General features: G+C 39.7%; 55 protein-coding genes and 4 pseudogenes (2 of these 59 only partly in view). 33 read left to right on the forward strand and 26 right to left on the reverse strand.

The genetic code is table 11. From position 1 onward, the window contains the following. The 6 genes and pseudogenes from ACZ1G6_RS07400 to gyrA form a co-directional block, all read right to left on the reverse strand. Positions 1–90 carry the 5' end (the start) of an integration host factor subunit beta gene (locus tag ACZ1G6_RS07400; RefSeq protein WP_472618697.1) on the reverse strand. The gene continues 189 nt to the left of window position 1, outside the view, so the window shows 90 of its 279 coding nt (coding positions 1–90); it begins with the start codon at positions 88–90; the stop codon falls past the left edge of the window. 90 nt (positions 91–180) lie between these two features. After that, a pseudogene (rpsA, locus tag ACZ1G6_RS07405) lies at positions 181–1,856 on the reverse strand (30S ribosomal protein S1). A 93-nt stretch (positions 1,857–1,949) separates the two neighbouring features. Then, positions 1,950–2,640 (reverse strand): annotated as a pseudogene (gene cmk, locus ACZ1G6_RS07410) ((d)CMP kinase). A 64-nt stretch (positions 2,641–2,704) separates the two neighbouring features. After that, a pseudogene (aroA, locus tag ACZ1G6_RS07415) lies at positions 2,705–3,990 on the reverse strand (3-phosphoshikimate 1-carboxyvinyltransferase). 85 nt (positions 3,991–4,075) lie between these two features. Further along, positions 4,076–5,161 (reverse strand): 3-phosphoserine/phosphohydroxythreonine transaminase, encoded by a 1,086-nt coding sequence (serC, locus tag ACZ1G6_RS07420; RefSeq protein ID WP_472618698.1) that lies wholly within the window; start codon positions 5,159–5,161, stop codon positions 4,076–4,078. A 69-nt stretch (positions 5,162–5,230) separates the two neighbouring features. Continuing rightward, positions 5,231–7,876 (reverse strand): DNA topoisomerase (ATP-hydrolyzing) subunit A, encoded by a 2,646-nt coding sequence (gyrA, locus tag ACZ1G6_RS07425; RefSeq protein ID WP_472618699.1) that lies wholly within the window; start codon positions 7,874–7,876, stop codon positions 5,231–5,233. 348 nt (positions 7,877–8,224) lie between these two features. On the opposite strand from gyrA, the gene ubiG reads away from it, so the two are divergent. The 10 genes from ubiG to ACZ1G6_RS07475 all read left to right on the forward strand — a co-directional run bounded on the left by ubiG (position 8,225) and on the right by ACZ1G6_RS07475 (position 20,062). Continuing rightward, positions 8,225–8,938 (forward strand): bifunctional 2-polyprenyl-6-hydroxyphenol methylase/3-demethylubiquinol 3-O-methyltransferase UbiG, encoded by a 714-nt coding sequence (gene ubiG / locus ACZ1G6_RS07430; RefSeq protein WP_472618700.1) that lies wholly within the window; start codon positions 8,225–8,227, stop codon positions 8,936–8,938. 522 nt (positions 8,939–9,460) lie between these two features. Continuing rightward, a complete protein-coding gene (gene nrdA, locus ACZ1G6_RS07435) occupies positions 9,461–11,782 on the forward strand; it encodes a class 1a ribonucleoside-diphosphate reductase subunit alpha (RefSeq protein WP_472618701.1) in 2,322 nt (773 codons plus the stop codon). 203 nt (positions 11,783–11,985) lie between these two features. After that, positions 11,986–13,161, forward strand: a complete 1,176-nt coding sequence (locus ACZ1G6_RS07440) for a tyrosine-type recombinase/integrase (protein WP_472618702.1) — start codon at positions 11,986–11,988, stop codon at positions 13,159–13,161. Between the two features lies 1 nt (position 13,162). Then, positions 13,163–14,245, forward strand: coding sequence for a hypothetical protein (locus ACZ1G6_RS07445; RefSeq protein WP_472618703.1), 1,083 nt, complete (start codon positions 13,163–13,165; stop codon positions 14,243–14,245). After that, on the forward strand, positions 14,221–14,793 hold the full coding sequence (locus tag ACZ1G6_RS07450) for a hypothetical protein (protein ID WP_472618704.1): 573 nt from the start codon (positions 14,221–14,223) through the stop codon (positions 14,791–14,793). The genes ACZ1G6_RS07445 and ACZ1G6_RS07450 overlap by 25 nt, the downstream gene beginning before the upstream one ends. Further along, a complete protein-coding gene (locus ACZ1G6_RS07455) occupies positions 14,790–17,021 on the forward strand; it encodes a hypothetical protein (RefSeq protein WP_472618705.1) in 2,232 nt (743 codons plus the stop codon). The genes ACZ1G6_RS07450 and ACZ1G6_RS07455 overlap by 4 nt, the downstream gene beginning before the upstream one ends. Continuing rightward, positions 17,018–17,422: a hypothetical protein gene (locus ACZ1G6_RS07460; RefSeq protein ID WP_472618706.1), complete on the forward strand. Its 405-nt coding sequence runs from the start codon at positions 17,018–17,020 to the stop codon at positions 17,420–17,422. The genes ACZ1G6_RS07455 and ACZ1G6_RS07460 overlap by 4 nt, the downstream gene beginning before the upstream one ends. Further along, positions 17,422–17,865, forward strand: a complete 444-nt coding sequence (locus ACZ1G6_RS07465) for a hypothetical protein (protein WP_472618707.1) — start codon at positions 17,422–17,424, stop codon at positions 17,863–17,865. The genes ACZ1G6_RS07460 and ACZ1G6_RS07465 overlap by 1 nt, the downstream gene beginning before the upstream one ends. Next, complete coding sequence (locus ACZ1G6_RS07470; protein WP_472618708.1) at positions 17,865–19,241, forward strand: ATP-dependent DNA helicase; 1,377 nt, start codon at positions 17,865–17,867, stop codon at positions 19,239–19,241. The genes ACZ1G6_RS07465 and ACZ1G6_RS07470 overlap by 1 nt, the downstream gene beginning before the upstream one ends. A 356-nt stretch (positions 19,242–19,597) precedes the next feature. Continuing rightward, positions 19,598–20,062 (forward strand): ATP-dependent DNA helicase, encoded by a 465-nt coding sequence (locus tag ACZ1G6_RS07475; RefSeq protein ID WP_472618709.1) that lies wholly within the window; start codon positions 19,598–19,600, stop codon positions 20,060–20,062. 402 nt (positions 20,063–20,464) lie between these two features. Here the strand turns inward: ACZ1G6_RS07475 and ACZ1G6_RS07480 are convergent, their stop codons facing one another. The 3 genes from ACZ1G6_RS07480 to ACZ1G6_RS07490 are packed head-to-tail and all read right to left on the reverse strand — an operon-like array spanning position 20,465 to position 23,044. Continuing rightward, positions 20,465–22,072 carry a DUF2326 domain-containing protein gene (locus ACZ1G6_RS07480; RefSeq protein WP_472618710.1) on the reverse strand — a complete coding sequence of 536 codons (1,608 nt, stop codon included), beginning with the start codon at positions 22,070–22,072 and terminating at the stop codon, positions 20,465–20,467. Beyond that, positions 22,062–22,286 (reverse strand): ABC-three component system middle component 7, encoded by a 225-nt coding sequence (locus tag ACZ1G6_RS07485; RefSeq protein WP_472618711.1) that lies wholly within the window; start codon positions 22,284–22,286, stop codon positions 22,062–22,064. Before ACZ1G6_RS07485 ends, ACZ1G6_RS07480 begins: the two co-directional genes overlap by 11 nt. Further along, the gene (locus ACZ1G6_RS07490; RefSeq protein ID WP_472618712.1) at positions 22,286–23,044 is read right to left on the reverse strand and encodes an ABC-three component system protein; all 759 of its coding nucleotides are present in this window, start codon (positions 23,042–23,044) and stop codon (positions 22,286–22,288) included. Before ACZ1G6_RS07490 ends, ACZ1G6_RS07485 begins: the two co-directional genes overlap by 1 nt. A 1,161-nt stretch (positions 23,045–24,205) precedes the next feature. Between ACZ1G6_RS07490 and ACZ1G6_RS07495 the strand changes: the two genes are divergently transcribed. Further along, entirely contained in the window at positions 24,206–24,559 is a 354-nt protein-coding gene (locus ACZ1G6_RS07495) for a hypothetical protein (RefSeq protein ID WP_472618713.1), read from the forward strand. Between the two features lie 6 nt (positions 24,560–24,565). On the opposite strand, the gene ACZ1G6_RS07500 is transcribed toward ACZ1G6_RS07495, so the two are convergent. Beyond that, positions 24,566–24,793: a helix-turn-helix domain-containing protein gene (locus ACZ1G6_RS07500; protein ID WP_472618714.1), complete on the reverse strand. Its 228-nt coding sequence runs from the start codon at positions 24,791–24,793 to the stop codon at positions 24,566–24,568. 106 nt (positions 24,794–24,899) lie between these two features. Here ACZ1G6_RS07500 and ACZ1G6_RS07505 point away from each other — a divergent pair, with 106 nt between their 5' ends. The 6 genes from ACZ1G6_RS07505 to ACZ1G6_RS07530 all read left to right on the forward strand — a co-directional run bounded on the left by ACZ1G6_RS07505 (position 24,900) and on the right by ACZ1G6_RS07530 (position 27,271). Then, positions 24,900–25,160: a hypothetical protein gene (locus ACZ1G6_RS07505; RefSeq protein ID WP_472618715.1), complete on the forward strand. Its 261-nt coding sequence runs from the start codon at positions 24,900–24,902 to the stop codon at positions 25,158–25,160. 89 nt (positions 25,161–25,249) lie between these two features. Further along, complete coding sequence (locus ACZ1G6_RS07510; RefSeq protein WP_472618716.1) at positions 25,250–25,504, forward strand: hypothetical protein; 255 nt, start codon at positions 25,250–25,252, stop codon at positions 25,502–25,504. 279 nt (positions 25,505–25,783) lie between these two features. Next, a complete protein-coding gene (locus tag ACZ1G6_RS07515) occupies positions 25,784–26,278 on the forward strand; it encodes a hypothetical protein (RefSeq protein ID WP_472618717.1) in 495 nt (164 codons plus the stop codon). 52 nt (positions 26,279–26,330) lie between these two features. Then, on the forward strand, positions 26,331–26,630 hold the full coding sequence (locus ACZ1G6_RS07520; RefSeq protein ID WP_472618718.1) for a hypothetical protein: 300 nt from the start codon (positions 26,331–26,333) through the stop codon (positions 26,628–26,630). Positions 26,631–26,707: 77 nt separating this feature from the next. Beyond that, positions 26,708–27,016, forward strand: coding sequence for a hypothetical protein (locus ACZ1G6_RS07525; RefSeq protein ID WP_472618719.1), 309 nt, complete (start codon positions 26,708–26,710; stop codon positions 27,014–27,016). A 36-nt stretch (positions 27,017–27,052) separates the two neighbouring features. Beyond that, on the forward strand, positions 27,053–27,271 hold the full coding sequence (locus ACZ1G6_RS07530) for a hypothetical protein (protein ID WP_472618720.1): 219 nt from the start codon (positions 27,053–27,055) through the stop codon (positions 27,269–27,271). 546 nt (positions 27,272–27,817) lie between these two features. On the opposite strand, the gene ACZ1G6_RS07535 is transcribed toward ACZ1G6_RS07530, so the two are convergent. The 7 genes from ACZ1G6_RS07535 to ACZ1G6_RS07565 all read right to left on the reverse strand — a co-directional run bounded on the left by ACZ1G6_RS07535 (position 27,818) and on the right by ACZ1G6_RS07565 (position 35,470). Continuing rightward, positions 27,818–30,778: an efflux RND transporter permease subunit gene (locus tag ACZ1G6_RS07535; RefSeq protein ID WP_472618721.1), complete on the reverse strand. Its 2,961-nt coding sequence runs from the start codon at positions 30,776–30,778 to the stop codon at positions 27,818–27,820. Further along, positions 30,720–30,959: an efflux RND transporter permease subunit gene (locus ACZ1G6_RS07540; RefSeq protein WP_472618722.1), complete on the reverse strand. Its 240-nt coding sequence runs from the start codon at positions 30,957–30,959 to the stop codon at positions 30,720–30,722. The genes ACZ1G6_RS07535 and ACZ1G6_RS07540 overlap by 59 nt, the downstream gene beginning before the upstream one ends. After that, complete coding sequence (locus tag ACZ1G6_RS07545; protein WP_472618723.1) at positions 30,956–32,581, reverse strand: efflux RND transporter periplasmic adaptor subunit; 1,626 nt, start codon at positions 32,579–32,581, stop codon at positions 30,956–30,958. Before ACZ1G6_RS07545 ends, ACZ1G6_RS07540 begins: the two co-directional genes overlap by 4 nt. Beyond that, positions 32,574–33,524, reverse strand: a complete 951-nt coding sequence (locus tag ACZ1G6_RS07550) for a TolC family protein (protein WP_472618724.1) — start codon at positions 33,522–33,524, stop codon at positions 32,574–32,576. The genes ACZ1G6_RS07545 and ACZ1G6_RS07550 overlap by 8 nt, the downstream gene beginning before the upstream one ends. A 77-nt stretch (positions 33,525–33,601) precedes the next feature. Continuing rightward, complete coding sequence (locus ACZ1G6_RS07555; protein WP_472618725.1) at positions 33,602–34,105, reverse strand: hypothetical protein; 504 nt, start codon at positions 34,103–34,105, stop codon at positions 33,602–33,604. Positions 34,106–34,246: 141 nt separating this feature from the next. Further along, positions 34,247–34,696 carry a hypothetical protein gene (locus tag ACZ1G6_RS07560; RefSeq protein WP_472618726.1) on the reverse strand — a complete coding sequence of 150 codons (450 nt, stop codon included), beginning with the start codon at positions 34,694–34,696 and terminating at the stop codon, positions 34,247–34,249. Between the two features lie 42 nt (positions 34,697–34,738). Beyond that, entirely contained in the window at positions 34,739–35,470 is a 732-nt protein-coding gene (locus ACZ1G6_RS07565) for a MauE/DoxX family redox-associated membrane protein (RefSeq protein ID WP_472618727.1), read from the reverse strand. A 109-nt stretch (positions 35,471–35,579) separates the two neighbouring features. On the opposite strand from ACZ1G6_RS07565, the gene ACZ1G6_RS07570 reads away from it, so the two are divergent. From ACZ1G6_RS07570 to yfaE, 3 genes are all read left to right on the forward strand, one after another. Beyond that, positions 35,580–35,984: a MerR family transcriptional regulator gene (locus ACZ1G6_RS07570; RefSeq protein WP_472618728.1), complete on the forward strand. Its 405-nt coding sequence runs from the start codon at positions 35,580–35,582 to the stop codon at positions 35,982–35,984. Between the two features lie 685 nt (positions 35,985–36,669). Continuing rightward, complete coding sequence (nrdB, locus tag ACZ1G6_RS07575; RefSeq protein ID WP_472618729.1) at positions 36,670–37,800, forward strand: class Ia ribonucleoside-diphosphate reductase subunit beta; 1,131 nt, start codon at positions 36,670–36,672, stop codon at positions 37,798–37,800. A gap of 7 nt (positions 37,801–37,807) precedes the next feature. After that, positions 37,808–38,068: a class I ribonucleotide reductase maintenance protein YfaE gene (yfaE, locus tag ACZ1G6_RS07580; protein WP_472618730.1), complete on the forward strand. Its 261-nt coding sequence runs from the start codon at positions 37,808–37,810 to the stop codon at positions 38,066–38,068. Between the two features lie 5 nt (positions 38,069–38,073). On the opposite strand, the gene purC is transcribed toward yfaE, so the two are convergent. From purC to dapA, 3 genes are read right to left on the reverse strand one after another with little or no spacing between them, the layout of a single operon-like run. Then, on the reverse strand, positions 38,074–38,787 hold the full coding sequence (gene purC, locus ACZ1G6_RS07585; protein WP_472618731.1) for a phosphoribosylaminoimidazolesuccinocarboxamide synthase: 714 nt from the start codon (positions 38,785–38,787) through the stop codon (positions 38,074–38,076). A 21-nt stretch (positions 38,788–38,808) separates the two neighbouring features. Then, positions 38,809–39,912 (reverse strand): outer membrane protein assembly factor BamC, encoded by a 1,104-nt coding sequence (bamC, locus tag ACZ1G6_RS07590; RefSeq protein WP_472618732.1) that lies wholly within the window; start codon positions 39,910–39,912, stop codon positions 38,809–38,811. Further along, positions 39,912–40,796 (reverse strand): 4-hydroxy-tetrahydrodipicolinate synthase, encoded by an 885-nt coding sequence (gene dapA / locus ACZ1G6_RS07595; RefSeq protein WP_472618733.1) that lies wholly within the window; start codon positions 40,794–40,796, stop codon positions 39,912–39,914. Before dapA ends, bamC begins: the two co-directional genes overlap by 1 nt. A gap of 184 nt (positions 40,797–40,980) precedes the next feature. Between dapA and ACZ1G6_RS07600 the strand changes: the two genes are divergently transcribed. Together ACZ1G6_RS07600 and bcp are read left to right on the forward strand one after the other, a co-directional pair. Then, entirely contained in the window at positions 40,981–41,535 is a 555-nt protein-coding gene (locus ACZ1G6_RS07600) for a glycine cleavage system transcriptional repressor (protein ID WP_472618734.1), read from the forward strand. After that, positions 41,513–41,977 carry a thioredoxin-dependent thiol peroxidase gene (gene bcp / locus ACZ1G6_RS07605; RefSeq protein WP_472618735.1) on the forward strand — a complete coding sequence of 155 codons (465 nt, stop codon included), beginning with the start codon at positions 41,513–41,515 and terminating at the stop codon, positions 41,975–41,977. The genes ACZ1G6_RS07600 and bcp overlap by 23 nt, the downstream gene beginning before the upstream one ends. 41 nt (positions 41,978–42,018) lie before the next feature. On the opposite strand, the gene ACZ1G6_RS07610 is transcribed toward bcp, so the two are convergent. Beyond that, on the reverse strand, positions 42,019–43,098 hold the full coding sequence (locus tag ACZ1G6_RS07610; RefSeq protein WP_472618736.1) for an AI-2E family transporter: 1,080 nt from the start codon (positions 43,096–43,098) through the stop codon (positions 42,019–42,021). A 206-nt stretch (positions 43,099–43,304) separates the two neighbouring features. Here ACZ1G6_RS07610 and bepA point away from each other — a divergent pair, with 206 nt between their 5' ends. Beyond that, on the forward strand, positions 43,305–44,780 hold the full coding sequence (bepA, locus tag ACZ1G6_RS07615; protein WP_472618737.1) for a beta-barrel assembly-enhancing protease: 1,476 nt from the start codon (positions 43,305–43,307) through the stop codon (positions 44,778–44,780). Positions 44,781–44,883: 103 nt separating this feature from the next. On the opposite strand, the gene ACZ1G6_RS07620 is transcribed toward bepA, so the two are convergent. Continuing rightward, positions 44,884–45,258, reverse strand: coding sequence for a TlpA disulfide reductase family protein (locus ACZ1G6_RS07620; RefSeq protein ID WP_472618738.1), 375 nt, complete (start codon positions 45,256–45,258; stop codon positions 44,884–44,886). A gap of 23 nt (positions 45,259–45,281) precedes the next feature. On the opposite strand from ACZ1G6_RS07620, the gene arsC reads away from it, so the two are divergent. The 6 genes from arsC to ACZ1G6_RS07650 are packed head-to-tail and all read left to right on the forward strand — an operon-like array spanning position 45,282 to position 48,700. Then, on the forward strand, positions 45,282–45,641 hold the full coding sequence (gene arsC / locus ACZ1G6_RS07625; RefSeq protein ID WP_472618739.1) for an arsenate reductase (glutaredoxin): 360 nt from the start codon (positions 45,282–45,284) through the stop codon (positions 45,639–45,641). Position 45,642: 1 nt separating this feature from the next. After that, positions 45,643–46,233: an NAD(P)H:quinone oxidoreductase gene (wrbA, locus tag ACZ1G6_RS07630; RefSeq protein WP_472618740.1), complete on the forward strand. Its 591-nt coding sequence runs from the start codon at positions 45,643–45,645 to the stop codon at positions 46,231–46,233. A 27-nt stretch (positions 46,234–46,260) separates the two neighbouring features. Then, on the forward strand, positions 46,261–46,722 hold the full coding sequence (locus ACZ1G6_RS07635) for a DUF2069 domain-containing protein (protein WP_472618741.1): 462 nt from the start codon (positions 46,261–46,263) through the stop codon (positions 46,720–46,722). Beyond that, positions 46,703–47,056: a hypothetical protein gene (locus tag ACZ1G6_RS07640; protein ID WP_472618742.1), complete on the forward strand. Its 354-nt coding sequence runs from the start codon at positions 46,703–46,705 to the stop codon at positions 47,054–47,056. Before ACZ1G6_RS07635 ends, ACZ1G6_RS07640 begins: the two co-directional genes overlap by 20 nt. A gap of 58 nt (positions 47,057–47,114) precedes the next feature. After that, the gene (locus ACZ1G6_RS07645) at positions 47,115–47,324 is read left to right on the forward strand and encodes a hypothetical protein (protein ID WP_472618743.1); all 210 of its coding nucleotides are present in this window, start codon (positions 47,115–47,117) and stop codon (positions 47,322–47,324) included. 17 nt (positions 47,325–47,341) lie between these two features. Further along, complete coding sequence (locus tag ACZ1G6_RS07650) at positions 47,342–48,700, forward strand: hypothetical protein (RefSeq protein WP_472618744.1); 1,359 nt, start codon at positions 47,342–47,344, stop codon at positions 48,698–48,700. A 1-nt stretch (position 48,701) separates the two neighbouring features. On the opposite strand, the gene hda is transcribed toward ACZ1G6_RS07650, so the two are convergent. Together hda and ACZ1G6_RS07660 are read right to left on the reverse strand one after the other, a co-directional pair. Continuing rightward, a complete protein-coding gene (gene hda, locus ACZ1G6_RS07655) occupies positions 48,702–49,433 on the reverse strand; it encodes a DnaA regulatory inactivator Hda (RefSeq protein WP_472618745.1) in 732 nt (243 codons plus the stop codon). A gap of 4 nt (positions 49,434–49,437) precedes the next feature. Beyond that, positions 49,438–50,739 carry a DUF2066 domain-containing protein gene (locus ACZ1G6_RS07660; protein WP_472618746.1) on the reverse strand — a complete coding sequence of 434 codons (1,302 nt, stop codon included), beginning with the start codon at positions 50,737–50,739 and terminating at the stop codon, positions 49,438–49,440. A gap of 140 nt (positions 50,740–50,879) precedes the next feature. On the opposite strand from ACZ1G6_RS07660, the pseudogene purM reads away from it, so the two are divergent. The 4 genes and pseudogenes from purM (at position 50,880) to fadE (ending at position 56,008) form a co-directional block, all read left to right on the forward strand. Further along, positions 50,880–51,918: pseudogene (gene purM, locus ACZ1G6_RS07665) on the forward strand (phosphoribosylformylglycinamidine cyclo-ligase). Positions 51,919–51,965: 47 nt separating this feature from the next. Continuing rightward, positions 51,966–52,604 carry a phosphoribosylglycinamide formyltransferase gene (purN, locus tag ACZ1G6_RS07670; RefSeq protein ID WP_472618747.1) on the forward strand — a complete coding sequence of 213 codons (639 nt, stop codon included), beginning with the start codon at positions 51,966–51,968 and terminating at the stop codon, positions 52,602–52,604. Beyond that, positions 52,579–53,376 (forward strand): DUF3108 domain-containing protein, encoded by a 798-nt coding sequence (locus ACZ1G6_RS07675; RefSeq protein ID WP_472618748.1) that lies wholly within the window; start codon positions 52,579–52,581, stop codon positions 53,374–53,376. The genes purN and ACZ1G6_RS07675 overlap by 26 nt, the downstream gene beginning before the upstream one ends. Positions 53,377–53,521: 145 nt before the next feature. Beyond that, a complete protein-coding gene (gene fadE, locus ACZ1G6_RS07680) occupies positions 53,522–56,008 on the forward strand; it encodes an acyl-CoA dehydrogenase FadE (RefSeq protein WP_472618749.1) in 2,487 nt (828 codons plus the stop codon). Positions 56,009–56,082: 74 nt separating this feature from the next. On the opposite strand, the gene add is transcribed toward fadE, so the two are convergent. Both add and ACZ1G6_RS07690 read right to left on the reverse strand, forming a co-directional pair. After that, positions 56,083–57,069 carry an adenosine deaminase gene (gene add / locus ACZ1G6_RS07685; protein WP_472618950.1) on the reverse strand — a complete coding sequence of 329 codons (987 nt, stop codon included), beginning with the start codon at positions 57,067–57,069 and terminating at the stop codon, positions 56,083–56,085. A gap of 10 nt (positions 57,070–57,079) precedes the next feature. After that, positions 57,080–57,671 carry the 3' portion of a response regulator transcription factor gene (locus tag ACZ1G6_RS07690; protein ID WP_472618750.1) on the reverse strand. 44 nt of this gene lie beyond the right edge of the window, so only the last 592 of its 636 coding nucleotides appear in the window; its start codon lies beyond the right edge, outside the window; its stop codon occupies positions 57,080–57,082.

The raw sequence follows: 57,671 nt of genomic DNA on the forward strand, positions 1-57,671 counted from the left end.
TAGTAACTCTTTTACTGAGTCTTCTAGTTCTTTACCTTGGATAGATGCAGTGCGAACAGCTAAGCGTTCAATAAGTTCAGATTTGGTCACGTGATTACTCCGTTTGTCTAAATTGGGTAATGTAACCTAGGAATGAAAGGGTAAGATGGAGCGGCTAATTCGCCGCTCCGATTTGAGCAATTACTCGCCTTTTGCAGCTTTGAATGCTTCAGCCATTGCGTTAGCAAAACCAGCATCATCGCTTTGGTTATTTACTTTATCAAGCGCTTCTTTCTCATCTGCTTGATCTTTAGCTTTAACCGACAAGTTAACTACGCGATTCTTACGATCAACACCTGTGTATTTAGCATCGATAGTATCACCTACCTTCACTACTTCACCAGCGTCTTCGACTCTTTCACGTGCCATAAGTCACCAATACGAATATAACCTTCAACTTCTTCAGCAAGTTGAACAGTTACACCTTTAGCATCGGCTTCGATTACTGTTCCATTAACAATAGCACCTTTCTTGTTATCTGTCAGATACTTATTGAACGGGTCTTCTTCGATTTGTTTAACACCAAGTGAAATACGCTCACGCTCAGGGTCAACTTGAAGTACTACAGCACTAATTTCGTCACCCTTCTTATAATCACGAACGGCTTCTTCACCTTGCTTCTGCCATGAAATGTCAGACAAGTGAACAAGACCATCGATTCCACCATCAAGACCGATAAATATACCAAAATCAGTGATTGATTTAATTTTACCAGAAACCTTATCACCTTTTTCGTGTGACTTAGCGAAGGTTTCCCAAGGATTATCGATGCACTGCTTAAGGCCTAAAGAAATACGACGACGTTCTTCGTCAATTTCTAGAACCATAACGTTAACAACGTCACCTAGATTAACTACTTTAGACGGATGAATGTTTTTGTTTGTCCAATCCATTTCAGAAACGTGTACTAGACCTTCAACGCCATCTTCAATTTCAACAAAACAACCGTAATCAGTTAAGTTAGTCACAGCGCCACTTAGCTTAGAGCCTTCTGGGTAGCGATTAGCAATTTCTTGCCAAGGATCACTTCCCATTTGCTTCATACCAAGTGAAACGCGAGATTTTTCTTTATCAAACTTCAATACTTTTACGTTGATTTCATCACCAACGTTAACAATTTCGCTTGGGTGTTTAACACGTTTCCAAGCCATGTCAGTAATGTGTAAAAGACCGTCAACGCCACCTAAATCTACGAATGCACCGTAGTCTGTAAGGTTCTTAACAATACCTTTAACTTCATCACCTTCTTCCAAGTTAGCTAGCAACTGGTCGCGTTCTGCACTGCTTTCAGCTTCAATTACTGCACGACGCGATACAACTACGTTGTTGCGTTTGGCATCTAACTTGATTACTTTAAATTCTAATTCTTTACCTTCTAAATGGTTGGTTTCGCGAACTGGGCGTACATCAACCAAAGAGCCTAGTAGGAAAGCACGTACAGTATTCACTTCAACAGTAAAGCCACCTTTGACTTTTCCATTGATTATACCTTTGATAGTTGCTTTCTCATCATAAGCTTTTTCTAGCTCTACCCAAGCTTCATGACGCTTGGCTTTTTCACGAGATAGAATAGTTTCACCAAAGCCATCTTCAACAGCGTCAAGCGCGACGTCTACTGAATCACCAACAGCAATTTCTAGTGAACCGTCTGCAGCTTTGAACTGCTCGGCAGGTATAGCACTTTCTGATTTCAAACCAGCATCAACAAGAACAATGTCTTTATCTATTGATACTACTGTGCCTTTTACGATGGCACCGGGGCGAGTTTCTAGTTGTTGAAGGCTTTCTTCAAAAAGATCTGCAAAATTATCAGTCATATTTAATATCTAAGTTAATCCGCTCATTCAATCCAGAATGTCGGGGTTGTTAATAAAGTACCTAGTTCATCCTAAACTTGGTCAAATAGTACGCTATGCGGTTAAATCACCATGTATTTTTTTATCAATAAAATACTTAGCTTTTTCAAACACTTGCGATATCGTCATGTCAGAAGAATCAATCTCCAATGCACCTTGTGCAGGTACTAATGGAGCCACTTTTCTGTTGCGATCGCGTTCGTCTCTTGCCTGTATGTCAGCCAAAAGGCGCGAGATTGTAACACCTTGATGATTACTTTTCAACTGCTCATAACGCCGATGGGCGCGTGTTTCGGCGCTTGCGCTAAGAAAAATTTTAGCACTAGCTTCTGGGAATACCACTGTCCCCATATCTCTGCCATCAGCAACCAAACCAAGGCGCTTGTGCAAACGCTCTTTGTCGACGTAACAATGCTTCTCTAACAAGTGGGATTGCAGCAACTTTAGATGCGGCACTAGCAACATCTTCAGTCCTAATATCATCGGTAACATCTTCACCTTCTAAAATAACCCTTGTACCGTCAGATGTAATGGGAAAAGTGACATCTAGTCCATTCGCAAGTGGGTGCAGACCAGCAACGTCTGATAACTCTATACCATGGTGCAAGGCTGCAACACCCAAAACACGATAAATTGCACCGCTATCAAGAAAATGCCATTTGTACGCATCAGCGAGCATACTACTTAGTGTTCCTTTGCCTGCGCCACTTGGTCCGTCGACAGTTACTATATGCAATGTTTGCATGAACTATTTTCCTACCTGAAAAATTTGACGCGGATTATACCTACCTTGAACAGATAGTGCCAACTTAGTTAGTAGAAAGCTTGGCGAACTCCTTAAAATAATTGGGGAAGGTTTTTGACGTACACTTTGGATCGTTAATCGTTACTCCGCACTTATCATCAAGACTCACCAAGGAAAAACACATCGCTATACGATGGTCATCATATGTATCTATACAAGCATGCTGTAATTCAAGCGGAGGCGTAATACTGATATAGTCTTCACCCTCTTCGACTTGGGCGCCTACTTTTCTTAACTCAGTTGCCATCGCTGATAGCCTATCGGTCTCTTTAACTCGCCAATTATAAATATTTCGTAAAGTCGTCACACCTTTTGCAAACAAAGCTGTCGTTCCGATTGTCATTGCTGCATCTGGTATATGATTCATATCCATATCAACGGCAGTCAAATTTTTGCGGCTAACTCGAATTCGGTCATCAAACCACTCAACATCAGCCCCCATTTTGGCTAATACATCTGCAAATTGAATGTCGCCCTGTATAGAATGCTTTCCTATTCCAGTGACCTCGACAGTTCCTCCTTTTATTGCAGCTGCCGCCAAAAAATAAGATGCAGAAGATGCATCTCCTTCAACTAAAAAATTTGAACAGGCGATATATCGTTGCCCGCCTTTAATCTCAAACTTTTGATAATTGTGATTAATAACCTCAACACCAAAAGCCTGCATACTATTAAGGGTTATATCTATATATGGTTTCGATACCAAAGTGCCTTTTATATCAATTGACACGTCATCATTTAAAAGAGGAACAGCCATTAACAACGCGGTAAGAAATTGGCTTGAAACACTACCGTCGATGTCAAATTCTCTCTTGTCGATTTGTGATTGTTGAATACGTAATGGAGGGAATCCTATATCCTTAAGATAAGTAATTTTTGCTCCAGCATCTATCAGTTCGTCTGCTAAATCACCTATAGGACGTTCTTCCATACGTGGTTCACCAGTTAACATCACATCAAGGTCACAAAATGCTAGTACTGCGCACAATGGCCTCATTGCTGTGCCAGCGTTACCTAAAAACAGAGTGAGAGGCTCTGTCGATGAAAAGCCCCCTGCTACTCCTTGTATATGACAAGTGGTATTGTTATCGGAAAGCTCATATTTCACACCCAACGCGCTTAATGCATTTAGCATGTGACGAATGTCATCACTATCGAGTAAATTATGAAGAACAGAGGTACCTTCGCTCATCGCTGCTAATAAAAGCGCCCTGTTGGAGAGACTTTTACTTCAGGTAGATGAATAATGCCATTGATTTTTTTAACGGGAGATAAGCTTAATTGCTCCACTTTGGACTCCATTGTAATAGCTCCACTAATATTTTGCCTAACTTACTTGCGTGCTTTAAGTAGTTGATTTATCTACGTGTGCTGTCTAAGTGCTTTGTTTTTCAAACTCAAGCATAAACTCGCAAAGCGCTTCAACACCTTCAAACGGCATGGCATTATAAATACTCGCACGCATCCCACCAACATTGCGGTGACCTTTCAAGGCTTTCAATCCACGTTTATCAGCCTGTTGGAGAAAAGCCTCGTTTAATTCTGGCTTTGATAGGTGAAAAGTCACATTCATTTTTGAACGGTATTGTGTCGCAACATGGTTGACATAAAAGTCACTGTTATCGATGGTTGTATATAAATGTTTCGCTTTTCGTTCATTTAACAACCCAACAGTGTTCAATCCGCCTTGTTCTAACAAATATTCAAACACAAGACCTGCTAAATACCACGAAAAGGTGGGCGGAGTGTTATACATACTATCTGCCGCTAGCTGCTGTTGATATGAGAAAATCGACGGCGTATCGCTTCGCTCAAGTCCAATCAAGTCTTCGCGGACAATAACCAAGGCCAAACCTGAAGGACCAATATTCTTTTGAGCGCCAGCATAGATGATGCCAAATTGACTAACGTCTATTTCTTTTGACAAAATGTTTGATGACATATCTGCCACCAAAGGTACATTCCCAGTTTGTGGAATAAAGTCCACTTCAATCCCATCCACTGTTTCATTAGTACAATAATGAAAATATGCAGCACTTTGATCAATTGCCTTCCAGTCTTTTTGCTCAAGCGGACTGACGATATTGTTGCGAACTTGATTATTCGCTACCACTTCAGTACGCATATATTTTTGTGCCTCTTTAACGGCTAGCTCTGACCACTGCCCTGTGACCCAATGCTGACAGAAATCGCCACGCTGAGATAGGTTCAAAGGGACACTGAAAAACTGACCTCGGCCTCCACCTTGTAAGAATAACACCTTGTAATTATTGGGAATATTCATCAAGGTTCGCAAATCGCGCTCAGCTTTCTGAGCAACTTCAATAAATGGTTTGCCTCTATGACTTACTTCCATTACCGAACTGCCTTGACCATTCCAGTCAAGCAATTCATGTTGTGCTTTTTCCAAAACACTTCTAGGAAGTGCAGCAGGACCTGCACTAAAATTGTATATGCTCATTTTGTTTTCCATAAAAAAGCAGCAAGGTCTAATGAACACTTGCTGCTAATTTTATCTAGCTATTTGATATCAATTTTTTTCACCCACATCATCATCTGGAGATGCTTCGGTGTTATTTGTATCAGTGAGTGTTTCGGCCGGCATCTCAGCAATTGGATTACCGTCTTCGTCTAATTCAATTGCTTCTTCAACAATTTCATCAATCTTTTGAAGTGCAACCACTTTTTCGCCATCACCGGTACGAATAAGTGTTACTCCTTGAGTGTTACGACCAACGCGCGATACCTCAGATACTCTTGTTCTTACTAATGTGCCTTGATCGCTAATTAGCATCATTTCATCGTTTTCATCGACCTGCACTGCACCAACAACCAAGCCGTTACGCTCTGAAACTTTGATCGAAACGACCCCTTTAGTGGCCCTGCTCTTTGCAGGATATTCAGTTACTGGGGTACGCTTTCCATAGCCGTTCTCAGTCGCAGTTAAAATATCGTTAGTAGCGTTAGGGACAATTAGTGATACAACTCGCTCATTATCAGCAATTCTTATACCTCTAACACCTGTCGCAGTGCGGCCCATTGGACGAACTTGCTCTTCGCTGAACCTTACGACTTTACCTGCATCAGAAAACAGCATTATTTCGCTGCTACCATCCGTCAAATCGACTCCAATAAGTTCATTTCCTTCATTTAGATTAACCGCAATAATTCCATTTGCACGTGGCCTAGAATATTGCACTAACTCTGTCTTTTTCACTGAGCCATTCGCGGTGGCCATAAATACATATTTGCCTTCTTCAAACTCTTTGATTGGCAATATAGCAGTAATTCGTTCGCCATCTTCCAGTGGTAAAATATTCACTATTGGACGACCTCTAGCGTTTCGACTGGCAAGAGGCAATTGGTAGACCTTAAGCCAATAGAGTCTGCCGCGTGTTGAAAAACACAATATGTGGTCATGCGTATTAGCCACAAGTAGTTTTTCAATAAAGTCTTCATCTTTCATTTTGGTTGCGGACTTTCCTTTTCCGCCACGTCTTTGCGCTTCGTAATCTGATAGCTTTTGATATTTCACATAACCTTCGCGCGACAAAGTAACCACGACATCTTCGCGCTCGATTAGATCTTCAATATCAATATCATGACTAGCTGCAGTAATTTCCGTACGCCTATCATCACCAAACTCATCTCTAACTTTTTCTAACTCTTCAGTAATCACTTCCATCAGACGCACTGAGCTACCTAATATTTCAAGTAACTCTGCGATAATATCGATCAAACCTTTATATTCATCAAGGATTTTGTCATGTTCTAAGCCAGTAAGCTTGTTGAGGCGCAAATCAAGAATGGCTTGAGCTTGCTCTTCTGTTAGGAAGTATTGCCCATCACGAATACCAAACTCATCAGCTAGCCAATCCGGGCGAGCAGCATCATTACCTGCTCTTTCAAGCATTTGTGCAACATCTCCTAAGGCCCACCCTTTGGCAATCAGTTGCTTTTTGGCTTCTGCAGGACTTTGTGATGCTTTAATAAGTTCAATAATGGGGTCAATATTGACCAAGGCTATTGCTAGACCTTCCAAAATGTGGGCTCTATCGCGTGCTTTTTTCAATTCAAACACTGTACGGCGTGTTACTACTTCACGACGATGTAACACAAATGCTTCTAGCACTTCCTTTAGGTTAAACACTTTAGGTTGCGTTTTATCAAGTGCTACCATATTAATACCAAATACAGTCTGTAATTGAGTATTGGCATACAAGTGGTTAAGTAACACTTCTGCTGATTCATTTCGTTTAACTTCAATGACAATTCTCATTCCATCTTTGTCAGATTCGTCACGTAAGGCAGAAATACCCTCAACTTTCTTTTCTTTTACTAACTCTGCAATTTTTTCAATTAATCTAGCTTTATTAACTTGATAAGGAATCTCATGAACAATAATGGTTTCTTTACCATTATCTTCTTGTTCAATTTCAGCTTTTGCACGTAGATAAATTTTCCCACGACCAGTTTTATAGGCATCTATAATGCCTTGACGCCCGCTTATAATTGCGGCAGTTGGGAAATCTGGACCAGGAATGAAATCAATCAGTTCTTCAATGGTGATATCAGGATTATTAATTAGCTCGATCGTGCCATTAATGACTTCATTTAAATTATGAGGTGGTATGTTGGTGGCCATTCCCACAGCGATACCTGAAGACCCATTTACTAATAGGTTGGGCACTTTTGTAGGGAGGACTTCTGGAATATGCTCTTGTCCGTCGTAATTAGGGACAAAATTGACTGTTTCTTTGTCTAAATCGGCCAATAACTCATGCGCTATTTTTGCCATTCTGATTTCGGTATATCGCATAGCAGCTGCAGAGTCGCCATCTACCGAACCAAAATTACCTTGGCCATCGACCAGCATATAACGCAAAGAGAAAGGTTGAGCCATTCTAACAATCGTGTCATACACTGCCGAGTCACCATGTGGGTGATATTTACCAATAACGTCACCAACGACCCTTGCCGATTTTTTATATGGCTTATTAAAATCATTTTTAAGCTCATTCATCGCAAACAAAACTCTACGATGCACCGGTTTGAGTCCATCTCTTACATCGGGTAATGCCCGCCCGACAATTACACTCATCGCATAATCAAGGTAGGAATTTTTAAGCTCTTCTTCAATATTAATAGGAGAGATATCTTTGGCGTTATCAGTCATAAACTGCATAGTCCTTTTTTAGTGTGTTGGTTTTGTCCATGACCCTATTCATTGTAGAAATGAACGTTAGTCTTGGCATGCCAATACTTTGTTATTATCAAACTCAATTTTTATTAGTCTGCCAATGATAGGATTGCGCATTGTATAGTGCATCAAGAAAAATTCATCGACGGTTAAGATATTATCACTAAGTTAGCAAAACTTGTAGCATATAAATGCATGTTCAAAGCTTAAATTCATGTATTTATAGGGTAATATAATATTGCATTTTGGTTAATTCGTAATAATGATTAAAATTCATACAAATCAATTGCAACTTTACAAGACTAACTTTGAGGAATAACAATAATGAGTAATGTTGATGCGAACGAGTTATCAAAGTTCTCTGATCTAGCTAGTAAATGGTGGGATAAAACTGGCGAATTTAAGTCTTTGCACGATATTAATCCGCTTAGAGTCGACTATATAGAACAACAATGTGGTGGCGTATTTGATAAATCAATTTTAGATGTTGGTTGCGGCGGCGGTATTTTAAGCGAAGAGTTAGCTAAACGAGGTGCAAACGTTAGTGGTTTAGACATGGTTGAATCATCATTAGAGGTTGCCCGATCACACGCTCTTGAATCAAACCTTAATCTTGAATACTTATTAAGTACCGCTGAAGACCATGCACTTAACTATCCGCAGCATTATGATATTGTTTGTTGCTTGGAAATGCTTGAGCATGTCCCTGACCCTAGCTCAATAGTAGATGCTTGTGCCAGATTGGTAAAGCCAGGTGGAGTTGTTGTTTTTTCAACTCTAAATCGCAACCCTAAATCATATCTTATGGCCATCTTAGGTGCTGAGTATTTGCTTAATATGGTACCTAAAGGTACACATGACTACGATAAATTTATTACTCCAGCAGAACTGACACGAATGATTGAAGCAACTCAGCTTCAAACAATAACAATGACAGGCATGCATTTTAACCCTTTAAAAAATGAATACTTATTGTCTGATAAAAATGTTGATGTGAACTATTTTATCGCCTGTAAAATGAGCGATGTGGTGATATAATTCATTTGAATCAAAGATAGTCACTGCTGGTTAAAAGTTACTCTGGTTATAAGTATGAAATTCAATATAACGAAATATTTTAGCTACTAAAACTAGTGCTCAGATTGTCTTGCATCTGCTAAATCACTCTGTGATTCGTTCCTATGGTGTTAGTCAATACTAACAGAAATACACACAGTAAAACTTCTCGCCAAAACACTACATATAGTAGTTGCAAATCCTCACTATACACACTATCTTGTGTATACCATGAATTGAAACGTTTGAGTTTTGATGCGGTTTGGTCAGTTTTAATGCAGTTTGGTCAAAAGGTTACTCAGCTTGGTAACCAAAAAGGTTTAGTACCACAAGCATTTGCGCGTAGTGTGTAGTTAAAAAAGCAACAAAGCCCTTTGAACGCTTTAAAAAAATAAAAATGAATAACACACAATAATTAACAAAAACAACATGTGAAATTCCAATGCTTGCCAACAAGTTTGATGGCTTTTCTATATGTTGATTACAAACAAGAGCATATAAATAATGAACAATAATTTACTTGTGACTAAACGTAATGGCCAGCAAGAGCCTATTGATTTAGAAAAAATACATCAAGTAGTGACTTGGGCAGCTAAAGGTTTAGAAGATGTGTCGGTTTCTCAAGTTGAAATCAAGGCTCAAATACAGTTCTATAACGGGATTAAAACCGAAGAGATACACGAAACCCTGATCAAATCAGCTGCAGATCTAATCACTACCGAGACACCTGATTACCAATACCTCTCAGCAAGACTAGCGATATTCCATCTTCGCAAAAAAGCTTATGGACAATTTGAGCCGCCAAAACTGACCAAACATGTCCATGAAATGGTTGAAGCGGGCAAATACGACGAACATCTATTAGAAGATTATACAGATGCAGAATTTGACGCATTAGATGCCCTAATTGACCATAGCCGTGATATGAACTTCAGTTATGCTGCCGTCAAACAGCTTGAGGGGAAATATTTGGTGCAAAACAGAGTTAGCGGAGAAATCTACGAAAGTGCACAGTTTCTTTATGTACTGGTAGCTGCATGCTTGTTTGCAAAGTATGACAAAGAAACTCGTTTAGATTACATCAAACGTTTTTATGATGCTGCTTCCACGTTTAAACTATCGCTTCCTACTCCAATAATGGCAGGTGTCAGAACCCCTACCCGTCAATTTAGCTCCTGTGTGCTAATTGAAGCAGGTGATAGTCTTGATTCGATTAATGCTACATCAAGTGCAATTGTAAAATACGTCAGTCAGCGAGCTGGGATAGGCATCAATGCCGGAAGAATTAGAGCATTAGGTAGTCCAATAAGAGGTGGCGAGGCATTTCATACCGGATGCATTCCTTTTTATAAGCATTTCCAAACAGCCGTTAAAAGCTGCTCTCAAGGGGGTGTCAGAGGTGGTGCTGCAACTTTGTTCTACCCAATTTGGCACTTAGAAGTTGAATCCTTGTTGGTCCTAAAAAACAATAGAGGTGTCGAAGAGAATCGAGTTAGACATTTAGACTACGGTGTGCAATGCAACAAATTAATGTACACGCGTATGATAAAAGATGATTATATCACGCTGTTTAGCCCATCTGACGTGCCTGGATTATATGATGCGTTTTTTGCAGATCAAGACGAATTCGAAAGGCTTTATGTAAAATATGAGAACGACGACTCTATTCGCAAAACAAGAATAAAAGCGATTGAATTGTTCGGTCAGTTTATGCAAGAAAGAGCAAATACTGGGCGCATATATCTTCAAAATGTCGACCATTGCAATACCCATAGTCCCTTTGATCCGAAAGTGGCGCCGGTGCGTCAAAGCAACTTATGTTTAGAAATTGCGCTTCCCACCAAACCATTGAGTCATGTCAATGATCCAGAAGGTGAAATTGCCTTATGTACACTTTCAGCCTTTAACCTTGGTGCAATCGAAAGTCTAGATGAACTAGAAGAATTAGCAGATTTAGCGGTAAGAGCATTAGATAGTCTTCTCGATTATCAAGACTACCCTGTGCCAGCCGCTTTCAACGCAACAATGGGAAGAAGAACACTAGGTATAGGCGTCATTAACTTTGCTTATTATCTTGCGAAAAATGGTGTTAAATACTCGGATCATAGTGCTAACGGTTTGGTACATAAAACGTTCGAAGCCATACAATATTATTTGATGAAGGCCTCTAACAATTTAGCAAAAGAAGTGGGTGCTTGTCCTAAGTTTAATGAAACGACATATTCACAAGGTTTAATGCCAGTGGATACCTATAAAAAGGACCTTGATAAAATATGTAATGAGCCTTTGCATTATGATTGGGATTCTTTACGAGAGGATGTTGTCAAATATGGTCTACGAAATAGTACCTTATCAGCACTTATGCCCTCTGAGACATCGTCGCAAATATCCAATGCCACCAATGGTATAGAGCCGCCCAGGGGACATATCAGCATTAAGCAAAGTAAAGACGGGGTTTTAAAACAAGTGGTACCTGACTATAAACAGCTAAAAGATAATTATGAGCTGTTATGGGATATTCCTTCAAATGATGGGTACTTGCAGTTAGTCGCAATTATGCAAAAATTTGTAGATCAGACTATATCGGCGAACACCAGTTATGATCCCAATAACTATGAAGGCGGAAAAGTCCCAATGAAGCTTATGCTTAAAGATTTGTTAACCACCTATAAGTTAGGTATTAAAACGCTTTATTACCACAACACTCGTGATGGCGCATCTGATAAGTCTGATTCAGAGCTAGCAGTAAATGAAGCAAAGCCAGCTGTTCAAGAAGTTGTCATTGAAGAAGATGATGATTGCGCGGGCGGCGCGTGTAAAATATGACCGTTGTCTTTTTATTCATGTAACATTCCTGTGGATAACTCATGACTAAAAACAGTTAAATCAGTAACTTAAGTTAAGGGGCACATTTGCCTCTTTCTTTTGCTTATTGATTGGATATATGGGTCGTGTTATAAACGTAACATTATGCTGAGTTTTCAAATAAAAAAATCCCACATCCTCAGTATGGCAACCAATTACTTCCGGTGCTGATTGATGTAAGAAATAATAACTTCCCTGAACCTCTAGCCGCGCTTTGGGGGTGGGAGCTGTGGCTTGCTCAACCTTTAAACACAGTAAAAGGTCGATTACAAGATTTATGCGTGTTTTATGAATTTGTTGACCGATGCTCACCCGATTTTTTTGAAGCAGCTGCGAAACTTGAAATAATGAGTCTACGTCAAGCAAATGAGTTATCTGCTTTTTTACTCATTAACTTCAAATATGACCTCGCTGATGGTGTTCAAGTAAAGCCAACTACCTTTAATCGCCGCATTGATTCAATAAAATCTTTTTTAGAATATAACTACACGCGTTACGTTAACAAGCTTCATGATATCGATAAAGCTGAGTTTTATTTAAAACAAGTCAATAAATTGTGTGATCACATCAGTAAAAAAAGATATAGCGCCTCAGAGGTTGATAATCAAACGCGCTATACAAAGCCACTTTCTTCTGTTCAAATAAATCTTATCAGAGATATCATCCGCCCCACTTCGCATGATTTTGTAAATGAAATGAATCCTTTCAGGCTTGCACTACAGCGGCGGAATGCTTGCATGGTCATGCTTCTTTGTGAGTTAGGGTGCAGAGCATCTGAGCTTATGCTTATTAGGCATAACCAAAAAGACTTAAAACTAACAACGAAACCAACCGTTGTTATTCAAACACAAGACCAAGGCGATAAGAGCTTTAGAGGTAGAAGCGATGGCGCTTCACATAAAACTCGTGGGCGTGAGTTACCCATTTCACGAGGTCTCGCAGCCTTGCTGATAGATTATATAGAGAATGATAGGCCAAAGCTCCGAAAGCCCTTTAAGGGTTCATTAACAAAGTATTTATTTGTTAGTGATAAGGATGGGGGCGCGATGACGACAGAAGGTCTAGATTATGTGCTCAATAGCTTATATCGCAAAGTTCCCGAATTGAAAGACGCCATTCATCCGCACCAATTTCGAGTAACTAGAGGCGGTGAGTTAAGAGAGAGTGTCGATAAACAATATGAGAACTCAAATTCCCCCATGATCAAAGCTGGTGATATGCAAGATACCTTAACAACGTGGGGTGGCTGGTCTTCCACTAGCTCAATGCCGAAGCGCTATACGAACGCAATACTCCAGAAAAAGTTAAGACAATATTTAGCAGAAAAGGAAACATTCTAGAATGGGCTACGCACAAACGAAATATCTAGCACCACACGTTGATGATGTTTACCAACATATGTATGACATCGTGAGTAACCTAAATGGGGATTGCGATCCGTTCCCCAGCAAAATAGAGACTTTTCATGGTCAAATGCTTGACCTACGCGACAATAATGGACATTTAGTAAAACGCCACCGAGTGATAAATGTTGGCAAAGATTCAGCGTTTTATCCTATTAGTGATGAGTATTCTAAATATTCTTACATCAACTATATTGCAGTGTCTTGCTGGCTTGATACAGCAATATCTCGCTCCCCTGCGTCATTATTACATCAAGGTATTGGTTTTAAAGCCTTGTCGGGCATCAAGCTATCAGACAATGCCTTAAGCTCTGAGCGCATATTTGCAAACGAAATTTCAGCTCAATTGTCAGCCATTATTATAGAAAACATTGACAATCAAAGGGTATGGACGGCAATACGACAATTTGCCAACTATGGAATTTCCAATAGTTTTTGGGGGTTTAATGAAACGCTAATTTTTAAATTAGATGAAATAGTTATTCCTAACAAAGGCACAAAGCAACGAGTTTCCTTGTTAGACCATGAGAATGGACCTTTTACTCGCTCTGAAGTTGCACAAATTTCGGTCGCGCTTCAGTCAAATAAGCTATCGTTGCAACATAAAGTTATGGTCAAGCTTGCTATGCATTTTGGACTTCGTCCTATCCAAATGGCGCTGTTACGAGAAGAGGATATATTTTACGACAACCAAACACTAGCGTGGTATATCAACGTACCAAGAGTGAAAGGCCGTGTGGCACAATTAAGACGCGATACAAATAACTTTTTACTACGCCAACTGCCAGATGAATTAGCTGAGGATATAAACATCTTAATTTCAGAGGAGTCAGATAAACATCAGTTTGATGAAAACAAACACCCTCTTCCGCGCCCCTTGTTCAAGAGTAACAAAGTAAGTCCACATTATTTGAAAGAAAAAAACTTGTTGAGTATGCATGGCATTTTGGATCTCAGAGGATATCTGAAGCTTTTTCTAGAAAAATCCAACAAGAATTGCAGCTTAAATCAGCCTATTTAAAAGATGAAGATGACAATGCCCTACCATTAAACATGACCGCTTATCGGTTCCGCTATACCTTAGGAACCCGCATGGTAATGGAAGGCAAAACATTAGAAGAAGTTGCGATGGCACTAGACCACTCTAACACTAGATCGGTGCAACATTATTTTAAATACAACCGCGATTTGATTGATTTTATAGATGATGCCTTTGATTCATCCAAAGCAATAGACAACGCGGTGTCTCGCTGGCAAGGCTATATTATTGATGAAGATGATGACAAGGTAGTAGGGTCAGTTGTTAGAGGAAAAGACTTACTCAAACTCGGAAAATGCCTAAAGAAATCCAGCTGTGATTGGCACCCATCAGTGAGCTGTTATGGATGTGGCTTATTTCGCCCATTTAAAGACGCTAATCACGAAGCGCAGTTAGATGTTATCAAAGATGAACGTAACTTTGTTCGCAACAACTCCAGCGGCCCTGTTCAGCATCAGCTAGACGAGGCATTCGAAGGCGTTATACAGATTGTAGAGGCACAAAAATCAATGAGAGATGAGAAGTCATGAGCGCTATTACAAATCTTGGTGGACAAAGACAAGACAAGCTATTCGAACAAATTGAACAAAGAGTCGAAGAACTAAAAAGGTATGCGCTGCCTGAGTTTGAAGCACTCGTGTCCTCTGGCAAGCTCATAGGTATTTGGGACGATAAATTTTGGACATATAGAAACGTAACCATATATTTTACACGTCCATATGACGCCTCTGGTAATTTAGTAACCGGAAAAACTCCCGAAAATGATAAAGTTGCAGTCGAAGGCGTTTGGGCTGATATATATAGAATATTCATATTGAATAAAATTAAAGGGCATAGCGGCGCTCCCAAAAGCCTCTCATCCCTCATATCATATACTGTGTGGCTTGGCGAATACTATAATTTTAGTATCAGCCATTTAGCGTCTATCAATCAAGATAAGTTGGATAAATTAATCCCGCTGCTTGAAAAAAACTATGCTGGCAGAGGCCCTTACGAGCGTTATAAAACCATCATAAGTTTTGTTAAAAAATTCATAGTTCCAAATAAGCTCTGCAAAAGTTTCGCGCCTAAAGTTAAGTTGGCAAATCCCATCTCAAAAAGAACTGATGCCACGTCCAAAGAAGCTGCGAAAGCGAGAGATGATAAATTTATCGAAAAAATAGATACTTACATTGGAATAGTAAAACAGAGATTTGATGAAGATGTATGTAGAATTGAGCGTGGAGAAACTGCCCTATACTCCGAGCCGAAGCCTTATTATGATGAGCTTCGTCTACTCGCCATGCCATTTTTTTTGGCGCTCGGTCTGCGTATTGGTGAAGTCTGTAGATTACATAAAGACTGCATCGGTTTTGATGAAGTTGCTCAAAGATGGTTTCTTCGAGTCCTTACTGAGAAAGGCGAATTAGCTAACGCCCGACCTGTCCCACGCAAGTGGGAAGAGGTTATCTTACAATCATATAAACGCATTATTGAAATTACAAAAGGATTTAGAGCCTTTGCTAAACGAGTCGAAACTAAGCGAGAAAAAGTATTTATTGACACCCTAACTTTTCCAGATAGAGCTCCAAGTTTTATTCAATCATTGAAGGAAAATGGTTATGACCCTGAAGAATATTTTGTTAGGGCCGAAGTAGGTGGAACTGGCGACTACCATCAATCGGGTTTGTCATTTAGTTCCCTACGCAAATCTACATTGAAAGATGGAACTGATAAGTTAGGTGTCTATTCACATGCGGTTGTTGGTGAAATAAAAGCAAAACTTAAGAGTAGGCGAACTAGGCACGTGGTAGTATCTAAAACGGCTATAGCTTCTACTGCCATGAAAAAATTGAGAAAGTATAAAGAAAGTATATACCTCGAAAATAGCGTTAATGGAGAGGTAGCGGATACAATTTCGTCCATTTCCTACTCTATAAAAATGCCCTTCAGTGACTTTCTATTCATCGTAAAAGATGAGACATTTACCGCTAATACAAAGAGCCATGGCTTTCTTCCTCGACCGTTGACACCAAGAAATATCGCGAATTGGTTAACCGAAGACACATCTAGAAGTAAATCAGTTTTTACACGATATGACATAAGAAACAACAATGGTGATATCGTTAGAATTACATCTCATCAATTTAGGCACTGGATTACCACGAACTTGATTCGTTCGGGTAAAAATGAAGCAGCGGTTGACCTTTTCATGGGCAGGCAAGCTGGTCAGTCTCGGCACTATGATCATCGCACTCCCAAAGAACGAGCAGAATCAATTAGAGAGCGCTATCTGTCTGATAACGTGCCTGATGATGTGTTAGGACGACGCATAAGGCGTATGCGAGAGAATAATGTCTCGCAAGAAGAGATAGAAAATGCCTTGAACTATACGCTATCAGTAGTCCACTACACGCCTTGGGGGACGTGCAACAGAGAGCTAGACGTCAGCCCTTGTGAGAAAGGTATGATGTGTCTTCGAGGAAAGGATGGAAACGGTTGCCAACACTTTGGTATAGATACCCAAGATGAGGAGGCTAAAAAATCTATTATTAATACAAAAGTACATTATGAGAAACAGTTGTACGCACTTCTTCCTAATTATGACGAGTTGCTCAATACGTTGAATGATAAAGAGCCTCTAGACCAGCATGTCCAGTTTTGCATAGACACCATTAAGGGTTGTGAGAACGCGCTTAAAGCATATGAGAGGGCTGAATCTCAAAAAGAAAACAACATCCCTATCGTGCAAATATTCAAGCCGGAGGAAGATGCATGAGCAAATCTAAATCACCAGACTGGTTACCAAAAGCCTTATTAAGTCTAGAGTTTTTTGCACATAACCCAGAGTATAAGCATGAGTTCGGGCATGATTACATAGCGGATAGATGCGGTATATCCCGCATGACCCTTAACCGAAACAAACGCTACATGAAACGCTATCAGGAGGTTAGGGATATACTAAAAGGATACAAGCCTACGGAACCATCCACAGGCCCTGCCCCAATATCAGGCATGAAGGAAGAAAACGAAAAACTGAAATCCGACAAAAAGAAGCTGAAAGGCGATATGGAAGCTCTAATTCTTAGGCTCAATGACTGTTATCAAATGCTTGAAGATCAAGGTATAGATCCAGCTTTTATCTATCCTAAAAAATTAAAGAAACACAAGGAGGCCTAATGAGCAATCCAGCAGCACAGGTCAATTTAGAACGATTCAAAGCCTTCGTTGACGCCAGAAATCAACACGGCGACTGGGAAGATTATACGCTAGCAAACCAATTAGATCTAAATAAAAAGATGATAGCGCGAGAATGCGAGTTTGATCGTAAAAGAATCACGGGTAATAGCAAGATCAAAGCTCTGTATGACGATGTTGTTGTCGATCTTATTGAAAAAGGGATTTTGTATGAAGACACGCGAACAGGCTCCGAAAAGCAACGAAGAAAGACAGAAAATATAGCTTCATCAAGAGAAAAGGCCGACCTTAAAAAAACGCAAGAAACTAACGCTGCGCTAGAGGAAGAGCTTTACAATGCCAAGTTGGAATTAGAAGAAGCCAATAAAAAACTATCCCGCCTTGAGACTATCGAAAGGTACATGATGGAAACCGGAAGGCTGTAATGACCAAGTTTAAGGGCCAATTACAAATACGCAAAATTCGAAGCAGAGGACGAAGCGCAGGCATTATTTTCTCGGCTATTACACTAGATCCAAAGTCCACTAGATATGTAATCAAGGCTGACTGGAAGACTGCACCTGTCCCATCGTTATTCAGAGAGGGACACTTATGGGATGCAGCAGGAACTATTGAAACACAAACAATTGAATTAAAAGATGGCACACAGTTAAAAGAACTCGTTTTAATACCGACTGAATTGCGATTCGCAAAAGCTGCCAATGAAAACTTAAAGCGGCTACTCGCTGAAGCAAAAGAATTTTTTGGCATTAGTCATGTCAAAGCCGAAAAGTTGGTGTCTTTTTTCGGTGATGATTTATATAAGATAGCGGCAGAAAATAATATTGAAAAGCTACTTCCAATTTTAGGTAGACAAGTGGCTGAGCGTCTTATTGAGGGTCTAAATAAATACCAAGAACTCAATACATTAAGATTACTGGATGATTTAGGTGTGCCCTATCATATTGGCGATTCAGTTATGAAAATATGGGGGCTTAATGCCTACGATAAAATCAAAGAAAACCCCTACCTCTTGGGCGCTTTTATGGCTAATTTAGAAGCAGTTGATGCGTATGCAATCAACAGACTTGGGTTCACTGATGATTCACCGCTGAGATTAACGGCCTACGTCAAAGAAGTCATGTTTAATGCATTCAAAGTCGGTAACACCTGCTTACCTACAGCCGAAGTAAAATATAGGGTTCGTCGCTTACTAGGTTCTCTAGGCGAAAAGGCTTTTGAGTCAGCTATTGAGGCTGGCGAAATCATAGTGATAGGCGATAAGACGCAAGTACGTAGCATGGATATTGTTGAATCAACTGTAGCATCAATCATCACTAAACTATCTCAGGCACACTACGCCGCATCCTTACATCATAGAGTTAATTCACAAATCGATGTTTTTGAGTTAGGCATAAATTTTCCGCTTACAGAAGAACAAAGGGAAGCAATAGTAATATGCTGTACCTCTAGGCTTTCTTTGCTAACAGGAGGCGCAGGCTGCGGCAAAACAACCGTAATTGAAGCTATCTGTCTCGCGTTAGAACAGCTTAAGCAAACGAGACAAATATATCTTATGGCATTAGCTGGCAAAGCCGCCCAGAGAATTACAGAGGCCACTGGAAGAGAAGCCATGACAATAGCTTCGTTTATGTACAACGTTGAACCCGAAAATATACCAGATGATGCGATTTTCATCGTTGATGAAGCATCAATGGTCGATATTTTATCGCTTCTGAAAATCTTAAAGAGGGTCCCAGCTAAAGGCAGGCTAATACTCACTGGAGATGAACAACAACTCCCCCGGTTGGCATCGGTTTAAGCCTTCATGATCTCGTAGGTACGTCTTTAAAAAACCCAGTATTAACAGCCGTAAAACGTCAATCTGAAGCTTCTGGTATTCCTGTTATTGCTAATCAAATCCGAAATTTCAATACAGGACCTTGCGAGATAAAGTTTAAAGACTTCGATGGGTGTTCTCAAGGGGTTAGTTTTATCGAATGTAAACCTGATAGGATCGAAACAGAGGCGCTCAAAGCATATGAAACATTAGGCGGTGATGGTAGCAGTAATGATGTATTAATCCTCTCCTCTACAAAGCATCAATTAGGCGGCGTTTCAAATATCAATGCTTTGATTCATGATAAATACTCTAATGGAGAAGCGGTTAATTTAATTGTGAAAGATTTCGGCTCTGTTGCTCATCAAATAAACGGTCGCTCATTGAGAATAGGCGAACTAATCATGTACACACGTAACGACTACGATAAGGATATTCGAAATGGCTCTGTTGGTAGAGTTCTCAGTCAATGTGAAAATGATATTACGGTTGATTTTGAGGGGAACTGCGTTGAGCTTTCAGTAAATGAGCTTGCTAACTTAGAGCATGCTTATTGCTTGACCGTACACAAGTCTCAAGGCAGCCAATTTGAGCGCGTGATTGTCGTAGTAAAGCAAGGAAGAAATCTTGATAGGCATTTGCTATATACAGCACTAACGCGGGCTAAAAAGCAGGTAGTGTTTATCGGTGATAAAGAAGCTTTTTACCATGCATTGAAAAGATCAAACGCTTTTAATCGTTATACCAACCTCCCTGCGCATCTTTTCAATCATGAGGATGCAAAAAAACAGAAAAGCGCTTAGTGCTGTGATTGCGGGTTATTAGGGTACGCAGTAACCTGATGTTAGACTTTAAGAGTCTCAACACCAGATAAATATTATTGGGCAGGGAATCTGGTACGAAAAAGTGTTTTGCATCCCCGCATGATAAACTAGCTTTTTAAGGTTTTTTTATAATCGAGAATTGTGCGGCGATAATAAAATTTGATAATTTTACGCCATCTTAAAGCCCTAGCATTGAATGCAAACTAAAGCGCCAAAGCTGCCGTTCGGGGCGAAGACTTTAGTGAATGTTGAGATACTAATGTGTAAAAAGAACTGGCTGTTCAAAAGAAAACACTTACCCGACTGCTGTGTACGCATACCGGACATAGACGAAATAACTGCAAGCGACAGATAAGAGACGAGACCTGTTAAAATTGCCTATCACTTTCTCCAATCCTTCACATACAAGACATTATTATTATCAAGTTGAATGACCTTTTTACCTTTCAATTTATTTTCTGCTACATCACCATATTTTCCGATTTCATCAATCGCGATAAAGGTTTGCTTTCCTGTTGATTCATACAGATCAATCAGTTTAGCAACAGCATCATTCTGAATGTTTTTAAACAATACTGAATCATGTACCAAGAAAGGTAATGCAGTAACCTCTAAAAAAGCCAAGTCAAGTAGTATTAAATTTGAATAAGCCTTGCCTGTTCCAGTATCTTCTACTAGTTCGAAAGTGTAGCTATTTTGACGGAGATTAAGTGTTGGGCTCCTCCTTTCCTCGTTATATATCTGCGTGACATTCCTTCTAATTTTGTCATTTAGTATATTTTCGATCAACTCCAAGATTCTAGTCTTCTCGGCAGCAAGCAGTTCTTTTGCTTCCTTTAAATCCGATTTAATCTGAGTGTCCATTTCGAAATACTCTATTTCTTTGCTGGCCACGGAATGGTCTTGCGACAACTCATAAACCCTATCAATAACGACATTTGGATTATCTAAATCTGCCAAGGAAGCAGATATTTTCATATCGATTAAATCGATTTCTTCACTTATTGAAGATAACAGTGAAGATAATTCAGCCTCGCTACTCTTCAACTCCTTTCTAAGTATTTTGGTTATGCTTGAGTGAAATGATTCAACTTCTTCGAGCTTCGAGGTATTTACATCTGGGAAGTATTTTATCAGGGGCTCTAAATGCTTGCTTTTTATCGCCTTGTTTTGGTTTAGATCATTTCTCACTCGAAGCAGTCGACTATCTAATCTAAGTTTCTCTTCTAAAAGCCGATCTTTCTCGAGTTTTAGCTCCATAACCTGTCTATTAGCTATCTCCGATATATTGACGGCATACTTCTTTAGGTTGTTTTTAATTTCCTCAATTTCAGAATCTATCGTATTAATTCTTGTAATGTTTTCCTTGTACTTCGTCTTGGTTGTCTTGGAAATCAACCCAGTTTTTGATGCCTTACTAATCGTACTCTTTTCGTCATTTTTATTTTTTAAATTTTCCGATAGAATTCTTATCGGCTCATATTTCTTAAAGAGCTTAATTGTATTCGTAACGCAATCGGAGGGCTTTTGACTTTTAAAACTATGGAGAGAGTGCTTTACATCAAGATTTTCTTTCCCCCAGACTCTAGAGAAAAGAGACACAATTGAACGGAAAGAAAGCTCGATATCTCCCAGAGAATAAGACGCCTTTAGAAAGGTTGTGTATTCCTCGATACTAATGGGCTCAACTTCAGAATATTTATCATCACATTTATATACAAAGTCTGGGGTTTGCGTCCCTCTTCTAAAGTAGGCTAATTCCTTGCCAAACTGAAAAGTGAAAAAGTAATCATGGTGTCCAACCTCATCGACAACATCTTTATTATGATCAAGAAAAGACTTTCCGCCATATACAAAGTCTATAACCATAAGTAGCGTTGATTTGCCAATCGAATTAGTGGCGACACTGTCGCCTAACACAACATTAAGGCCGGAGTGAAAGTCGATAGTTTCTTCTCTGAATTTATCACAACGAATTTCAATTAACATATCTAATAGCTCCTTCACCCTCTTCCAATTCGATCTTTCCTAAGATATAAAGCACATCAAGCGCCAGCATAAACTCACTAATATCCTCAAATTTGTTTAACCGAGCATGTATCAGATCAGACAAAGAAATCACCTCAGTTTCTTCCAGAATCAAAAAGCTAATCTTTGATAAAATTGAATTATCAAAATTTGTAAACTTACTAGGAAAGGACATTAAAAAACCTCGCAATTTTGAATAAAGAACGAGGCCATAATTTCTGCCGCATCACTGGTTTTTGGTTTTGTTTTTGCGTAAATCCAAGCAACCATATTTTCAAATATGGCCTGCTGATCAATCCCCATATTTTTTTGCTTTAAATAGTATGTCTTGATCTGAAGAGAAATGATTTCAGAAAAATCAGAATTGACGTTATCTAACTCTGAGAACTTCCCTCTAATAAACACGTAGTACTCTCTAACGTTGCCTTTAATTTTTAATTTAGTTGGCCTCGACATGGTAGAGTCTAGCTTCTCATCTACTTCTCTGGGTGTAAAATCAATTTCAGCAGCATTTTCTAGTTCCGGATCATCGTATATAGCTTCTATGATCTGGCTGATCTCATCTTCAATCGTATATCTTTTCCAAATCGCTTCTTGGCCACTACGATCAATAAGCTTATTCTTTAGTCCAAGTAAGGTTCGATACTCCTCGACAGTTCTAGGCTTATCAAATTTTGCATGACATATCTCGCACAAAGGTATGATGTTATTTTCGTCATTTACATCATCACTTAGCCACTCTTCATCCTTCAGTAGATGCTTTTCTTCTTTAGTGGGATTTAATGGGTATATATGCGCCAGTTCATAGTTTTTGAAGCTCTTGCCGCTCTTCTTATAGAAAAGAGGCTCAGCACATAAGGGGCACACTCGACTAACCTGTGAAAGCAAGGCTATATTTTGCGCATCAGAATACTTCTTTCTTGGATTGCTCATCCTTGAACCACTTTCATAAATTGTAAAACTTCCCCAAAAGTTATAACGATTTATTAGTGACCGATTGGTTCATTTTTCTACCAGCAGTCGCATCATCTCTATCATATCTATATATTTACCAAATTACCTAACTCATTGCTAGTTAACTTCTTTTGTTGCACATCTTTAAAGTGGTTTAAGGTGATAAATGACCGATTGGATCATTTGCATAAATATGAGAGGATTTTTATTAATTTGTATTTATACATCGAGTCTCGTGTATTTTTTGTTATCTCAAACTGAACGGTTTGTCCTGTTTTCTTTTGAACAATCATTGCCCGCGACTGAATATTTGTTCCTTGAGCAATATCTCTCACCTTTAACGACACAAGGTCACAACCGCGTAACTTACTATCTAAACCTAAATTGAAAAGCGCTAGATTACGAACATGCCCAGACAATTCAAGACACACTCATATTGCCCATATCTGTTGTAGCTTTAACGCTAGCTTCTGACCTACTAACTTATTTTTGTTCCATGCTTCTTTCTTTTTGTATATTGCTAAAGGATACATGTTTGTACTTACTGGTTGATGTGTACAATATTTAAGCAATACAAGTGCTAGTTAGCACAGTTTGTGAATATCAGGAGCAGCGCAAAAGCCGCCGTTCAGGACCAAGATTCTAGTGAATATTGAAGAACTGGTTTGTGAATAGAGGGAACACTCATAAACGATTCACAAATAGAGTTGTGATATTAATGCAATGCTGATTTTCTAACATATCGTCCTTTTTGATGTAGTCGCTATTAGCAATTATTACTGCGTTGCTTGAACCTGAAAACTGTAATTGGCCAGCTACTGAAATTAGTTACTTTAATTCTTTAAATTGCACCGTGCCGCCATAAGACTCGTTTTCGATATTACAAGTATATTTTTTTTGTCTGTTATCTCCTAGAGTATTACTTTTTAAGAAGTCCGAACTACCAGTAAATATATCTTCATTATTTGTTTTCATTAATTTAGTCAGAATATCTTCTAATTGACCATGTTTATCATCATGATCTTCATCATGAAAAATATAACAACCAACTTCATAATCACCTTTGATATGAATTTCATGGTTGTTTAAGATAGGAACCTCTAAAGCATCCTTTAAATTTTTAAGCCTAGTATCTACGCCGTGATCGATAGACTTGATACTGAGAAGGTGCTCACGGCTTATCCTGATGCATCCAGCGCAGCTCGACTAATCGACTGTATTTGGTTTAGAAATGGACGTCTAACGCCTGCGGTTATGGAAGTCGAACATAGCACTGGCGTAACCTCAGGACTTACGAGAATGAAAGGATTCTTCGACTTAGCCCCTGCTCTGCGAGATATTCGATGGACTATCGTTGCTCCAGACGAGTTGAGAAAGAAGGTTTTCGACCAAGCAAACTTAGCGCAATTCAAAACTATGGATGTTAGGTTTTTTCCATACTCTGCGGTTGATGAGCTTTATTCGCTCTGTCAACGACGCAAGCCCATAAAATAATCTGTGTCACTGAACTACCATTAGTTCTACTTCCTTTACAATCTTCGATGGTTCTATTTTGAGCGCTTTCCCAATTTTGAAAAGACTATCAAGCGTGGGTTGTCTTAGACCCCGCTCCAAAAGGGATATATATGTTCTATCTAGCCCACAATCAAAGCCAAGCTCTGCTTGAGTAACTTTAATTTCCTGTCGGCGCTTCTTTAGTACTTTTCCAAAAGCTATCTGTATAGTCATTATGATTCTCAAAAGAGACTATATGAATACTTTTGCAGACTATAGTCGACGGACTATAGTCTGAATTTGTTCTTCATGATAAGATTTGGGAAATAGGAGAATATTTATGCAGCAAACCAAGTGGGAATACCATGTTTTACACACACATTATGACGCTCTGATAAATGACCACTTTGCTATTATTGACAATCAGAGGGTAGAAGGCCTACAACGCATCCTCAATGGTTATGGTTTTGCTGGTTGGGAGTGTTTTGGTCAAACTCCAATTTTCTTAAGTGAGCAGCGTTCAGACTTAAAAACTGGCGCTGAAGATGACATAGAGTTGGTGTTTGATGTTACAAGTTTCCTTCTAAAAAGGCCGCTATAGCTTTTTAGGACCCTCATAAAATAATCTTGAATTATGATGGTAGAGTTTAATCTAAATATTACCGCAATAACCTTCTCGAGTAGGATTTTATGTCGACAAAAGAATGGGCAATTACGCAAAGTGACTATATGCTCTATCAAGACTGTTATCTCGATTTAAAAAACGGTAATGATACCTTTAACCCGAACCCCGCGGTCATCCGCGTAAATAGCCCGAAGAATTTTTCAATTATTAATGAGTATTTTAATAATGGAAAAAGAGATTATGAGTTAACGTTGGAGATCCCATCTGAGGTTTTTGATGAGTTAGCAATCGCATGGTGCAAGCGCAGAGGTAGGCTGTGAGTGACCTTTGGTGCATTTTAATATTGTTGGCGTAAGTAAGTAGAAACTCGTCAAGTCGACTTGTTCCTCTCGGCCAATTGAGTTTTTTATGGGTGATAAAGGCGCTTCCAAAGCATTTTATTATCGTCGAGCAGAACGCTAGAGGATGGCATTAGAACGGTATCCGTCTACTTATAAACCACCGCATTTCAAGCACGAATATTTTATACGTGTAAGATGACGCCATCTGCGACGAAGCCTTCACGTTAAACTTTTTTATTAACTCAAATTGGAGCAACCATGACTTCTACTAATATTATTTCCAACGTCTCAAAGGTACTGATTGAGCTAACGTTTCAATTTATTGTTTATCTTCTGGCATTTTTTGCATTTATAACAGCAATCGAAATTGACTACTCTTATAGCATAGCTCCTGTTGTATCCAGCTTTATTGCTATTAAGTCTTTCAGCTTCAGACTTCCAAAACCTCATGAGCCAAAGAGTCAATCAAAAGCTAGTCAATCCTCAGATGCTTTGCAGTATGCTGGATACTCACCCCAAATAGGCGACACCTCTTTCCTGAAAGCCTCAGTTCCCATTAAAGATATAGACGTGGAGCTAGCTTACTTACTATTCGAAATGTATGAGGGGGATCAGCTCAAAATACCAGACTGGTTATCCTCCCCAAAAGCTTCATTGGACGGATTGAGCCCGATGCAAGCGATAATAGATAGAGAAAAGCTGAAGAAAGTTAAAAACCATCTGGTACAAAGTAACCATGGGATGTTGGCTTAAATTCAGTCATCAATGGAAAGGCGTTTAAGCATAAACTAGAAGAAAGAGAATTGTGAAAATGATAACTACTAAAGACCTAACAGCATTGATTGACCGCCTATGTAGCCGTCTGCCACTACTGGACGAAATAACAACTACTGAAAAGCCATTCATGCTTACACTAACCATATCATTCGACCTAGATAAAAAGCTGAATGAAATTATTGAAGAAGACAAAACAAGCAAAGACGAAATCTTTCTTAAAGCGCTGCAACTATTCATTGAAGCGAGAAAAGGTATTCGTGACGGTATGGAGCTACAGCTGAAAGACCCTGAAGACAAGGGCGCTCACATCAATATTATCGGCTTGTAGCTATCCATCACAATCTTTGTAGTGACGCAAAAAATCCCATATTCAACCTTTAAAAAGACAATAACGCAGGAAAGTTGATGGCCAAACTTGGTTTACAAATAATAGCGGGTTCAGAAGCTTTAGACATACTAAATCAACTCGCTAAGCAAAAGTTCAATGCAAACAAGGTAAGTGAAATAGAGGGAAGCGATACGTTAAATATTGACGGTGGTATAAATAACATTCGAGCCAGAATTACTGCTAACAACGTTATTGAGTTCTATCACCGATACGACAAAGACTATGACAGGTACGAATCGCTATTCTTAGGGTTTTGTCGAGACAACAATCTGACTATAAAACTCTTTAAAACTGAACATCACAAAGACTGGCGTACCGTGAGATGACTTGGTTTATTTTTTGTATTTTACGAGGTGATTGATTTGGGGAAACAAACAGAGGTTGCGTTTAACGTCGATACAGTGTTTTTGGAAAAACTTAAAACAAGACTCAATCTAGAGAACACGACAGATGTAGTGAGGGTTGCGTTTACATTATTGGATTGGGCGTCGGATGAGGTACAGCAAGACCGAATGATTGTGTCGGCCAAACAAGATGGTACAGAGGTAAATAGGCTTGTGATGCCAGAGTTTGCGGAGTAGATTGGTACAAATGCTACGGGACGACTTGGTGTTGGGACTTATTTGTAATGCTAGCTATGTTGCAGTAACCGGCCCTTCACTTTCTGAATAACTTCAAGTTTATAAGCAATGTAATTTTGTCGTTTTAAAGCTGCCATGTATCGGTCCGCTTAAGACAAGAAGCGGACGGTCAAGCGAATCGATAATTGAGTATTTGTCTGATCCCATTATGCCAAAACCAGTCTGTGGGGCTTACTTGAGTTGAACTGATCTTTATTGATAAATTATCATTCTGAATCTAAGCTAAAAAGGCAACTACCTAACGCTTACATTAGAGAATTTGATTAATCAATCGGAAATTAGTTCCTCGCCTACATTTCATTAAACCCGCATGTATCTAACAAGACGTAGACGATCAATTTTACTTTAGACTTCACAATCCTATTTCATCTTTAACCATCCAGTTTAAAGCATTATCTCTTAACTGGTGTGTCTGACTAAATCAGACCATGTCAATGTGCTATAAATAGCCTCATGTTAGCTTTACAAATGCAGACCATTATTAACTTAATAATACTTGGGATTAATCGCTGGATACTTTCGCCACAAAAAATACACGGCTGGAAGCACAATAAGTGTTAACATTAATGCGCTAATCATCCCGCCAACTAACGGTGCAGCAATTCTGCTCATCACTTCTGAGCCTGTTCCAGTACCATACATGACAGGCAATAACCCAAAGATAATTGATGTAGAGGTCATCATGACCGGACGGATACGCATTTCAGAGCCCGATAACACAGCTTGTTTAAGCTCATCAGTAGTAAATTTAGCGCCTAAATCTTTGAATTTGCTATCGAGATAGGCCAACATAATGATACCGATTTCAACCGCCACACCCGCTAAGGCAATGAAACCCACTCCCACGGCAACAGAAAAATTAAACCCTTCCAAATACAAAAGCCAAATACCGCCAATAAGCGCAAAAGGCAATGTACCTATAATCATGGCGACTTGGGCAAAGCTTCTAAAACTGGCGTATAGTAAGACGACAATAATCGCTAACGTCAGTGGTATCACATACGTTAACTTAGCTTTAGCACGCTCCATATATTCATATTGACCACTCCATGTGATTGAATAACCGGCAGGTAAGTCAACTTGCTCGGTGACCGTTTTCATTGCAGTGGTAACGTAATGACCCACATCGATATTCTCGATATCAACATATACCCAGCCGTTAGGTCGGGCATTTTCACTTTTTATGCCCGGCGGCCCATCAACGATGCTTATATCAGCCACATCACCTAACATAATATGTGCTCCCGCAGGCGTCACAAAGGGCAGTCTTTTCAAACTCTCGGGTGAATCTCGATATGATTGTGGAAATCTTAACTGCACCGGATAACGCTCAAGCCCTTCAACGCTGGTTGTTATATTCATGCCGCCAATTGCGCTTGCTATAAATGTCTGTACGTCGGCAATGTTTAACCCATAACGCGCGGCATCAATACGGTCGATATCAATATTGATATAGCGGCCGCCAGCAACACGCTCTGCATACACCGACGCTGTACCCTCAACGTTGCTTAAAACTTGCTCTAATTCTTGTCCTATACGCTGAATAACCGATAGGTCTGGTCCACCAATCTTAATGCCTACTGGGGTTTTAATGCCCGTGGCGAGCATATCAATACGCGTTTTAATAGGCATAACCCAAGCATTGGTCAAGCCCGGTAAATTGACAATACGATCTAGCTTTTTAATCAATTCTTGTGTAGTAAAGCCCTCTCTCCATTCAGATCTGGGTTTTAATTGTATAAAGGTTTCAATCATCGTAAGTGGCGCAGGATCGGTGGCTGTCTCTGCTCGACCTACTTTGCCAAAAACGGTGGCGACTTCTGGCACGGTTTTGATTAATTTATTGGTATGCTGCAAGATGTCGCGCGCTTCCCCAATTGATACAGCCGCATAAGTGGTTGGCATATACATCAAATCCCCTTCATCCAAAGGCGGAATAAATTCGCTGCCGATTTTATTAACGGGCCAAAATCCAATCACTAAGACGATAAACGAACACAATACTGTCGATTTGGGAAAGCGTAACACCATCTTCAAAATAGGCCGATATCCTGCAATTAATACTCGATTAATCGGATTTTTATGCTCGGGTAGTATTTTGCCTCTAACAAAGTACCCCATTAGCACCGGAACGAGTGTGATAGCCAATATAGCAGCGGCCGCCATAGCATAGGTCTTCGTATATGCCAAAGGCGAAAACATTCGCCCTTCTTGTGCCTCCAACGTAAATACCGGCACAAAACTAACGGTAATAATTAGTAAACTAAAGAATAGCGCAGGCCCTACTTCTGATGCGGATTTTGCGACGACTTCCCATCGGTTTTCTCTAGTCAGAGGTGTTTTTTCAATGTGCTTGTGCATGTTTTCAACCAGCACAATGGCACCATCAATCATGGCGCCAATGGCAATGGCTATCCCGCCAAGTGACATGATATTCGCGTTTATTCCTTGCATATGCATAACAATAAACGCAACAAGAATACCAACCGGTAGACTGATTATAGCGACCAAGGATGAGCGAATATGAAACAAAAATATGATACAGATGAGGGCAACAACACCAAATTCGACGAGTAACTTTTTACTCAAGTTGTCGATAGAGCGCTCGATAAGTGCCGAGCGGTCATATACTGTTGTGACTTCTACACCATCGGGCAAGCTACTTTTCAGGCTATCTAATTTGGCCTTAACGCCATTGATTGTCGATTGCGCGTTTTCACCAAATCGCATAACAACAATACCGCCAACGGTCTCGCCTTCCCCATTGAGTTCAGCGAGTCCTCTGCGCATCTGAGGGCCAATTTCAACATTCGCAATGTCTTTAATCAGAATAGGCGTGCTACCGCTAGCATTATCTTGTGTAGACATGCCTGAAGACAAACCAATGGGAATATTTTCAATATCTGTTTTACTTGAGATGTATCCAGTGGCACGGATCATGTACTCAGCTTCAGCCATTTCTATAACAGACGCCCCAGTTTCTTGATTACCGCGTTGAATTGACATTTGTACATGCGTCAAAGGGATATTTAGGGCTTGTAGTTTGATTGGGTCAACGATTACTTGATATTGTTTTACCATGCCACCCACAGTCGCTACTTCTGACACACCAGCGACGGTTTGTAGCTCATACTTTAAAAACCAGTCTTGAAGACTACGAAGTTCACCAAGATCATGTTGTCCTGTAGGATCAGTCAATGCATACATATACACCCAGCCTACGCCTGTCGCATCAGGGCCTAGTTGCGGTTTAGCGGCACTCGGTAAGGTGGGTATGACTTGAGACAGATATTCTAATACTCTGCTACGGGCCCAATAAAGGTCGGTGCTATCATCAAATATGATGTAGACATATGAATCACCAAAAAAGGAAAAACCACGTACGGTTTTAGCCCCAGGCACAGACAGCATCGCTGTGGTAAGTGGATAAGTGACTTGGTCTTCCACCACCTGAGGGGCTTGGCACTGGGTAAGACGTTTTTATGATCACTTGAACATCCGATAGGTCGGGGATCGCATCAACGGGGGTATTTTTAATCGAATATAGGCCACCGCCTACAATAATGAGTGTGGCGAGTAATACAAAAAAGCGATTATGAATAGACCAATGAATAATGGCTGAAATCATTGTTGCTCTCCCAATGGCTCATTATCGCGTTGATTACCGCGTTGATTATGGCGCTCATTCGAATGCTCTGTTGATTCAGCCGAGCCACTATCCATAAAATGTACCGTGTTCAATTGGTACATGCCTTCGCTGCCTTTGATGACTTCAACATGCACACTCTGACCTGCTGCAAATTGCGCGATGTCAATGTGAGGAGAAACTGTAAAATTCATGGTCATGCCCATCATATTAAATTCATCAAGTGGGCCGTGTGTTAAATTGACCATGCGACTGTCTAGCATCACTTCATTTACAGTCGCCTGAGTCCATGCACTGACATCTGTCTGGCTACCTTCATCCATGGGCATGGACGAATGGCTGGCCTCATCAACTGACATATCGCTTGTCATATCTATTTCCATTCGTGAAAAGTCAGACGAAATACTACTTTCCGAATCAAGTAAGAACTGGGCTGAAGTGACGACAAGGTCGCCTTCTACCAAGCCATCGAGAACTTCAAACATGTCGAGATAAGAAGTCCCCAAGGTCACTTCAATTGATTTATATTTCCCATCTCCCAGCGCAATCACAACACGGTTTTGCGTGCCTGTTCTAATAACCGCACTATTTGGGACTACCAAGACTTGCTCAGTTGACAGATATTGTATTTCAACATCCGCATACATATCTGGCTTGAGCGCAAGCTCATTATTAGGCAATACAAACCGAACCGTAGCCGTTCGTGTGTTTCTATTAATAGTTGGATAAATGTACTCAAGCTGGGCATCAACCGACAAGGCTGGTCGATAGTCAAATTGAATATTTGCGCTATCCCCTATGCGTAGTTTGTTTAAGTCTGATGCAAAAATATCAGCTAATACCCAAACACTGTCTAATGAGGCGATAGCGAGCATTGTTGTAGTAGGTTTTACATAAAACCCCTCTTGTATATTAAGCTTACTTACCACACCTGTTTGGCTAGCGTAATAGGTAATTGTGCGCTGAATTTCGCGGGTTTCCTCAATTGCATCAACCAGCATTTTTGGCGCATTTAAGGCAAATAAACGCGAGCGAGCCGCACCTATTAATGCTCGATTGTTTTGCTCCAACGCAATCAGATATTCCTCTTGTGCGTTAACAAGTTCAGGTGAATACAGTGAATACAAAGGCGCACCCTTGTTGATAGGCTCGCCCTGTGTGCGCACGTATAGTTTCTCTATCCATCCTTCGACACGTGGATGAACGTGGCTTATCTTATCTTGTGCGTAGTGTACTTTGCCAAAACTGCGTATGGTTTGTGAAGGAAGCACCTTTTTGACTGGCGCTGTTTTTACACCAAGGTTCTGCACAATGATGGGAGCAATCGTTATCGTACCGGGTGAATCACTCGCATTATCTTCGCCATAAACCGGCACCAAATCCATGCCCATTGGCGATTTGCCTGGTTTATCTCGCTTGAAATTAGGGTCCATTGGTGCCACCCAATACAAAGGCTCATCCGCGCTGGCGTTCGATTGAGCATCTGTCGTGTGGCTATGAACAGGGTGGCTTGGCGCTGTTATAAATAACCCATATAGAGAGACACATACAACGATACCAATAACGATACCTAGCATAAGGTATTTAATAGTGAGCTTATTCATTAGGCGATACTCCTGAATTGCGTTGCGCGTTTGTATTTAATGGGCCTTGAGTACCTCGGTAATCGTTGTTACTGCTGTCGAGGGCGATGAAATAATTAATTTGGGCCAAGGCTTTTCGTCTATTTACATCAATTTCCAACTGAGTCACTTTGGCATCAAGCTGTGCAATTTTGGCTCTCACCACTTCAGCAAAATCACCTGTATCGTTTGTGTAAGCATTTAAAGAGGCGTCGGCCTGCTGTGACATTTGTGGAACTATTTGTTGGTTGTAAATATCATAGCGCTTGTTACTTCCCTTAAAGTCCTCATAAGCACTTAGCAAGCCTGCGATAAGCTCTCTCATGAGCAAGCGTTTTTCTGTGCGCATTGCTTCGACCATTTTTATTGAGCCTGCGATATCTGCATTTCGCTGATTGGATGAAAATAAAGGTAGACTCACACTTAAGCCCACAGAGAAAAAATTAGCGCGGCTATTCCCTCCACTTGCGGAAGGTGCATCATCTCGCAGCGCATAGCTGGCGTTTACGCCAAATTGAGGTGATAAACTTTGCTTTGCGATGTCAATGTCGACTGATGATGCTTTTACCCGCTGCTCAAATGCGTTGAGCATTGGGTGCGCCTCAGTCAGCAAATACAATGCATGTGTGTCTGCATTTGTGTTGTCCAAAAGTAAAGTAAAACCATCATCTATTGGCGGGATTGTGAGAGGTAATTTGATATTAGCAAACGAACCGGAACGCTTCGCAGATTGTTCAGGCTGGTCAGTTGGGAACAAATACTGCGATAACTTAGCGGTTGTCACTTGGCGTTGCGTATCAAGGGCAACGAGCCTGTCATTTAAGCGCAATAACTCTAACTCAGCTCGTATGATATCTTGTTGCCGCGCACTCCCGTCTGATGACGCATAGCTGGCTGCCACGATGTCAGTTAATTTATCGAACAAAGGTTTGGCCTCATTTACCAAACGATAACTAGCCGCGCTTTTATAGGTATCTAGCCATAATTGTGTGGTGTAGAGCGTTATTTTGCGTTGTCTATCTGCTCGCTGATAAGGTTGTTCTCCAGCAGAAACGCGGTATCTTTGTTTTTTAAAGCTAATGTGTCGCCTCTTGGGAACATTTGTGATGCGCCAAGTTTTAATTGGGTCATGGGCTCCTGATCAACTGCAAAACCGTCTGTCGGCAGATTGAGTAGGCTCATACTGATTGTAGGATCCGGTAAAGCAGTCGCAGCCTCACTTAAGTCAAGTAAGCGCGCTTCGAGCAAATCACTGCGCACTAACCACTCATCATTAGCTTGAGCAAGGGAAATAGCGTCCTGCAAAGATATAAGCCGTGAAGTTGTATTGCCTTGTGTTAATTGAATGGGTGTTGAATGACTTTGTGCAGACTGAGTAGTTGGGCTAACCAATAACAAAGTACTGATTAATGTGCCGATTATAGTAAAGGGCATTTTACGTTTAATGCGCGCCGCTTTAGGCTCCGCTGAAAAATTCAGGCGGCGACCATGCAAATATATGCTCATGTTTATTCTCGTTTTGATGTGCTAAATGAGATTCACGACAGTTATAACGTGCAGCTTAGTGAGTAGTTTACACGCCAGTTCTGCTTATTATGTCGTAGGCTCTTTTGTATTGAGTGCTTAAGTGGCCGAGTTAAATCGACCTTACGAGAAGGTTGTTATTGGAGGACGCTTGGGTAGTGACGAGTAAGGAGGTAATAAATTATCTTCGTGTTTAATGGCAAGTGCACAACCAACAAGCGTACACCCTTGGATATTACTGTTTTCTAAAAATACCATCGAGCCAGAAAAGGCAACGCAGTGGCAGTCCATTTCACAGCACGTTAGGCCATCAGTCTCATCACAGCAACCTTGGCTTGATGAGTATTTACTCTTAGAAATTTCAGTTAATTTCCCAGCCGGCTCTTCAGTAGACGGTTGCATACCGCAATCTTTATGTGTGCTACTTCCGCTCATTTTCTGCATATCAGCTTGTGAATGCATCGGTGACATGCTTTGCATTATCATTGTACTAGACGCATACGCACTGCCAACCTGAGCGGTAAGTAATGCCAGAATAATAAAAATGCAGTATAACGAGTTAAGTCTGTTCATGCTTGTAGTGTAGTGTAAAAATCACATCTCATAAATAGTCAATTAAGAAAAAAGCATAAAGAGTGCTGCGCCAAACATCACCGCATTTTCTAAAAAGGAAATGAAACCAAGCGGTACATTTGAACCGCCGCCCACGCACGCGCACTTAAGTTCACGCTTATCGATGTATACCGCCTTGACGACAGATACACTTCCGATACCACCAATAAGTAACATCAATGGAATAGATACCATGGGTAATATGCTGCTCACCATTAATAAACCGCCGACCACTTCGGCATAAGGGTAAATGAATCCATATGGTACGTAGCGGCGAGCAAGTAAATCGTAGCCAAGAAAGCTATTAACGAACCCTTCTATGTTTTGCAGTTTTAACAAGCCTAGCAGAACCATAGACATGCCAATAAACTGCATCAGGCCACTTTGCCAGCTAAGACTCACACTTTCAGTAGCATGAACGCTCACTGTGAGCAGAGCCGCTATAACAAACAATGCAAGCACCGGAAAGTAGCTAGTATCACTTTCACTATTTTGAGTGTTTCCAAAATGCTGCTTCAAGTCGTCAAATCCGCCTATACGGTTATCGTCAATGATAACCTGTGGCGTGGTTTTCACATCCAATGACGATTTAACGCTGTCCACTTCTGCTCTTGTCTTGAGGACTTTATCTTCAACGCTATACCCTTTACGACGAAGCAGGTCCTTTGCACGAAGGCCAAATGGACAGGTATGTCCGTCTGTTTCCATTCGATACAAAATCGCTTTCTTATCCATAAACTTCTCCTACTTTTTATAACTTGGTGTTGATGATAAACTGCGTACCCAAGTACGGAGTCAAGTTTTGTAGTTCAATTTAATGTTAACGTTTAAAAGTAGGTGAAAAATGAGAATTAGTGAGTTTGCTCGCGCATGTGAGGTTAATGTTGAGACTGTCCGCTATTATCATCGTATAGGCTTACTCTCACTACCCAGTAGTGCGGGCTCCTATAGGCAATATACGCAGTCACATTTGGATAAAATGGGATTTATCAAAAATGCCAAAGCAGCTGGATTCACACTCGATGATATAAAACGCCTAGAAAAAATGGATATGGTTGATGATCGCGATAATATCCGTCAGCTTTCAGAAGAAAAAACTCGCTTGTTAGACATCAAAATTACTGAGCTAGAGGCAGCGAAAAAGTTTTTAACGACATTGGTGAATCAATGCAAAGTTGACAAACAAGCCAATTGCCCAATTTTAGAAACTCTCAAAACATCTAATGCCGAAAAACCGTCATTTGAGTGACATTAGTTAAAACCTAACGTCCGCTTCTGCAACACAGTTAGAATTCAAAACATGCACATGAGCGATTCGTCTTTACGTACCGAATAAATTATAAATCGTACAATTGCTATTTTTTATTAAACTTTATTATCGTCGTACAAGAATGTCAGCATTTTCATGTTAATCTCAGTTCTAGTTTGTTCATATGTAAAAGTCAGCATCAGTCATCAAAGTATTGTTCATTCGGATAGATTTTCTTTAAAACAACCTAAAACGCCCCCAAGACCGTATTGCAACTATAGCGATCTTGTTCAGGTCTCTGGTCTATTTGTGGCATGCAATAACTATAAATTATGTAACATTAAGTGTACTTAAAAAGTGAAACCTCAGCTTTCTTTGCACAACATGTTGTGTTAACTTACGTGAATAGATACAAGATAAAGTGTTACATTAATTTTGAGTTGCACTAAGAGACGCTTTGATATGTCGAGTAACAGCGTAACAGTATGTAAGTTAAAGAATTTAACCAACCCACCCACCCGGGTGTTACATTTTTATAAAGACATATTACAATCTAATACACACTAGGCGATAATTAGTTTCATTATCGCCTTAAGCTGTAACCAGCTTTTAGATAGTATAAACAAGAAAATAATAAATAAGCTGTTTCAAGCTATGTTATGCGCTAACAAATTTGGGTAAATAAATGAAATATAGTACGTTTAATCAAGTAAAAAATGACCAGTTAAAAGAGCCAATGTTTTTTGGTAATTCAGTCAATGTTTCTAGATACGACCAACAAAAACATGCCATTTTTGAGAAACTAACTGAAAAGCAATTATCATTTTTTTGGCGTGCAGATGAAATTGATGTCAGTAAAGATCGCGTAGATTTTGGCAAGCTAAGTGATGCAGAAAAACATATTTTTGTCTCTAATTTAAAATATCAAACATTGCTCGACTCAGTACAAGGACGTAGTCCGAACGTCGCTTTTTTACCAATTGTCAGTATTCCAGAGTTAGAGACATGGATTGAAACATGGTCCTTTTTCGAGACTATTCACTCTCGTAGCTATACCCATATTTTGCGTAATATTTTTTCTGACCCTAGCGAAATATTTGATGACATAGTCACTAATGACGAAATCCAGAAAAGAGCGTCAGATATTTCTAAATATTATGATGATCTGATCTTTGCAACACAGCTATACCAGACACAAGGTGAAGGAGTTTTCACTGTAGATGGTCAACAACACATCATTAACATGCGAGAATTAAAGAAAAAACTTTACTTATGCATGAATTCGGTAAATGCGCTGGAAGCTATTCGATTTTATGTGTCTTTTGCATGTACCTTTGCGTTTGCTGAGCGTGAACTTATGGAAGGTAATTCAAAGATAATAAAGTTGATTGCTAGAGATGAAAATATACATTTGTCTTCAACTCAGCATATCCTAAATTTATGGGCGAAAGGTAAAGATGATCCTGAAATGGCTGACATTGCTGAAGAGTGCAAAGAAGAAGCTAAAGCAATATTCCTTAAGGCCGTTTCACAAGAAAAAGAATGGGCAAAATATTTATTTAAAAATGGTTCTATGCTTGGACTAAATGAAGAAATACTTTGTCAGTATGTAGAGTTTATTGCGAATCAAAGAATGGCCAGTATTGGCATGGGTCAGCCATTTGAAGTAAAGAGTAATCCACTTCCTTGGATGAACAATTATTTGGTATCTGACAATGTTCAAGTCGCGCCTCAAGAAACCGAAATCACTAGCTATTTGGTATCTCAGATTAATTCTGAAGTGAATACAGACGATTTTGCAGATTTCGACTTATAAATCTTCATTGGCTTCAATTAATGCCCATACTGCAGAAGGCGACAAAGTGGTTGATTATGATGAATCAACCACTATTCTTGAGTGTCTAGAGAGAAATCAGATACCTGCTCAATTTCACTGTCGAGATGGATTTTGTGGCGTATGTAGAACTAAATTATTGAAGGGAAAAGTTCGATATAAAATCGACCCTTTAGCGTTTATTGATGATGATGAGATTTTAATTTGCTGCTCTCAAGCCGAGGGTGACATAGAAATCACCCTTTTATAACAGTACTAGAGCTGTAATCCTATTCTAGACGCAACCTCGATATACGATTCTACTACCGAACCTAAGCCCTGTCTAAACCTGTCCTTATCGAGTTTTTTACGGGTTTCTTTATCCCATAAACGGCAGCCATCAGGTGTAAATTCGTCCCCAAGAACGATATCTCCTTTCTCGTCAATTCCAAACTCTAATTTAAAATCAACAAGCAACATTCCACCTTTCTCAAATAGCTCTTTCAATATTGAATTAACCTTGTAAGTTAAACTCTTCATTAAACTAAGTTGAGATTGTGTCGCCCATCCAAATGCCTCAACATGACTTTCATTGATCATTGGATCATGAAGTGCATCGTTTTTCAGAAACAATTCAAACGTGGGTGGTATTAATTCGAGCCCTTCTTCAGTTCCCAGCCTTTTACATAAAGAACCTGCAGCGAAGTTTCTCACGACACATTCAACAGGTATCATATCAAGCTTTTTAACTAAACTTTCATTATCATTTAATAAGGACTCAAGCTGAGTCGAAATTCCAGCGTCCTCTAAATGCTGCATAATAAAGTGATTAAACTTATTATTTACTTCACCTTTTCTGGCAAGTTGTTCAATCTTTTCACCATCGAATGCAGAAGTGTCATTTCTGAACTCCAAAATAAGTTTGTTAGCATCGTCGGTAACAAAAACTGTTTTAGCCTTCCCGCGATACAATTCACTTACTTTATTCATTTTATTTCCTTCTACCTATTGTTATATGTCTAAGTTATCAGAAGCCATATATTCTTGAAAAACTGGGAAAACACTCTCACTTAACTGTGTATCTAAAGCAATATTTTCGTTATCTTTAAATATGATGTTGGTGTTCTCACCCGCTCTTTGCACATAAATACGATAAGCTTCCTTTTCCAGTGGCAGCTCATCGTCGCCAAAAAGCCCAGTCCAAAATCCATCTCCTGAACCTACATAATCGACAAACATAATGCCAGAGGACTGGTCAAGATCCATGACATTAAAACCCATCTTTCTTAATACTAATAATAGACGCGGCCATGTATCAGGATAGCTTGCTTCTACAAGGTAACTCGACTCATTGTCCGCATTTGTTGATAGGCTTGAACTAAAGCCCTGTCTAATTTTTTCGATTCGTTGAGTCTGTGCTAAACGAATACCAAAGTCATATTCAGCAATAATAAAATTAAGAAAATTAACTTCATTAGTCCGTTTAGCGATAAGATCGAGTTCATCTACAGCGCTATTACCATTTTCATCAATATAGTCAATAATGGTATTATTAAGAGAGGCCGTGCGACCATGAGGTGCTACGACTAAGGTCAACTTAAACTTTTTTGCTTTTTCAATGTATTCACTTGTCAAATCGTACCAACTACTTTCAACTTCAGTTCGGCTAATAACCCAATCTGTGATGAGTACATTACTTTGTCTATCAAATGACTCTACAGCGATATTGTTTTGCTCAAGATAGCCTAGCACTTTGTCCCAAATCGTTTTATCTAGTGGCTCACTGTCATTGATTTGATCAAATAAGACTGTCGCATCTTCTGTTCCTTCCTCGACATGCGAACCGGCTACCAATGGTAAAACAAGTCTAGGAGATACAATTTTTACATCTTGGCCAATTAGCGTGGTTCCGCCTGATGCACCTTCTAAACCTGGCAAATCATACTGGTTGGATCGGACCGGTTGGTCGAGTTCAGTTGGCACGAGGAGCCCTTGCTCATTCGCTTCAACATCTAAGTACTCATAGTTGCCAGATACACGTTCTCTTGAACCTGGGGCTGCGCATGCAGCAAGGCTAGAAATTATGACAAATGATAGGAATAATTGCTTTTTCATTAATTTTGTAACAACCCTAATTTTATTAACTCATCTTCGATGCTTTTTTGATGATTTAGTTCAGGCAATACCATAGGTAAACGCAAATATGGCGAAGGTATTACACCCATTTTGTATAATGCCCACTTTGGAATAACGGGATTTGGTTCACTAAACAACTTACCGTGTAACACTTGAAGAGTATCATCTATTTTTGTCGCATTTGATGCATCGCCACTTAAAGCAAAATCGCACATCTGCGACATTTTGTCAGGAACAATATTAGCAGTGACCGAGATTACACCATCGCCGCCCTTATTCATAAAGGCACAACCACTTGCATCATCACCGCTAAATAATAGGAAATCATCAGACAGATTTTGTTTTAACTCATCAAATCTTGCTAAATCTCCAGTCGCATCTTTTATCCCAACAATATTTTCGTGTAAGGATAATTTTGCGACAGTTTCGGTATTCATGTCCAATACTGTACGTGATGGCACGTTATATAACATCAAAGGAAGCGGTGATGCATCAGCAATCAGTAAAAAATGTTTGACTAAGCCTCTTTGTTGGGGCTTATTATAATAAGGTACAACGCTTAAAAATCCATCAATACCCAAGGTGCTCATGCTTTTGGTCAGAAAAACAGCTTCATCTGTCGAATTAGCACCCGAACCTGCAATAACGGGGATTCTGCCATTGACATATTCTACTACCGCGCTAACAACTTTAATGTGCTCTTGTATCGGCAGTGTTGCCGACTCACCTGTCGTTCCCACCGCGACGATACCGTGAGTCCCGTTTTCAATGTGAAATTCGACTAATTTACGCAGGTTTTCAAAATCAACTTTGCCATCATCTGACATCGGCGTGACCAAAGCCACGTAACTACCGTGAAACATTATTGCTCCCCAAAAAACTAATGCGCAATAGTAGAGCTGATAAGCCTTAAAAACAAGTCTGATATAGCGAATATTGAAAGAAAAACAATGAAACAAGCTTGAACATCGAATGACTTTTATCCAAATGCTTTTCAATTTGATAAACTATATAATGATAAATGTTTTAGCCCCAAAGTAGTACGATATGTCTGAACAACTCATAATTAATATCCTTGGACCTAGTTCAATAATCACGTTGAGTAAATTAACTCGATGCATAAGCGAAAATGCATGTAATATTTTAGATAGTCGCCACGCTGAATATGCGACAGACTTCTCATTATCAATGATCGTAAGCGGTGCCAGTAATGACATATCGATGTTAGAGATAAATCTGTCATCTATCTGTGTCGAGCTTGATCTGCTATGCATGATGAAGCGTACCAGTGGGCATCAAAAACAAAACATTGGGCAATTTGTGCGTTTGGCGTTTTCTGGCGCTGATTCAAGCGGTGTAATGAAATCTATTACTCAAGCATTGTCAGAAACAGACGTTTCGGTAAATGCCGTTCGCCAAAAGACTCAGCGTAAAGGTGAAACAACTGAACTATCATGCAAAATGATACTATCTGCGCCCAAAACTTTAGATTTACGAAGTTTTGACGAACAGATGAGAACGCTTTTACATAGTTTGGGCCTTAGCGGCAGTATTAGCCACAACACAATAGGGGAAAATGATGAATACATTGAAAGTTGGTGAATCAGCGCCTAAATTCGCGTTACAAAATCAACATAGTGAGACGATAGAACTGGATGCTTTAAAAGGAAAAAAGGTTCTCGTTTATTTTTATCCAAAAGCGTCTACGCCGGGTTGCACAGTTCAAGCAAAAGGCTTACGAGATAGCATGGCTGCCCTTCAAGATAAAAACGTGGTTGTGTTGGGTATTAGCCCAGACCCCGTCAAACGTCTTATCAAATTCGTTGATAAAGAAGGCTTAAACTTCGATTTATTGTCTGATGAAGACCATGCGGTAGCAGATTCTTTCGGCGTTTGGGGTTTAAAAAAATTCATGGGTAAGGAGTATGACGGTATACATCGCATAAGTTTTCTAATTGACGAGAATGGCGTCATAGAGCAAGTAATAAACAAGTTTAAAACAAAAGACCACCATCAAGTCGTTCTGGATGCTGTTTCTGCATAAATTGTCTTAAGCACAAGCGTGTATACGCTTGTGCGTTTAGCCTACTGATTGATAGAGAGCTCTTCCTCTGAAGGTCTAGGACTTGACCATGCCGTCATTAGGGCTTTTACAAGCGTAGCGAGCGGGATTGCAAAGAACACTCCCCAAAAGCCCCATAACCCACCAAACAGCAACACAGCTATAATAATGTACAAAGGATGTAAACTCACTGCTTCAGAAAACAGAAGTGGCACGATAATATTACCGTCAATGGCTTGAATGATAAAATATACAAGCATCACATACCCAAACATTGAACTAAATCCAAATTGAAAAAGCGCCACTACCGCTACAGGAATCGTCACAACAGCCGCTCCAATGTAGGGAATAAGCACTGAAAAACCTACCAATACGCCTAATAAAACAGCAAAGCGGAGATCTAAAATACTAAAAGCAATGCTGCTTGCGGCGCCAACAATAATGATTTCTATTACTTTCCCGCGTATATAATTTGCAATTTGAGTGTTCATTTCTTCACCAACTTGCGTAATTAACCTGCGTTCTTTTGGTAAAATGCCTGAAATACTCATCAAAAATACTTTCTTGTCATTAAGCATGAAAAACACCATTAAAGGCACTAAAATCATATAGATAAGAATTGCAGCAAGTGTACTAAGTGAATTAAACGATGCAGACAAAATTTGTTCACCAAAATCCACCACTTTTAAGTTCAGACTTTCAAGCGCTTGTTGAATGTAATTTACTTCAATAATAGAGGGGTACTTTTCGGGTAAACTAGCTATCCAGTTTTGCGCAGACTCCCAAATAAGAGGAATCTCTCTAACTAAATTGACGCTTTGTTGTGAAATAATTGGAATTAAACTTACCGCTAGTACGAAACACAAAACAAAGAATACGATTAACGTAAAGCTTGTCGCTAATGAACGCCTGACACCTAAATGCTCTAGCTTACTAACCGGTACATCCAACAAATATGCTATAACGATTGCAACTAACACTGGCATCAAGATACCACCGAAAAAATACAATAGCATTGCGCTAATAACTATTAAAAATAACAGCATCATCGCATTTGGATCAGAAAATTTACGCTTGTACCAATTACCAACTATGCCAAACATTTTGGCTCCTATTGTTTAAAGTAAAACATGAAAAGATGACGACATAGCAGATCATTATCGATCTGTTTTTTATACATTCTAAAACTTACAGTGAACACTTGCGTTAATAATTTCATAATATATTGTTATGATACTGAAACTAAGCGCCGCAATATAGGTCTATTTTTAGTAAATTATATTTTTAACCAAGGAATACGCATTTTTATATGAGTCTATCTTCGATACATAAGGTTAGCTTGTTTTTATTGCTGTGTATGATGACTAGTATTTGTGCATCACAAACCACCGCATCTCAGGATAACAACCGAAATCAACTACCTGAAATAGGTGTCGTTGCATCTGATGCAATCACAATAGACAAAGAGAAAGTAATTGGCGATGTAGTCATGCGGCAATTAAGGGGACAGGCTCCCCTTGTTATGGATCCAGTTCTTCAAGAATACATTCAAAGCTTGGGTAATCAATTAGTCATTCACGCAGACAATACTAAGTTTCCGTTTACGTTTTTTATGATTCGCAATCCTGTTATCAATGCATTTGCTTTTTACGGGGGGCATATCGGTATTCACACAGGGCTTGTTGCTCAAGCTAGCAGTGAAAGTGAACTTGCTTCTGTACTTGCGCACGAAGTCGCTCACGTTACTCAACGGCACCTTGCACGCAGAATTCAAAATCAACGCCGCAGTGGTCCACTACAAATAGCCAGTTTAATTGGCGGAATTTTGTTAGCCATGGCTGATCCAGAATCTGGCATTGGCGTTTTACAAGCAGGTTTAGCCGGCTCTCAACAAGCAAATATTAACTTCACACGAAACAACGAACAAGAAGCAGATAACATTGGAATTAACATCCTGTATAGAGCCGGATTTGATCCAATGGGCGCCCCTGCGTTTTTTGGTCGGTTAGCAGAGCAAAGTAGAGGACAATCGAAGCAATTGGCCTTTTTGCGTACCCACCCATTGGCTCAGGACCGTGTTGCGCAAACCATCACGCGAGCTAGAAGTTACCCAGAAAGAAGAGTGCCAGAAAGTTTGGACTTTCACCTTGCAAAGGCAAGAATAGTGGCTCGTTACGGTGCTGACCCTAGTATCAACTTATCACGTTTTAAATCAGCGCTTAACACGCCTAATTTGGTTGAACGTGTCGCCATGAGATATGGTCTGGCGCTCACTTATTTTGCTTTAGAGCGCTTTGATGATGCTAAAGAGGTACTCGATAAACTATTACGTCAAGATCAAGAAAACTTATTTTACCTTGACCTAATGACCGATATCTATATAGCGAAACAGCAAGCAAACAAAGCTATCACCTTGTTAGAGCCTTTGTGGCGTTTAAAGCCAACTAATCAAGTACTAACCTTAAACCTTGCAAACGCACATATCTATGATGGTCAATTCGAAATAGCCATTGAGATGCTTAGAGATTTATTGCTAGTAGATAATGAAAATTTCATTGCCTTTCAACTGCTAAATGATGCATACAATCGCAACCAACAAAAGAAAGAAGCCCATATGACGCAAGCTGAAATCTATGCACTCATATCGGCTTACCCCTTAGCAATTGACGAGCTACAATTTGCGTATAATCAGACTGGGAGCGACACTTTGTCAAAACAGCGTATCAAGGCACGCATTGAACAATTTAGAATGGCGCAACAAAGCATGCAAAACCTAAGTCTGTGAAAGTAATTCCACCATGTCTAACAAAGCTTGAGCACTCTGTTCCCCCACCAGTTGCTTAGTCTTTCTCGTTTCTGGATAGATAATAAACGTAGCAGGCAAATACTCAGGCCTTAGCAAATGGAAACTCATTAACTTGTGTTTGTATGATTGGAAATTTCATATTGTATTTTTCTTTAAGCGCAATCAATTCGTTTTTTGCCAAATTGTCAAAACTGACTGCAAATAATGCAACAGACTCTGGCTTGTTTGCATAAAAAAAGTTCAACTCTGGAATCTCTCTTAAACACGGCGCGCACCACTGTGCAAAATAATTAACAACAAGCACTTTATCTTTGAGTTCAGAAAGATTGTGTGTCTTGCCATCTAAAGTGATAAAATCGGGCGTCTGAGAATTGGTGTGGTTTTGGTACAACGAAAAAAACCATATACCAAAACTCAACGAAAATAAGGAAGCTAGGATAACAGCGGTTTTTTGCATGAATAATTTAAGGAGTCTTGTCAATGTCTGACGTCAAGTTATATCACAATCCTAGGTGCTCGAAAAGTAGGCATGCACTTGAATATTTGCGAACACTTAAAATCGAGTTTGAGACCATAGAGTATCTAAAAGCACCTCCAAGCTTGCAAGCACTAGAGCACATATTTGAGTTATTGGGGCTAAGTGATGTACACGGTATGATGCGCGTTAAAGAGCCAGAATATAAATTGGCTAAATTGAGTAAATCATCGGATAAAGCAACGCTGTTATCAGCCATTACAACATACCCGAAACTTTTGGAAAGACCTATTGTTGTTTTAAATGGTAAAGCAGCAATTGGTAGGCCCTTAGAAAACATACAACAATTATTTAAAGGGCAATGATGTGGCTACCATTCTAGTTTTATATTACTCCAAGCATGGTAAAACACGAGAGCTCGCCAAATCCATTGCTAAAGGCATTGAGAGTTCCGGTAATATTGCAAAAATTCGTACCGTTCCTGAGCTTAGTCAATTAACTGAGCGTCCAGTAAGCAATGACATCCCCGATGATGGTCATTTGTATGTAGACAAAAAGGATCTAATTGAATGTGATGGGCTAGCCCTAGGAAGCCCTACTCACTTTGGTAATATGGCTGCCCCACTTAAATACTTTATCGACACATTAAGTGATATATGGTTAAAAGGAAGCTTAGTAGATAAACCTGCTTGTGTATTTACTTCTACATCAAGTATGCACGGCGGACAAGAAACCACCTTGGTTTCTATGATGTTTCCTTTGCTACATCATGGGATGTGTATATTAGGGTTGCCATACAGCGAGCCTGAACTTCACGATACTCAGTCAGGCGGAAGTCCATATGGTGCTAGTGCTGTACAAATGAGTAAGAATGTGGAATTGACGGATGATGAAAGCAATTTAGCGTATGCTATGGGCAAACGTCTAGCCTCAGTTTCAGCAAAATTGATAGCGTAGCGTCACTCAAAACAGGTTAATGAATATATGACACAAGAATCAGCAATCGCAATGACAGAAAATACAAAAAGATACCGTTATCTAGCCCTAGTAGGCTACTTGGGCTTGTTTGCATGGTTAATCATTTGGTATTTTGTCATTGGAAACAAGCAAGACTACTCGGTTATGTTTGTGTTTTTAGTTTATTTACTGCCCCTTGCTTTTCCCTTTTATGGCATCATAAAGGGTAAGCCATATACGCATGCTTGGTCCTGTTTTATAGTTTTATGGTATTTTTTACACAGCATTACGGTTATGTATGCAGAGCCTGCATATGTAATTCATGCTAGTATCGAGTTAGTATTTGCAATAATGATGTTTGTTGGTTGCAGTATGTACGCTCGATTACGAGGTCAAGAACTCGGCACAAGCTTACCTAAATTGAGTCAGGTAATGGAGCAAGAAAAAGCGTTATTTGAGGGCGAAAAAGATGAAAATGATACACCCTAAAAGAATACTGTGTATTGGTTTAGGCTTATTTCTTTTATCCTCATGTGGTGGTTCTGATACCGGTGATACCGTTATTGACAGACCTGCACTATCACCCTCGGCCCCCTCACCTTCATTAGGCAATCTTTCACCACTTATTGAAAATGATTCAATTCAAATATTTGGCGAAACAAACATTAATAGTAATACCGTTGCAGGTTTTTCTATCATCGCAAAAGCTGGCTCTAGTATCGACGATATTTCGTGGCAACAAATAAATGGCCCAAACGTCAGTATTATGAGCCCAAATGCGAAAACGATTGGTCTTCAGGTAGACTCTCCTGAGCACATATAGTTTATTACTTGATGCCAACATCAATGATGAACCAGAAAGTTTCACTATCGATTTTACGGTGCGAAACAATATCTTTGATGTTGCAACGATAAGACTTGACCATAGCGCAACCGAATTAGCGAAAGTATCGCTTCATGTAGATTTGCCTGCTAACAAACCATATTCAGATATTCAATGGGAACAAATCGCAGGGCCACAAGCGCAAAATATTCAAATGGATAAGGAGTTTCTTTTTTTGATGCCCCATCCGTTAGTTCAGACGGCTTAATCGTATTTGAAACAACGGTGAATTATAGCGACGGTAGCCAAGATTCTGACCAAGTTTATATCAGTGTCGCAAACGTGGATTTTGATACCAATGGACTGTTTTACAATAATGGCACCGCCGTCAGTGAAGATATGTATGCCTATAATCAAAACAGTGCTTATCGCGAATCCCTGCAACGATGTATCTACAACAATTACATTCCTCGAACGCCAACTTGCACATTTGGCGACTTACCATTAATCGGAAGCACATACAGCTCCCCCACTATCCAAAACATTATGGATAGAACATTAGTTTCTCACCCGTGGATGGGCAAACGATTTGAGGAGTTTCTTAGCACATCACTAGCGGGTCCCGATATTATCAACATGCTACGCGGCGTTACCGCCATTGTAATTAGCTATGATGTTCGGCCCTCTTTTTACTGGGCAGCTACAGGCGCAATTTACTTAGACGCTAAGAACTTTTGGCAAACCCCTTTAGAACGAGATACTTTAAACGACATTCCTGATTTTAGAAGTGATTTTGGACGCGAGCTTCAGTTTAGCTTTTTTTGGCGTTATACCAAGCAAAATAGATATTTCCCCAGCACTGATTATCCGAAGCAAGAAAGAACTCAAAGGCAGTTTAGCGATGTAGAAGCGAGTATAAGCTGGTTAATGTTTCATGAATTAGCACATGCGAATGATTTTTTTGAACCTAATTCATGGGCGAATATGAACACCAATCTGACACCATTGCAGTATTTTAATAGCAACGGTACACGTTCTGATATTTTAAATAACACACTTCCCTTGCGTTCCAGCGAATTACATGCTCTTGCGCAAGTCAGGTTTCGTAATGAAAGTGCTAACGAAACTCAAAAATCTTATCAGGCTAGTGAAATAGAAGGTTTCTTCACTCCAGATATCTCTGCGTCTTTTTATTCCTATTTAAACGAAAGAGAAGATTTCGCTACACTTGTCGAACGTTATATGATGTTGGTCAGCCTAGAGGCTGAAGCAGATATCGCAATAATCGAGGGGGAAACCCAAGACGATTATATTGTGAGCTGGGGACAACGAAATAGAATCACAGATCCTGCACTTGAAGATAGAGTAGTGTTTGCTGTTACTTCAGTTTATCCAGAATTAGGCAATATTCGAGAAAATTTAAGGAGGCTACCTTCACCAATCTTGATGGATCCAAATGCAGGTTGGTTTGAAAATATTAATTTATCTGAGTTACCACAAGAATTAAATAATGGCGCTACGCTCTCCCCTATTTTGCGCGATAAAATGAATGACAGTTTTAAGCAACGCCAAGCTATAATTGACAACCAAGATATTCATAACGGTAAGCCTAAAACTATTGATTTGAAAAATAAGCTTGATTAAATCAAAGGTTTAATACTTGTTTAACAAATGGAAGGGTAACCTTTCTCCTAGATACCAATGACGCTTCATCTATGCGCTTTAAAGTCGCCATCAAGGTATGCATATCGCGTCCAAGACGGGTAATTAAGAAACTAGATACTTCTTTGCTCATCACCAAACCATAGGACTTCGCTTGGTCATTGATCACTTGTAATTTTTCTTCGTCATTTAACTCAAATATTTTAAAACGTGTTCCCCACGCCAAACGCGTTTTTAAATCGGGTAAATCTAGCGCCAAACCTTCAATATTTTGCTTTGAGGTTAACATCAATCCACCGCAGCCCTTTTCTACAAATTGATTGATCAAATCAAACACACCAATTTCCCAAGGCTTATTATTCGCAATAACATCGATGTTATCGATACAAACAATATCATTGGCAATCAGTCCGTCCAATATTTGCGGCGGATAAGCCTTTGCTAATTCAAGATCAAGGTACTGACACCTTAGCCCATGGTGCTTTTCACCTTCTTGAATTAATGACAATAAAAGATGGGTTTTTCCATATGCCATTAGTCCATGCATGTAACACAGATTCAACATATTTTGTGACGATGAGATTTTAGTTAGTTTTAATGATGCTATTGCCTGCAGGTTTTGCTGGAGGTGTTGGACCAAAATTTGATTTTTTTGCCCTCTAAAATTGTGTAAATAAAAATCCTTTGTAAAACTAACTGGCAAGACTAACTGCATTAGCTTACTCGTTCCAAACTATGTGGAGATTAGGCACCTGTGCGTCTTCTAATGAATTAGAAAAGTCTGAATTTTCAAGCGTGATTCTAGGATCTAACTCAAGTATTGAAGCAATTTGTTGCGTTGTCATTGCTTTATTCACCTTATAATAAGCACTTGATCCTTCTTGTTTAAATAATTGTTCACTTTGGACAGCAGGTATTGCCTTTAGCACACTTATAAAACGGCTATGTTTAGCAAGGCTATTTAAATTATCGATTCTGATCAAAGCGCGCTTAGTGATATTTTGTTGAGAATTCGACGACGTAAAATTGGAGGCTAAAAAATCAGCATATTCGTTGACTATTTGAGCTAGACTTTGTGACAAGTCTGCCGTGTATATAGTTTTCGTGAAAAATTCTTGTTGATCGGTAATCGTAATTTGTGTCTCTAAAACAAGGTCACTAGGCAAAGAAGCAACAGCATCGTTTAAAGCTTGCTCTACTTTAAGCGTATCAATCTGCGTCACATCCAATTGAGCAGCAGAGTCGAAAGCTTGAGTTGCATCTATGGAAGAGCTTGGTATTTGAGCAATAGTCGATGATTCATCGACATCAATTTCAATGATTTGATTGCGAAGGTTCTTTTGTTCAATGTCGACCAGCTCTTGTCGTTTTGTCTGTTTGTAACGCTCTAAATCAAAGGCACGACTGTTGGCTAATATAATATACTGAGTTTGATAACGGCTTGCATGATTGGCAACCCGATTAATGTTTTGTGCCCAAACATCATATACTGATATTTGGGTAGAATCTGTCAAGTCACCAATTGGAGTGACGACCTCAACACCTCGAGCAAATGACTGTTTAGCAACATCTTGCGCCATATTTACATTATTGTTCTGTGTGATTAAGCGCCGATTTGTTCCCACCTGCTCAGCAAGCCATAAACTCGCAGCGGGCCGCAAGCTTGTCCACACTGGCAATCCACTAGCACTTAATAATTGCTCTACTTTTTGCTGGTTAAATACGGCTTCAAAATAAAGCTCACCGTTTATTTGAGTAAAGCTACTAGCCACCAAATATTGTTCATAATTTCCAATAGCACGGCTTACCACAGTTTGCGTTAATACCTTTTGATCACCGCTTATTTTAATAAATACTTGCCTAAGGGCTTCTTGCGCAGCGACACGTTGAGTTCGAAGTGATTGATCATCAACTCCAATCCTACCAATATTGACATGCTCAATATTTTTTGCATTAAGTGGCATGCTTGTTAACAGCACTAATACCAGCAAGCACGGTAAACTGTACAAAAGCTTAAACAAAATATGATCCTAACTACATAAAGTTTTAATATTGTCGGCTATTTACGTTCATATTGCATTATATTTTGTCAACTTTTTAATACCTTTTACCCTAGCTTACTGATAAACTATGCGGCGTTTTTCAATAGCGGAATAGCCAAGTGTCAGAAAATAAGCAATCCCTCAGTTATAAAGACGCCGGTGTCGATATTGACGCTGGAAATGCATTAGTTGATCGCATCAAATCAGTCACTAAAGCAACCCACAGAAGTGAAGTCAAAGGTGGTTTAGGGGGCTTTGGTGCATTGTGTTCTTTGCCTAGCAAGTATAAAAACCCGCTTTTAGTATCAGGAACAGATGGCGTAGGCACAAAACTCAGGCTGGCTATGGACCATCACAAACATGACGGGATTGGTATAGACTTGGTTGCAATGTGTGTTAATGACCTAATAGTACAGGGCGCTGAGCCGCTATTTTTTCTAGATTACTATGCAACAGGGAAGCTTGATGTAGATACCGCTACGGCGGTAGTTACAGGCATTGGCAAAGGTTGCCAACTATCTAATTGCGCGTTAATTGGTGGTGAAACAGCTGAAATGCCTTGGGATGTATCATAACAATGATTACGATGTGGCTGGATTTTGTGTAGGCGTAGTAGAAGCCGAGGATGTTATTGATGGCACTGACGTGAATACCGGTAATGCGATTATTGCATTGGGTTCCTCTGGTCCACATTCTAACGGTTATTCATTGATACGAAAAATTTTAGATGTAGCCAAGGTTGATGTATCTGAAAATTTAGAGGGTAAGCCTATTATTGAGCATTTGCTTGAGCCAACCCGAATATACGTAAAATCGTTATTATCTGTGCTCGAAAACACTAAAATAAACGCAATTTCGCACATCACAGGGGGTGGATTCTGGGAAAACATTCCGCGTGTACTGCCAGATAGCTATAGTGCAAGAATTAACAAAGACAGTTGGCAATGGCCAGCTATTTTTAATTACCTGCAAACAAAGGGAAATGTAGAAACGCATGAAATGTATCGCACGTTCAATTGTGGCGTGGGTATGATTTTAGTGGTAGATAAAGAGCTTACTGATACAACTATACAAACATTAAATGACTTGGGTGAAAATGCTTGGTTAATTGGTGAGGTTATTGACAAAAACAGCCAAGACGCCGTCATAATTGAATAAAGATTGTGAAGTCTTCAGCCCATCCTACCAGACACAGGATCGTTGTATTGATTTCGGGTTCTGGTACAAACTTACAGGCTATTATCGATCACTGTGAAAGTGGTTTTATTAATGCAGAAGTCTGCGCTGTTTTTTCAAATAAGGCCTCTGCTTATGGTCTAGAACGAGCTCGCAAACACGGTATTGAAGCAATTTCAATTGACCACAAGGATTTTGCATACCGCGAAGATTTTGACAATCATTTACTAGAACAGATTCTGCACTTTAAACCAGACTTAGTTGTCCTTGCCGGTTTTATGCGAATTCTTAGCAGTGAATTTGTAAAGCACTTTACAGGCAAAATGTTTAACATTCACCCTTCATTGTTACCCAAATACCCCGGCCTTCATACTCATCAAAGAGCGCTTGAAAACAAAGATACGTATCACGGCTTGTCAATACACTTTGTCACCGATGAACTTGACGGTGGCCCAGTTGTCCTACAATCTAGAGTGAAGATAGAACTGGGTGATAATATCGAATCTTTACGCAGCAAAGTAGCTCAACAAGAATGGTGCACGTACCCATTAGTAATCAAATGGTTCTGTGAATCAAAAATAACACTAAAAAATAACAAAGTTTTGTTTAAAAATAAAAATATAAATGAACAAGGAATTTTGTATGAGGATTATTTACAATCCAACTAGCAAGCAATACGGTACTAATGCCAAATATACTTTCACTATGTTTCGCTTAGTCGTCATATTTATCGGGATATTTTGTTACGCAAAATTAGCTTTTAGTGTCGCCGATAATGTGCCAAACACACCAAATGAAAGTGCTAGCGAATTAGTAGAAAGTGGCTCCTTTTTGGCATATCGACCATTTAAAGCTAGTTATATTGCTTATCGTTCTGGTCGTGATGTAGGTAAAGCAAATATGTCCTTATCACGACTAAATCAAGTCAATTACCAGTTAGACTATTCATCTAAAGTATCAAAATTTTTCTTATCTGATAAACGTAATGAAACCTCAGTATTTACTATAGTGGACGACAAAGCCATGCCGCTTAAGTACGACTATCGACGGTCTGGTACTGGACCAAATAAATCGTTAAGTATTACGTTTGATCGTAGTAACAATAAAATCATTATTGATCAAGATGAAGAATTACTTTGGCAAAATGAGATTGACAATCAATTATTCAGAGTGGATTTACCTCAACATCTTGCTGACGGCGACACTCTCATTAAGTATGATTTCATTAATTATCGAGGCGAAAAACGGCATTATGAGCTAGTTGTGCTCGATACAGAACAACTAAGCCTCCCCTTTGGTGAAATTAAAGCGCTTAAAGTTAAAATTAATCGCCAAAGCAGTTCACGCACAACGTACGGTTGGTTTGCCCCTCGCTTAATTATAATCTTGTTAGATTACAACAATTTAAAGATGAAAAAGAACAAGGAGATATGCGCCTAAGCGATTTTTCATTTTTATAAGGCCATTTGTCTTTATTAAACGTAAAGATTTTTGTAAGGTGTAGGTTCAAAAATGCATCGCTAAACTGGCTTTTTTAGTTTTGAGGTGGTACATTTTTTATTCTGGTCAGACCTCAGGAGGCTATATGACAGATCTTAGTTGGTTTTTAATCTTTATCGCAGTTGCTGGTGTCGTTGCGTATAAACGTTACTCATTAAGTGCATGTATTGGCGCACTAGCAGCAACAATGGTTATCGGAACACTATTTGGTAGCATCGGTTTACTTGGATGGATATTATTTGCTGTCGTTACAGTGCCAATCGCTTATAAACCGTTTAGACTAGATTTTATTTCACGTAAACTTTTGTCTTTCTACAAAGCAGTTTCCCCTGAAATGTCGACCACTGAGCAAGAAGCAATTGATGCAGGAACAGTTTGGTGGGATGGTGAATTATTTAGTGGTAAACCAAATTGGCATAAACTTCATGGTGTCGCTCAACCCAAATTAAGTGCTGAAGAACAAGCTTTTCTAGACGGTCCTTGTAATGAAGTATGTTCTATGGTCGATGAATGGCAAATCAATCATGTCGATGCTGACCTACCTGATGAGATCTGGGCGTATTTAAAAGAACACAAATTCTTCGCCATGATTATAGAGAAGAAATATGGCGGTTTAGAGTTTTCAGCTTTTGCACAGTCTCGTGTCTTACAAAAACTAGCTGGGGCCAGTGCTGTTCTAAGCTCAACAGTTGGTGTACCTAACTCTTTAGGCCCTGGTGAATTGCTTCAGCATTACGGCACACCAGAGCAACAAGATTACTATTTGCCTAGACTAGCAAAAGGTGAAGAAGTACCTTGTTTCGCCCTTACATCTCCTGAAGCAGGTTCTGACGCAGGTTCAATTCCTGATTATGGTGTTGTCTGCAAAGGTAAATTTGAAGGCAAAGACGTCTTGGGCATGAAGCTGACATTTTCAAAGCGTTACATCACCCTTGCACCAGTTGCCACCGTAGTTGGCTTGGCCTTTAAGTTACAAGATCCAGATGGATTGTTAGGCGATGAAAAAGATCTAGGTATCACTTGTGCACTAATTCCACGCGACACAAAGGGTTTACAAATTGGTCGTCGCCATTTCCCGCTTAATGTTCCTTTCCACAATGGTCCATTACAAGGCGAAGAAATGTTTGTACCGCTAAGCTACATTATCGGCGGTGAAAAAATGGCTGGTAAAGGTTGGCGCATGCTCATGGAATGCTTGTCTGTTGGACGATGCATTACATTACCATCTTCTGCAGCCGGCGGCGCAAAGCAACTTGCCCTAGGTACTGGTGCATACTCACGCATTAGGCGACAATTTAGAATGCCCATTGGACAAATGGAGGGCGTTGAAGAAATGTTGGCTCGCATTGGCGGGAACGCATATCTTATGGATGCCGTTACATCATTTTCGACTGCGGGTGTTGATTTGGGCGAAAAACCATCAGTTATATCGGCTATTTGTAAGTATCATTTGACCGAAAAAATGCGTGAAATTGTTAATGATTCAATGGATGTGCATGGTGGTAAAGGTATTTGCCTTGGCCCCAACAATTATCTTGGACGCGCGTATCAAGGCGTACCAATTTCAATTACCGTTGAAGGCGCAAACATTTTAACACGCAACATGATGATTTTCGGGCAAGGCGCGATGCGCTGTCACCCCTATGTGTTAGATGAAATCTATGCCGCTCAAATTGAAGATAAAACAGAGCAACTTGAAGCATTCGATAAGGCAGTTTTTGGGCATATCGGTTTTGCTGTAAGTAATACAGTAAGGTCACTTTGGTACACGCTTACAAGGAACTTCTTTAGTAGCACGCCTTTTAAAGATGAGACATCCAAGTATTATCGCAGCCTTCAGGGATACAGCGCCAATTTGGCGATGCTTACTGATATATCGATGGGTGTGCTTGGTGGTTCTCTTAAAAGGCGCGAACGTTTATCAGCGCGCCTTGGTGATGTGCTTAGTTATCTATACCTCGCATCAGCGACTCTTAAAAGATACGATGAACAAGGTCGCAATAAAGAAGATTTAGCGTTGTTAAATTGGGCGATGCAAGATTGTTTGCACAAAATGGACATCGCAATTGATGATTTTATCCGCAACTTCCCTTCTACACCTGTAGCGATATACCTTCGTCTTGTGGTACAACCATTTGGTAAACTTAATGACAAGCCAAGCGATGAGACAGAACATGCTATTGCGCATATGTTGCAAACTCCTAATAGCGCGAGAGATCGCTTAGGAGATGGGCAATATTTTGGTATCGAAGACGGTACAGCCATGGGTGATTTAGAAAAGACCTTCCAAAATATTGTTAAGGTTGAGCCTATTTTCGATAAGATTTGTCGAGCTTTGGGTGAAAAGCTTCCTATGACTGGTCTTGATAAGCTAGCTGATAGAGCACTAGAGGCAAATATTATTAGTGAAGATGAAGCAGCATTATTAAAAGACACGGAAGTTGGCAGACTGCGTGCTATCAATGTTGATGATTTTGATCCACAAGAGCTATTGGCATCCACCAGTAAAAAAATAGCCAAACCGAAAGCGCCACGCAAGAAGCCTGTAAAGAAAGCGGCTAAGGCAGCTTAGTAAAAGCTTAATAATCAGCAACAAAAAAGGGCGATAATTATCGCCCTTTTTATTTTCTATTGCCAATACTCTTATTATTGATATTTGTTTTTAATAGCTTGTTTTTCTTGCTCACTTAAAAACGCCTGCGCAAGTGCATTTTCGCCCATTCTAAGTAAGTCAGACTCTGACATCCCAAGAACCTGAGTAGCCAGTTCAAACTCACTTTCAAGCGTATTGTTTGATACACTAGGGTCGTCAGTATTTAAAAATACGGGGATATTTTTATCTAAAAAAGTCTTCACTGGATGAGTTTTCATATCTAGCCAAGTGCCCGTTTGATAATTCGATAATATACACGACTCCACTCCGATATTGTTGGTCGCCATATAGTTCATCAATGCATCATCTTTATAGGCGCTGACACCATGTCCAATGCGAGTCGCTCCAAGTAAATTAATCGCATCCCAAATTGATTCAGGTCCCAAAGCTTCGCCAGCATGAATCGTTGCAAAAAGCCCTGCTTCTTTGACCATTAAAAAATGTTCTTTGAATAAAGGAGCCGGAAACCCAGCTTCGTCCCCTGCTAAGTCAACTGCGCACAATGCATTAGAGTGACTTAATAAAGCACGCAGCTCACGCATGCATTGTTCAACACCAAAAGTACGGCTCAATATACCTATTATTTTTGCGTTAAAGCCATATTGTTGATTGGCTTCATTAACGCCTTCAACTACTGCTGACACTACGTCTTGTAAGTCAAGCTTAAAGGCTAAGGCCATATAATAGGGAGAAAAACGCAATTCAACATGGTCAAGACCCTCTAAGACTGCATCTTCGACATTTTCAAATGCAATTCTTCGGCATGCTTGCGCGTTCGCTAATACAGAGACCCCTAAATCAAGCTTTTTTAAAAATGATAACAGGTCACTTGTCTTATCTTGGATATGCACCTGTTTTTTCAATGAAACTTCATCATAAGTTGGCAGTTCAATACCATGCTCTTTTGCAAGAGATATGATGGTGGAAACGCGAATATTTCCATCTAAGTGTCTATGAAGATCCAGCTTATAACACTTAATTGTACTTCTCCTAAACCAGTTGAAGTTTCTCTACAGCGACCAATATTTGTGTACGGGATTTGACATTTAGAATTTTAAATAGATTACCAATATGTGCTTTCACAGTTGCTTCAGTAACATTTAAAGTGTCAGCGATTTGTTTGTTCATCATGCCTTGTTTTAATAAGCGAAGCACCATGTATTGTTTTGGTGTTAGATTGCTTACCAAACGCGCAATATCGACAGTTTCAGGGTGAACTTCACTAAGTTCAGAATGAATATGTTTCGGTAACCATGTAGCGCCGGATATGACCGTTTCAATTGCCTCAACGGTTTCGTTTGTTGCAGATGTTTTAGGGATATAAGCATTTGCACCAAATTGCATAACTTGTGAAATAATTTCTATATCATCATTGCCTGAGACAACAGCAATCGGCAGTTCTGGATACATATTGCGTATTCTTAAAAGCCCATAAAAGTTTTCACACCTTGGCATATATAAATCTAATAATAATAGGTCAATGTTACGCTGAGCACGCAAAATACTTAATGTTGAGTCAAATGAATCAGATCCAAAAAATTTAACTTTTGGAAACTGAAGCTTTAATGCCGCTTCTAGTGCC

The organism is Glaciecola sp. HA4-3 (assembly GCF_055693685.1).

Bases quoted from the DNA above. Each gene is read 5' to 3' on its own strand.
- serC (WP_472618698.1), bottom strand. From the start codon at position 5,161: ATGAGCATATACAATTTTAGTGCAGGTCCTGCTGCACTTCCTAGAAGT.
- gyrA (WP_472618699.1), bottom strand. From the start codon at position 7,876: ATGACTGATAACGCCAAAGATATCTCTCCTATTAATATTGAAGAAGAG.
- ubiG (WP_472618700.1), top strand. From the start codon at position 8,225: ATGAGTAATGTTGATGCGAACGAGTTATCAAAGTTCTCTGATCTAGCT.
- nrdA (WP_472618701.1), top strand. From the start codon at position 9,461: ATGAACAATAATTTACTTGTGACTAAACGTAATGGCCAGCAAGAGCCT.
- ACZ1G6_RS07445 (WP_472618703.1), top strand. From the start codon at position 13,163: ATGGGCTACGCACAAACGAAATATCTAGCACCACACGTTGATGATGTT.
- ACZ1G6_RS07455 (WP_472618705.1), top strand. From the start codon at position 14,790: ATGAGCGCTATTACAAATCTTGGTGGACAAAGACAAGACAAGCTATTC.
- ACZ1G6_RS07460 (WP_472618706.1), top strand. From the start codon at position 17,018: ATGAGCAAATCTAAATCACCAGACTGGTTACCAAAAGCCTTATTAAGT.
- ACZ1G6_RS07465 (WP_472618707.1), top strand. From the start codon at position 17,422: ATGAGCAATCCAGCAGCACAGGTCAATTTAGAACGATTCAAAGCCTTC.
- ACZ1G6_RS07470 (WP_472618708.1), top strand. From the start codon at position 17,865: ATGACCAAGTTTAAGGGCCAATTACAAATACGCAAAATTCGAAGCAGA.
- ACZ1G6_RS07480 (WP_472618710.1), bottom strand. From the start codon at position 22,072: ATGTTAATTGAAATTCGTTGTGATAAATTCAGAGAAGAAACTATCGAC.
- ACZ1G6_RS07485 (WP_472618711.1), bottom strand. From the start codon at position 22,286: ATGTCCTTTCCTAGTAAGTTTACAAATTTTGATAATTCAATTTTATCA.
- ACZ1G6_RS07490 (WP_472618712.1), bottom strand. From the start codon at position 23,044: ATGAGCAATCCAAGAAAGAAGTATTCTGATGCGCAAAATATAGCCTTG.
- ACZ1G6_RS07500 (WP_472618714.1), bottom strand. From the start codon at position 24,793: ATGACTATACAGATAGCTTTTGGAAAAGTACTAAAGAAGCGCCGACAG.
- ACZ1G6_RS07505 (WP_472618715.1), top strand. From the start codon at position 24,900: ATGCAGCAAACCAAGTGGGAATACCATGTTTTACACACACATTATGAC.
- ACZ1G6_RS07510 (WP_472618716.1), top strand. From the start codon at position 25,250: ATGTCGACAAAAGAATGGGCAATTACGCAAAGTGACTATATGCTCTAT.
- ACZ1G6_RS07515 (WP_472618717.1), top strand. From the start codon at position 25,784: ATGACTTCTACTAATATTATTTCCAACGTCTCAAAGGTACTGATTGAG.
- ACZ1G6_RS07525 (WP_472618719.1), top strand. From the start codon at position 26,708: ATGGCCAAACTTGGTTTACAAATAATAGCGGGTTCAGAAGCTTTAGAC.
- ACZ1G6_RS07540 (WP_472618722.1), bottom strand. From the start codon at position 30,959: ATGATTTCAGCCATTATTCATTGGTCTATTCATAATCGCTTTTTTGTA.
- ACZ1G6_RS07545 (WP_472618723.1), bottom strand. From the start codon at position 32,581: ATGAATAAGCTCACTATTAAATACCTTATGCTAGGTATCGTTATTGGT.
- ACZ1G6_RS07555 (WP_472618725.1), bottom strand. From the start codon at position 34,105: ATGAGCATATATTTGCATGGTCGCCGCCTGAATTTTTCAGCGGAGCCT.
- ACZ1G6_RS07560 (WP_472618726.1), bottom strand. From the start codon at position 34,696: ATGAACAGACTTAACTCGTTATACTGCATTTTTATTATTCTGGCATTA.
- ACZ1G6_RS07565 (WP_472618727.1), bottom strand. From the start codon at position 35,470: ATGGATAAGAAAGCGATTTTGTATCGAATGGAAACAGACGGACATACC.
- ACZ1G6_RS07570 (WP_472618728.1), top strand. From the start codon at position 35,580: ATGAGAATTAGTGAGTTTGCTCGCGCATGTGAGGTTAATGTTGAGACT.
- nrdB (WP_472618729.1), top strand. From the start codon at position 36,670: ATGAAATATAGTACGTTTAATCAAGTAAAAAATGACCAGTTAAAAGAG.
- purC (WP_472618731.1), bottom strand. From the start codon at position 38,787: ATGAATAAAGTAAGTGAATTGTATCGCGGGAAGGCTAAAACAGTTTTT.
- bamC (WP_472618732.1), bottom strand. From the start codon at position 39,912: ATGAAAAAGCAATTATTCCTATCATTTGTCATAATTTCTAGCCTTGCT.
- dapA (WP_472618733.1), bottom strand. From the start codon at position 40,796: ATGTTTCACGGTAGTTACGTGGCTTTGGTCACGCCGATGTCAGATGAT.
- ACZ1G6_RS07600 (WP_472618734.1), top strand. From the start codon at position 40,981: ATGTCTGAACAACTCATAATTAATATCCTTGGACCTAGTTCAATAATC.
- bcp (WP_472618735.1), top strand. From the start codon at position 41,513: ATGAATACATTGAAAGTTGGTGAATCAGCGCCTAAATTCGCGTTACAA.
- ACZ1G6_RS07610 (WP_472618736.1), bottom strand. From the start codon at position 43,098: ATGTTTGGCATAGTTGGTAATTGGTACAAGCGTAAATTTTCTGATCCA.
- bepA (WP_472618737.1), top strand. From the start codon at position 43,305: ATGAGTCTATCTTCGATACATAAGGTTAGCTTGTTTTTATTGCTGTGT.
- ACZ1G6_RS07620 (WP_472618738.1), bottom strand. From the start codon at position 45,258: ATGCAAAAAACCGCTGTTATCCTAGCTTCCTTATTTTCGTTGAGTTTT.
- arsC (WP_472618739.1), top strand. From the start codon at position 45,282: ATGTCTGACGTCAAGTTATATCACAATCCTAGGTGCTCGAAAAGTAGG.
- ACZ1G6_RS07635 (WP_472618741.1), top strand. From the start codon at position 46,261: ATGACACAAGAATCAGCAATCGCAATGACAGAAAATACAAAAAGATAC.
- ACZ1G6_RS07640 (WP_472618742.1), top strand. From the start codon at position 46,703: ATGAAAATGATACACCCTAAAAGAATACTGTGTATTGGTTTAGGCTTA.
- hda (WP_472618745.1), bottom strand. From the start codon at position 49,433: ATGCAGTTAGTCTTGCCAGTTAGTTTTACAAAGGATTTTTATTTACAC.
- ACZ1G6_RS07675 (WP_472618748.1), top strand. From the start codon at position 52,579: ATGAGGATTATTTACAATCCAACTAGCAAGCAATACGGTACTAATGCC.
- fadE (WP_472618749.1), top strand. From the start codon at position 53,522: ATGACAGATCTTAGTTGGTTTTTAATCTTTATCGCAGTTGCTGGTGTC.